The organism is Euzebyella saccharophila (genome assembly GCF_014855495.1).
In the GTDB taxonomy this organism is placed as follows: domain Bacteria; phylum Bacteroidota; class Bacteroidia; order Flavobacteriales; family Flavobacteriaceae; genus Euzebyella; species Euzebyella saccharophila.
The window spans coordinates 115343-173013 of sequence record NZ_JACYFJ010000008.1; the positions used below are offsets into that span (position 1 = coordinate 115343).

A 57671-nucleotide genomic window follows, 5' to 3' on the forward strand; every position below is an offset into this window, starting at 1 on the left:
ACTATATCTACTTAACTATATTGATCTTAAAAAGGAGCTGAAATCTTATTATGTTGATGATGATTTTCTTTTTTCAGATAATAGTTTAAGAAGGGCTAAGCAAAAAAATCTGTTGAAATGTTTTCAAAATGTATTATCAAGTGCTCGTATTTATGTTAGTATGTTCGTGGAGAATGATTATGAAGACGATTTTCATTGTTTTATGAAGGAATTACGTAACTATTCTATTCATAAAAGTGTATTCCCTTTAAGTTCAAGAATTAGGGTAACGCAAACTGAGGTTAAACGGTATGAAAGCTTCCAAATAGACAAAATTAAGAATGATTTATTAAACGAAATTGATAATTCAAAATCAAAAAAAGCAGGTTTAAAAAAAGCATTAAGTTTTATTCAGTCGCATGAACCGGAAATTATATTAAATGAATTATTTGAAAATTATTACTATAAACTGAAGAAGCATTATTATGAAATAATGATTCAAAAAATAAAAGAAAATAGAAATGAATTACTGAAGTTGCAAAATCTAGATATTTCAATTACAAGAAGGATGTTAGAAAATAATGTTAAGAATAGCTATTTGCTGACTCCTTCGAAACGACGTTATCTGTCATTTATTCTAAATAAAGTTTTATAGCTAAAAACGATTCATTATATCTTATTTAGTGTCCATTCCATTCAAAAGATGCTGTAATCGCTTCTGAAAGTATTTTGTTTAATTAATTGTTATTAATTTTAAACAAAAAATAATCATGAAGAAATTCACTTTAATAGCAAGTATCATTTTTATGGGGGTAGTAACTCAAGTTACGGCCCAAGAAATTACCTCCTTTCCGGGAATGTGGGGACACGATTTTTATCAGGATAAAGAAAAACTCACATGGAAGGAAGTAGATAAAATAATGTCTGAAAGCCAGGCGGCGCAACTGAATTGGCAAAAGTCAAAGAAAAATTTATTGGCCGGTAGTATCGTAGGAGCCCTTAATTTTGGTTCGGGAATCTGGTTCATCGTTAACGAGGTTGATAACAAACCTGTAACTGGTCCGGCAATCGCTTTTGCGGCTACTGGCCTCGTAGGTTCAATCTTTTTTCATAAGGCCATGAAAAATAAGAAAGAAGCAATTCTAAACTACAATGAAAGTTTGGAAAGGGAAACGTCATTCAAGTTGGTACCCACAAGCAACAAAAACGGAGTTGGCTTGGCTTTGAAGTTTTAGTGTTTAGGATGTCAATTCTGTAAAAAGACTCTCCAGATTTTTGTTTTTACGACTTAACTGGAGGGTCTTTAATTTATTATCATGTGCAAAATCAAAAACTGCAGGGCGTCTGTCTTGAGACGTATTAAAGGTAATTTCATATACAAAACCACCTGTATTCTTCACTTGTATCACATTAGGTAATTGATTGAGAAATGCCTCTTCTACTCGGTAATCAAACTCCACTTCAATAATCTGGTCTTGAGATTCGCGCAATTCTTCCAATTTCTTATCGGCCACCAGAACGCCGTCATTAATGATAAGGACCCGATCGCACACGGCTTCTACCTCTTTCATAATGTGGGTAGATAATAAAATGGTTTTCTCTCGCCCTATTTCTTTTATAAGCTTACGAATCTCAATTAGCTGGTTTGGGTCAAGACCGGTGGTAGGCTCGTCTAAAATCAATACTTCGGGGTCATGTAGTAGCGCTGCAGCAAGTCCCACCCGTTGGCGATAGCCTTTTGATAGCTGACCAATTTTTTTATGAGCCTCGGGAGATAGTCCTGTAAGGTCAATGACTTCCGCTATTCTGTTTTTATCACATTTGTAGACATCGGCATTAAATGTCAAATATTCCTCTACGTACATTTCAAGGTATAAGGGATTGTGTTCCGGTAGATACCCTATGCTTTGTTGCACTTCTTTGGATTGTGTGAGCACATCAAAAGAATTGACCTTTGCTATACCTTCATCGGCCTTATGATAGGTTGTCAATATTTTCATCATGGTAGACTTGCCAGCACCATTGGGGCCTAAAAAACCAACGATTTCCCCTTTTTTAAGGTCGAAAGAAATATCGTTCAGAGCTTTTTGGGTACCAAAAGTTTTGGTGATGTGCTGCACGGAAATGGACATATCGTAATTGAAATTTACTTGATTGAGGAACTATTATTAAAACTGATAACGGCAGAAAAACCATTTTCAAAATCAAAAATAGCCAATAAATAGGGTATTTGCTTGAGTGATTAAAATATTAATCCAAAAAAATAGCTTCCTACAATTTGATTTCTAAATATAATTGTTACTTTAGCCGAAGTTTAAGTGTACAATGTCAAAGCAATATTTTTTTAGCGGTTTTTATTTTTACTTCTTTTTTAAAAGAGGTGCGGGACTGTTATAGAATATTGTAATCAAGATATTATGTGAAAGTCCCGTGAAAAACGGGACTTTTTTTTGTTTAACGCGTATGCATTTTTTAAAGAACTAATGAGTTTAAAGGTTGCCATTCAGGGGATTAAAGGGTCTAACCATCATCAGGTTGCCAAAGAGTATTTTGGGGAAGAAATTGATTTGGTAGAATGTATGTCCTTTGATTTTTTGGTAGACCAGCTTTTGGAAAAGTCGGCCGATGTTGGCGTTATGGCTATTGAGAATTCCATTGCCGGTTCGATTATTCCCAACTATGCTTTGGTCTATCATAATAACCTGCATATCATTGGTGAGCATTACCTGAACATCAATCACAATTTGATGATGCTCAAGGGTCAAAAAATAGAGGATATTGAAGAAGTGCGTTCACACCCTATGGCATTGCTTCAGTGCAAGGAGTTTTTTAGGGATTATCCGAATATAAAACAGGTGGAAGATGTAGATACTGCAGAGACCGCCAAACGAATTCAAGAACAACAATTGAAACATGTAGCGGCCATTGCTCCCCAGGTAGCATCGGAACTGTACGATTTGAACATCGTAGCGCCCAGCATTCAGACCATTAAAAATAATGCGACCCGTTTTATTATTGTAAAGACAAAAAATAAGGAGCTTCCAAAGGAAGAGATTAACAAGGCATCGTTGCGGTTTTTGACCGACCATAAACGCGGCAGTCTCGCTACTGTGCTTAATGTGATGAGTGATTGCAGGTTGAACCTGACCAAAATTCAGTCGTTGCCGGTCATTGAAAAACCTTGGAAGTATTCCTTTTTTGTGGATGTAACTTTTGAGGAATACGGCTATTTTGAAAAAGCCAAATCACTGTTGAACATCATGGCCGAAGACTTTAAAGTATTAGGCGAATACAAAAATACAAGAGTATGATACGCACGGCGAACCGTTTGCATACCGTAGAAGAATATTACTTTTCAAAGAAGTTGAGGGAGGTACGTGGCTTAATGGCACAGGGCAAACCTATTATCAATATGGGCATTGGTAGCCCAGATTTGGCACCTTCCAAAGAAATCATTGAGGCGGTTCAAAATGCCGTTTGGGAAGATGGGGCACATCAATACCAGAGTTACCAAGGTTTGCCCGAACTTAGGGAGGCAATGGCAAGCTTTTACAAGCAACGTTTTCAGGTAACGGTAGAATCGGCAAATGAAATCCTTCCTTTAATGGGCTCAAAAGAAGGGATTATGCACATAAGCATGGCTTTCTTGAATGAAGGGGATGCTGTTTTGGTACCCAACCCGGGTTATCCTACGTATACCTCCGTTACCAAATTGGTGGGGGCAGAAGTAAAGTACTACGGGCTTACCGAAGAAGGAGGATGGTTTCCTGATATTAGGACATTGGAGCGAATGGATCTGTCAAAGGTCAAAATCATGTGGGTAGGATATCCGCACATGCCAACCGGAGCAACGGCCTCGAAGGCACAATATAAAGAGCTGGTCGACTTCGCCAAGAAGAATGATATTTTGATAGTGAATGACAACCCTTATAGTTTTGTTCTAAATGACCACCCTGTAAGTATTATGGAGGTAGAAGGGGCCAAAGAGGTGGCTTTGGAACTCAATTCATTAAGTAAGACCTTTAACATGGCCGGTTGGCGTGTGGGCATGGTGTTGGGTAATACGGAACATATCAATGCCGTTTTGAAGGTGAAAAGCAATATGGACTCCGGAATGTTTTATGGTATTCAAAAAGGTGCCATTGCCGCATTGAACAGTGGACAAGAATGGTTCGATAGTTTAAAGGAAGTGTATACCAAAAGAAGGAATTTAATCTTTCAGTTGGCAGATAAACTGAACTGTACGTATGACACGAATGCGGTGGGCATGTTCGTTTGGGCCAAACTTCCTGCGGATATTGAATCTGCGGAAGAATTTATAGACAAGGTACTGTACGAGAAGGATATTTTTATCACTCCGGGTACCATTTTCGGAAGTAACGGCGAAGGCTACATTCGGTTTTCACTTTGTGTGACCGAAGAAAAAATACAAGAAGCCATCAGTAGGTTTTAAAGAGGAAAAGTATGAACGTTTTTATCATCGGAATAGGATTAATTGGAGGTTCCTTTGCAAGGGATATTAGGAGATTGCGACCTGATACCACCTTTTATGGAATTGATGCCAACGAGTCACACCTAGAAGAAGCTTTAGCGTTGGGCCTGATCGATAAAAAATCCGATTATAGTGAACTTTCGGTGGCGGATATGGTCATCGTATCCATTCCGGTAGATGTATTGGTAGAAGAATTGCCTAAAATTCTCGATGTTGTTAATGATGATTGCGTGGTGTTCGATGGGGGTTCTACCAAAAGTTTGATTTGTAAGGTGTTGGAAGACCATCCTAAAAGAAGAAACTTTTTAGCGGCCCACCCCATTGCGGGAACGGAATTTTCCGGACCTTCGGCGGCCATCGAAAATTTATATGCCGGAAAGACCAATATCATCTGTGAAGTAGAAAAAACGGCTTTTAAATTGCAAGAACGGGCATTAGAGCTGTTTCAAGATATGGGAATGCGCATTCGGTATATGAATCCGCAAGCACATGATAAACACATCGCCTATGTGTCGCATTTGTCACACATCAGCTCCTTTATGTTGGGAAAAACGGTTATTGAGAAGGAGAAAAATGAACGTGATATTTTTGACATGGCGGGGAGTGGTTTTGAGAGTACCGTACGGTTGGCAAAGAGTTCGCCGGCCATGTGGACGCCCATTTTTAAGCACAACAAAGAGAATGTGGTAGAAACCTTGGAAGAGTACATTCAAAACCTGCAAAAGTTCATGCAGCTTATTAAAGACGATGATTATGAAGGTATCTATAGAGAAATGAACGATACCAATAAGATAAAGGAAATTTTAAACGGAATACCCCTTAATAATAGTAAAACAGTAACAAACAAATAAGTCAAACAAGGAAGAAGAAAACAAAACGGTTTTTGTAATCCTTTCTGTCTTTTATCGCAGAAAAATTGAAACAATGGAAAACAAGAAAGAAATGAGAAAATGGTTGGATGATTTAGGGTTAGATCATCCATTGGTCATCGCAGGTCCATGTAGTGCTGAGACCGAGGAGCAGGTGTTGAGAATAGCCCATGACCTAAAAGATACAGACGTGAATTACTACCGCGCCGGTATCTGGAAGCCTCGTACCCGCCCAGGAAACTTTGAAGGGGTAGGTGCTCTTGGCTTAAAATGGTTACAACGCGTAAAAGAAGAAACGGGAATGAAAACCGCAACTGAGGTTGCTAACCGTGCCCACGTAGAATTGGCATTGGAGCACGATGTAGATTTGTTGTGGGTGGGTGCCCGTTCTACGGTTAGCCCGTTCATTATGCAAGAATTGGCAGACGCCTTGGAAGGTACTGATAAGGTGGTTTTGGTGAAAAACCCCGTGAATCCAGATTTGGCCTTATGGTTGGGTGGTATCGAAAGATTGTATACCGCTGGGATCGAGAAATTAGGTGCTATTCATAGAGGTTTCTCTACTTATGAAAAAACGAAGTACAGAAATATTCCAGAGTGGCAAATGGCCATTGAGTTTCAGGATAAATTTCCTGACTTGCCTTTAATCAACGATCCATCTCACATCACCGGTAAGCGTGACATGATTTTTGATGTTTCACAAACGGCCTTGGATCTAAATTTTGACGGATTGATGATCGAAACGCACCATGATCCTGATAATGCTTGGAGTGATGCTGCACAACAGGTGACTCCATCAAAATTGGTGCAGATCATGAAAGACCTTAGAATCAGGAAAGAAAGCGATAGCGAGGCTGAATACAATGCCAAATTGAGCAATTTGCGTGCGCAAATCGATATTCTTGATGGTCAATTGATCGAGACCATGGGTAAGAGAATGAAAGTGTCAGATGGTATAGGTGCCTTGAAGAAGGAGAAAAATGTTGCGGTGCTTCAATCTAACAGATGGAACCAAATTTTAGGTGCTATGATCTTGGAAGGAGAATCACACGGTTTAAGTGAGGAGTTTGTCTTGAAAATGTTCAAGGCTATCCACCAAGAATCTATCAATCACCAAGAAAAAATTATCAATGGATAATTGCTTGGTAAGCATTTTAAAAAAGCCCCGAATTTCGGGGCTTTTTTGTTTTTAAAGAATTTGTTTTAGTCTCTCTTAAAGATGTATCGGGTAATAAAAATACCCTGCCCGTCTTTATCACCGGCATCTGCTTCTACACCGCTGGTGACAAAAACCAGCTCCCAGCCTTCCGAGGCCATAGCCGATAATTTAGAGGAAATAACGGCATCGTTGGCGGCAATGTTCTGAAACCTGATTCCGGCAATATTGTAAAAGTTGAGAAGCTTGGTTTCTTCAAAGTTTTTTACACGAATATCACCTCTTTTTGATTTGTTGCGGGTATTGTCTTCTTCAGTTTGTTCTGAGGTAAACTCCTCAAAATCTTTATCTTCTTGGCCATCGATAATTCGAGAGCGCCCCATTCCGCTGGGTACAATAGATTCTACACTGGTGATTACCTTGTATTCTTGGGCTTGCAATACTGCCAATGTGAAAAATAACATGGGCAGTAAAATTAATTTTTTCATTCATTTTTAAATTTGTTTGTAGTTAAAGACAAAAGAAATAGAAAAAGGTTGCATGGGGGCAAATGCCTCCTTGATAAAGAGGTGCATTTATAAAAGTATTGCTTTTCTTTGTAGCATATAAAAAATAAATGACAGGAACCGTTTATAAATCTACCGGCAGTTGGTACACCGTTAAAAATCAAGAGGGTGATTTTTTTGAATGCCGTATAAAGGGTAAGTTCCGTATTCAAGGTATTAAGAGCACCAACCCTATTGCGGTGGGTGATGTTGTGGAATTTGAAATAGAGCAGCTGGGAGATGATACCGTGGGGGTCATTCACCACATAGAAGACCGTAAGAATTACATCATTCGTAAGTCTGTGAATCTTTCAAAGCAGACCCATATCATCGCGGCGAATTTAGATCAGGTTTTTTTACTGGTTACCTTGAACAACCCGGTAACCTATACCATTTTTATAGATCGGTTTTTGGCTACGGCCGAGGCCTATGAAATTCCTACCATATTACTTTTTAATAAGGTAGATACTTATGAAATAGAAGAACTGGCGGAGATTAAGTTTTTAGCCGAGATGTACCGAAAAATTGGGTATACCTGTATAGGCATATCTGCCAAGACCGGAAAAAACGTCGATAAGGTCAAAGAATTGATGACCAATACCACCAGCATGTTTGCCGGGCATTCCGGAGCTGGTAAATCTACTTTAGTGAATGCTTTGGAGCCTAGTCTCGATTTAAAGACTGCAGAAATATCCGAACAGCATTTACAAGGGCAACACACCACCACTTTTGCAGAGATGTTTGACCTTGATTTTGGAGGACGAATCATTGATACTCCAGGAATTAAAGGTTTCGGAATCGTGGATATGGAAAAAGATGAAATTGGAGACTACTTTCCGGAATTTTTTGCTTTAAAAGGCGAATGTAAATTCAACAATTGTTTGCATTTAGATGAACCCAAATGTGCGGTCAAAGAAGCCTTGGAAAACGATGAGGTTGCTTGGAGCAGGTACCGGAGTTATGTACAAATGGTCACTGGGGAAGAGGAAACCTACCGAACAGATATTCACGATAACAAGAAATAGAAAAAAGTTCAGCAAGGTATGCGGTCGGTAATACAGCGAGTGGCTTGGGCCAGTGTAACGGTAGAGGGGAAAAAAGTATCGGAGATAAAAAATGGCCTTTTGATATTGCTAGGTATAGAAGATGCCGATGGAAAGGAAGACATTGAATGGCTGTCAAGAAAATTGGTAAACCTACGCATTTTTAATGATGATGATGGTGTTATGAACAAGTCATTGTTAGATGTGGACGGAGAGGCCATCGTGGTAAGCCAATTTACCTTACATGCCGCAACAAAGAAAGGCAATCGTCCTTCCTATATAAAAGCTTCTAAACCGGAGGTGGCAATTCCCCTTTACGAAGCTTTCGTGAAACAGTTGGAAAAAGACTTGGGCAAAAAAGTAGGAACAGGTGTTTTTGGAGCCGATATGAAGGTTGAATTGTTAAACGACGGCCCAGTTACTATAACGTTTGATACAAAGAACAAAGAATAAGGCCACCTTGTCGAATATATCTTGCTTTCTGTAAGAAAAATAGGTGATTTGTTGCCGTAAGGTACCAACTCACTTTTTCATGCGCCATCTTATTTTATTTCTATTTCTTTTCTCTTGTCTTCCTGGATTTTCTCAAAGCGATGATTTACAAATTTTTGCTCTAAAAAAGGAACTGACGGATAATGCAAATGCCATTATTCGCTTAGATGAAATGATTGTAGACATTGTTTCTAAAAAGGAAATGGTGTTGAAACGCAAGAAAATAGTTACGGTCCTTAATGAGGCAGGTAACAAGCATGCTGCGGCCTTTGTAGGGTATGATGATGGCAAAAAGGTAAGGAATATTCAAGCTAAAGTTTACAATGCCCTAGGTAATGAACTGGAAAAAATTAAGGAAAAGGATTTTAAGGATGTAAGTGCCGTTGATGGAGGAACGCTATATACGGATTACCGATATATGTATTACCCCTATACGCCTGTGAGCTATCCATATACTATAGAATTGGAATATGAAATAAGCACCAAGAATACAGGAGAACTACCAGCTGCTTGGACCTTTCTAGATGATTTTTTAGTAAGCACTGAACATAGTAAGTTACAGGTCAATTTTGCCAGTCCTGAACTGAAGCCAGAGATTAAGGAACTTCGGCTGGAGAATTTGGATATTGAAAAGGAGGTTACAGCTAACAGCATTCAATATTTGGCCAAAAATATACCCGCGATTAAAAGCGAAAGTCTGTGCCCATCATTTTCAGAGTTAGCGCCACTATTGCGATTAAGACCGGTTAATTTTTACTACGAAGGTTATGATGCTTCCATACAATCTTGGAAAGATTTGGGCATATGGATGTCTTCCAACTTGTTAAAAGGCCGGGATGAATTATCACCAGTAACCATCCGTGAAGTTCAAAATTTGGTCAAAGATGTGGAAGGTACGCTAGAAAAAGCTCAAATAGTATATGAGTATGTTCAGAAAAATACGCGATATATAAGTGTTCAAGTGGGCATTGGCGGCATGCAGCCCATTAGTGCCATAGATGTAGATCGTGTAAAGTATGGAGATTGTAAAGGTTTGAGCAACTATACCATGGCTCTGCTTAAAACCGTAGGGGTAGAAGCCTTTTACGCCCATGTGCAAGCAGGCAATGAGCAAGTAGATTTTGAGGATGATTTTCCAGATTTGGCCCAAGGCAATCACGTAATCTTGGCCATTCCGCATGAGGGGAGCTATTATTGGATTGATTGTACTTCGCAAATCCATCCCTTTGGCTTTATAGGTGATTTTACGGACAATCGTAAGGCTTTTATAATTAAGCCCGATGGCGGTGAAATTGTACGGACCACTTCGTATCTAAACGATCAAAATCAGCAGCTTACAAAGGGGGATTACACTCTTCAGCTTGATGGTAGTATGAATGGAAAAGTGTCCATTATTACCAAAGGAATCCAGTATGATTCCCATTTCGATCTATCAGAAAAAACAGAGGAGCACATAGAAAAACATTACAAGGATTTTTGGGATAATATCAATAATCTCCATATCAATTCCTATGATTTTAAGAATGATAAAAAGGAAGTTGCTTTTAGGGAAGATGTTTCCATAAGTGCCACCAACTACGCATCAAAAAGTGGAGACCGCTTATTGTTTGCCGCTAATGCTTTCAATAAAAATAAATATGTTCCTGGCAGGTACCGCAATAGAAAGTTACCCTTTGAAATACAAAGGGGATTCTATGATGAAGATCAAACGGTGATTAATATTCCGCAGGGTTATGGTATAGAGTCCATTCCTGAGACAATGACATTGGAAAGTACATTCGGAACTTATTTTCTTGAAATAAAGGAAGAAAACGGACAAATAGTTCTTGAGCGAAAATTGTTGGTAAAGGCAGGAGAATACAGTGCAACGGAATATGGGGCGTTTCGTGACTTTATGAAGAATATTTCAAAATATGACAACTCCAAAGTTGTTCTAAAACCTATCCTATGATATTAAAAAAAATGCTCTTAGTGGTAACACTTCTCGCTTGTTTTCAAATTTGGGCACAAGAGGTAGAATTTGGGAACGTAAGCAAGGAAGAATTAAAGGAAATATCCTATGCCGCAGATCCGGATGCCAGTGCCGCAGTTACTTTTAGAAAGCAGGAAACTTATCTGTTGTCCAGTAATGGAATTTTACGATTGATTACAGAGGTACACGAGCGTATTAAAATTTATAACAAAGATGGTTTTGAGTATGCCACGGAGAAGGTCAATCTCTTTAAGGCTGGCTCTGATAAGGAAGAGGTTAGAAAGATAAAGGCCAGCACCTACAATTTAGAAAATGATAAGGTGGTGGAATATTCTTTGGAAAAGGACCAGATATTTGATACGGAAATGAGTTTCAATTATGACCAGGTAAAGTTTACCATGCCCAATGTGAAAGAGGGCTCCGTTATTGAGTTTACTTATTCCATCAGTTCTCCTTTTGTTTGGAATATTGATGAGTTCAGATTTCAAAGAGATATACCTGTAAAACATTTAATTGCGGAATTAAGGACGCCCAAAGGTTTTAACTTTAGGCAGACGCAGAAAGGATTTATAATCCTGAACTCAAAGAAAATGACGAAGCAGGACCATCGTTTGGGAATGGAAGTTGTCATAACCAGCTATGACCTTAAGAACATCCCCGCCATGAAGGCCGAAAATTATGTGGATAATATAGATAACTATAGGTCAGGAGCCATGTTTGAATTGGTTTCCATAGATATTCCTGGAACTCCCTACAGAAGCTATGCCCAAACTTGGCAAGATGTTGCTAAAACTATTGGGAGTTCTAGTGATTACAAGAATGATTTGGACAAGACCAGGTCATTTAAAGAAGAATTGAAAACTGTTTTAGGAGGAAAAACGGACCAACTGCAAATTGCTAAAGACCTTTTTAAATATGTAAAAGATGAGACTGAATGGAACGGGTTGGATGGAAAGTCTTTTCAAAATGGAATTAAAAAGACGCTAAAAGAGAAAAAAGGAAATGCAGCAGACATAAATTTGTTGTTGGTGGCCATGATGAGAGATGCTGGAATACGGGCCAATCCGGTCATTTTAAGCACCAAGGATAACAGTATGCCCTTCTTTCCTACCGTAGACCGGCTAAATTTTGTTATTGCCCACGCCTTTATTGATGGGAAGAACTACTATATGGATGCAACGGAGGAATTTAGCGATATCAACCTTTTGCCCGTTAGGGATTACAATTGGGGCGGGCTTCTAGTAGATAATCATAATAAGGTGTGGAAGCATATTACCGCTATTAAGCCAAAAAAAGCCAATAGTATCTATGCTTTGGATATTTCTTTAGATACTGAAGGGTATGCAGAAGGTAGCTTTAGATCTAGATTAAGTGATCATTCGGCATACAGATTTAGGGAAAATTTTAAGAACAGGGATTTGGATGAATACCTAAACGAAATGGAACAAAGGTATTTGGGGATAGAAATTTCCGATTACGAAGCAGGAAATACGGATACCTATGAAGGAATGGTTACTGAAAAGTTCGTGTACGAAACGGAAAATGGTGCAGATGTAATAGGAGATAAATTGTATGTGCACCCGCTGGCTTTTTTACGTATGCAGGAAAACCCTTTTAAATTGGAAAAACGGGAGTACCCTATAGACTTTGGTTTTCCATTTAGGGACAGATACATGGTAAATATTAAATTGCCTCAGGGCTATCTAGTGGAATCTATGCCGGAAAATGTGTTGGTACATCTTCCCAATGAACTGGGCAGTTATAAGTACGTGGTCAAAAAAAATGCGGCAGGCATACAATTATCGGTTACCTTTGATTTGAATAGTGCCATAATTTCGGCTACTAATTACGCAGAGTTAAAGGAATATTACAATCAAATAATTATTAAGGGATCGGAGCAAGTTGTTCTGGCCAAAGCTAGTAATGAGCATAACCAAAGCACAGCAGGAAGTAGATAATTGGATCAAGAATCACGGGGTTCGCTATTTTAACGAGCTTACAAATATGGCTCAACTTACGGAGGAAGTTGGAGAAGTAGCTCGAATCATTGCCCGCAGGTACGGCGAACAAAGTGAAAAGGAGTCGGATAAGAACAAGGATTTAGGGGAAGAATTGGCAGATGTACTTTTTGTGACCCTTTGTTTGGCGAACCAGACCGGTGTGGATTTACAGGATGCATTTGACCGTAAATTGGAGCTTAAGACCAAGCGTGATCATGACCGTCATCATAACAACGAAAAGTTGAAATAGTCGTATATTTGCGGCTTAAATTTACCTAATGAACATTCGCTGGTTTTGAACGTAAAACGGATCAATGCTTCCGTGGATGACTCAGGACTTTTGAAGATGACAACCGACTAAAGACAACACCCTTTTGAAACTACACTTAACCGCTCCAGCAAATACCCTTTTAGAAGAAAACATTCAGATAACAGGATCAAAAAGCGAGACCAATCGTTCCCTGTTGCTACAAGCTTTATTTCCTAATTTGAGAATTGAAAACATCTCTAATTCAGATGATGCCCAGGTCATGCAAAAGGGTTTGAAAATAACCGATGGAGTGGTAGACATTCACCATGCAGGTACGGCCATGCGGTTTTTAACCAGCTATTTTGCCAGTCAAGAAGGGAAGAATGTGACATTAACGGGTTCACAACGTATGACGGAAAGACCAATCAAGGTGTTGGTAGATGCTCTTAAAGATTTAGGTGCTGAAATTTCCTATGAAAAGAATCAGGGCTATCCTCCCATAAATATCAAGGGTAAAAAATTAACTGTAAACCAGGTAAGTCTTCCGGCAAATATCAGTAGCCAATATATTTCTAGCTTGTTGCTAACGGCACCAAGTTTGGAAAATGGCCTGGAATTGGAATTAGTGGGGAAAATAACTTCCGTCCCTTATATAAAAATGACCTTGGCCCTCCTTTCCCAAATAGGGCTGGAGAATTCCTTTGAAGGGCAAATTATTAAGGTGGCTCCAAAAAAAGTCGTAGATGACATCACCTTAATAGTGGAGTCTGATTGGAGTTCCGCGTCTTATTTTTATAGCATCATTGCTCTGGCGGATGTAGGTTCGAGTATTACCCTTTCGGCCTATAAACAAGATAGTCTGCAAGGAGATAGTGTGCTCGCTAAAATCTATACACAATTGGGAGTGGAAACTGTTTTTGGTAGCAATACCGTGGAATTAAAGAAAATTAAGGAAGCTGAAATAGATTCCCTGAACGTTGATTTGGCAGATGCCCCGGATATTGCCCAGACCATTTCCGTCACCTGCTTCGGATTGGGAATAGGTTGTCATTTAACGGGCCTTCATACGTTAAAAATTAAGGAAACCGATCGGTTGGAAGCATTGAATACAGAGCTTTCAAAATTGGGAGCTCCCATTTCAGTAACCGATAGAGACTTGACACTCTTCCCTAGCGAAAATATAAATAGCGGAGTATCTATAGATACGTATAATGATCACCGTATGGCGATGGCTTTTGCTCCTCTTGCCCTTAAAACGGACTTGTTTATTAATGATGCGGAGGTGGTTTCTAAGTCTTATCCTGATTTTTGGATGGATTTAAAACAGCTGCAAATTGGAGTGGATGAGGTAGGTTGATGGCCAATGGTTGATGGTTGGTCGTTACTCGTTGATTGGTTAAAAATTGATTGATAATAAATTTGTCTTATGTCCTACGTCTTTAGTCCCGTTTCATAATTTCTCTAACTCCTAACTCAACACCTATCACTCCAATCGAAGCTGAAATAATCTCTCAAAACAGCCATTAAGAAACGGTTTCCAAAAAAAGAAAGTGATTAGTTTTTTGGTAGATGAATAATTTTAAAGATGAAAAAACACGGATACCAAGTAAAAATAGAGTGGACGGGCAATGAAGGACAGGGAACTCTAAATTATCGCTCCTACAATAGAAATCACCATATAATTGCCGAAGGAAAATATGATGTCATCAATGGTTCATCGGACCCTTCCTTTATGGGAGATCCAACCAGATATAATCCAGAAGAACTTTTTCTATCTTCACTTTCGGCCTGCCACATGTTATGGTATCTGCACTTATGTTCTGTCAATAAAATAGTGGTTACGCAATATTTGGACCATGCAACCGGCGTAATGGAAGAGGAGGAAAATGGAAGCGGTAGATTTGCCAAAGTAACCCTGCATCCCCATGTTATAATTTCCGATGCAAATAGGATTCTAAGAGCAAAAGAACTACACCATGAAGCCAATAAGATGTGTTTTATAGCCAATTCATGCAATTTTCAAATTGCTCACGAGCCTGTTATTGAGTCAGAAACTTGACTTTTAGATTAGAAAAAAGTAACTGTCTTTTTTCACTCAATTTGAAGACTGATAGGGATAGCATAAACGCGTAAGTCTAGGTTTTAACTATCTTAGTGAAAATTCGCCTATTTAGATCGTGCCACAGAGGCGAAGGTACAGAGCTAAAATTAGCCAATGACATTAGAAGAAAGAATAGCGAAAGCGGAAACAAGGGTTTTTAAGGCCGTATTTCCGAATACTACAAATCATTATCATACCATGTTCGGGGGCACCGCCATGCAGATGATGGACGAGATTGCCTTTATTACGGCAACCCGCTTTACGAGACAAACAGTTGTTACGGTTAGTAGTGAAAAGATTGATTTTGAAAAACCCATTCCGGCAGGAACCATTGTGGAACTCATCGGGAAAGTAATCCATTTAGGGAATAAAAGTCTAAAGGTAAGTGTTGAGATTTTTATTGAACAGATGTATTCTGAACATCGAGAGAAAGCCATTTATGGAGAATTTACTTTGGTGGCTATTGATGAAAACAAGAAACCGGTAAGTATTAGAAAATAAGGCTCAGTCGGTTTTATGTTACTTAAAATTGCTATACCATATTGGATGAAACATTTTTGAAATGGATAAGAAAAAGACCAAATGGATACTAAGAACAGTTTTATTCCTAGGTACGGCCATCTCCCTGTTCTTTGTGCCTTGGTTGTTGGTAAAAGCTTGGATCCTACCGCTGCCAGATACGGTGCAAGAGCAATTGGATGAAGCCGTTTCCCATGGTTTTGAAGGGATGGTGGTCTACATTGACCAAGCAGGAAAACCTGCTCAGTTTTATGCATCTGGTTGGCATAATCGGGAGAAGAAGATTCCGGCCAAACCACAAGCGCTATTTAAGATTGCTAGCATTAGCAAACTTTATGATGCAGTCGCAGTGACTAAATTGGTCAATGAAGGAAGGCTATCGTTGGATAAAACCCTTGCTGATTATTTACCTGAACTTGAAGGAAGAATTGAGTATGCCGATAAAATTACCTTGCGATTAATGATACAGCACCGAAGTGGCATTCCCAATTTTACCGATGCTCCAAATTTTTGGGCAGCACCCGTTGGCTATCAGGAAAGTTTGGACCTAATTCTGGATCAACCAGCCAATTTTGAACCGGGGAAAGACTACGAATACTGCAATACCAATTATTTGTTGCTCAATAAGATTATGGATAATAAGTTGGGATACCCTAATTTTCAATTTATACAAAAGGAGGTTTTAAAACCGTTGAAACTTGAAAATACTTTTGGTTCTCTTAGCGAAGTTGATTTGGAGAGAGTAATGAGCGGCTACCATGTGGGGCACCCAGATGATTTAAAAGCGGACGATTATGGCATGCTCGCCACAGCGGAAGATGTGGGTGTTTTTGTCCGAGCTTTAAATGATGGCTCCCTTTTTAAGCCGGGAGAACAGGAAATATACGCTACTGTTTATGAATATGAACACTCGGGTTGGGTGCCAGGATATCAAAGTTTTGCCAAGTATCATAAAGATTTGGATGCGGTAGTAGTCGCCTTTTACAGCACTACAGACCCCAAACTGTACAATTGGAACCTTTCCGAAATAATAAATAGCAGGATTGTAAAAATTTTGGAGAAGGGAGGATATACTTCATTTCAGAAGAAAATTTAGATTTAATATGACGCAGCGGATTTGGAACTTCCTTCGGTAAAATTGAAGTTGTTTAGATATTTAGACCCCACTACCGATTCGGTATTGTTTATTAATTTGTCGGTTAAATAATTTTAATTTGAAACATACTGTTATCCTTTTTTTTATCTTGCTACTATTAGCTTCCTGTCAGCAAACAAAGAAATCACCTGCTGAAAAGGTCACTCAATATTACAAGGGTTTTGATCGAGGTGATTTTTCCAAAATTCGAGAGGTAATGTACGATACACTTATCATCGTTTCCGGAGATTTTGTAACACCCTATTCGCATGAAAGTTTTAACGAGTTTTTTAAATGGGATTCCATTTTCCGGTCCACCTATAAAATTCAGGGTTTAAAACAGGAAAATGAGAAGGTCTTGGTCACCATCCGCTCGGAATCCCTCAAGTACAAATTTTTAGAAAACAATCCCTTGACCACAAACTTTGCTATAAGCTTTACTAACGGTAAAATCTCAAAAATTGAAGATTTAGGAAGTGATACGGCCAATTGGGCCTTATGGCAATCAAAACGGGATACTTTGGTCAACTATATCAAAAAATACCGCCCGGAGCTAGATGGTTTTATAAATGACATGAGTATGAAAGGCGCACAAAACTACCTAAAAGCTATTGCGCACTATCAAAATCAAAATCGTCCGGATTAAATTGCTTCCTCCTGCGTAGTTTTCTCAATTTTAAATAAACCTCAATATAATCAGTCATTTACTTGACAACCCCTATTTTCAGATTGTATATTTGCAGCCGCAAAACTTTTAACACAAATCTTGATCCATAAATTCATTTCCTAAAAATCCACACCTTCAAGGTAGATTTTTAGGCTTCTTTATTTTTGGGTCATCACATTAATAACCAGATATGAAATTATCCAACTTCAATTTTGAGCTTCCAGACAATTTGTTGGCCGAGTATCCTGCAGAAAACAGGGATGAGTCCAAATTAATGGTCATCCACCGTGAAACAGGTAAAATTGAGCATAAAATGTTCAAGGACTTGATCGATTATTTTGATGAGGGAGACGTAATGGTTTTGAACAATACCAAGGTATTTCCAGCACGTTTATACGGTAATAAGGAAAAAACAGGTGCCCGTATTGAAGTTTTTCTTTTAAGGGAATTGAATGAGGAGCAGCGCCTTTGGGACGTATTGGTAGATCCTGCACGTAAGATCAGAATTGGAAACAAATTGTATTTTGGTGATGATGAGACCCTAGTGGCAGAGGTTATAGACAATACCACTTCTAGAGGTAGAACCCTCCGTTTTTTATATGATGGTTCCTACCTTGATTTTAGAAGGAAATTGCGTGATTTGGGGCAAACCCCTCTTCCTAAATACATCAAAAGAGATGTAGAGCCAGAAGATGAGGAGCGTTACCAGACCATTTATGCCAAGTATGAAGGGGCTGTAGCTGCACCTACCGCCGGACTTCACTTTTCCAAGCATCTTCTAAAGCGTTTGGAGATAAAAGGTCTGGACTTTGCCGAAGTTACCTTACATGTTGGTTTGGGAACTTTTAACCCTGTGGAGGTGGAAGATTTGAGCAAGCACAAGATGGATAGCGAGGAGTTGGTGATCGATGATAAAGCCGTACAGACGGTAAATAAAGCTAAAGCAGAGAAAAGAAAGGTGTGCGCGGTAGGTACTACTGTAATGAGAGGATTGGAGAGTGCCGTTTCTTCAGAGCAAACCTTAAATACGTTCGAAGGATGGACCAATAAATTTATTTTTCCTCCCTATGACTTTAGCATTGCTAACTGTATGATTACCAATTTCCACTTGCCTAAGTCTACCTTGTTGATGATGGTTTCGGCATTTATTGGTCATGACCTTATGAAAAAGGCATACAAAGAGGCTATTTTGGAACAATATAAATTTTATTCTTACGGGGATGCCATGTTGATCCTCTAATAAATAAGAACTAGGTTATCCGTAAGGAAAGCCCAAAAATCCCTTCTTTAGAAAATTGATATTTAAAGAAGGGATTTTTATATATTACAATCTGTGGAAACAAAGAAGAAAGACATACGGGCGTTGACAAAGGAACAACTAAGGGATTTTTTTGTATCCCAAGGTGATAAGGCCTTTAGAGGTAACCAAGTATATGAATGGCTCTGGCAAAAGTCTGCGCATTCTTTTGAGGGTATGACCAATATTTCCAAGACTACCCGCGAAATGTTGGAGAATAACTTTGTAATCAACCATATTAAGGTAGATCAGATGCAGCGAAGCAATGACGGTACCATTAAAAATGCGGTTCGCTTGCATGATGATTTGGTGGTGGAGTCTGTTTTAATACCTACAAAAACCCGTAGCACGGCCTGTGTTTCCAGTCAGGTTGGCTGTAGTTTGGATTGTCGCTTTTGTGCCACAGCTAGGCTAAAAAGGATGAGAAACCTGAACCCGGACGAGATTTACGATCAGGTAGTGGCCATTGATAACGAAAGTCGTTTGTATTTCGACAGGCCCCTTAGTAACATTGTCTTTATGGGTATGGGCGAGCCTCTCATGAATTACAATAATGTGCTAAAGGCCATAGATATGATTACTTCTTCGGAAGGGTTAGGAATGTCCCCCAGAAGAATTACGGTTTCCACCTCGGGCGTGCCCAAAATGATTAAAAAAATGGCGGACGATGAGGTGAAATTTAAATTAGCGGTTTCCCTACATTCTGCGATTGATGAAACCCGTACCTCTATCATGCCGTTTAACGCAACCTTTTCCCTTAAGGATTTACGGGAGGCCTTGGAATATTGGTATGCCAAGACCAAGAGCCGTATTACCTATGAGTATGTGGTGTGGAAAGGTATCAATGATACCCAAAAAGATGCGGATGCTTTGGTAGATTTCTGTCGTTTTGCCCCTAGTAAGGTTAATCTTATTGAGTACAATCCCATTGATGACGGTGAATTTCAGCAAGCGAACGACCAAGCATTAAACCTTTACATAAACACTTTGGAACGTAACGGTATAACTGTAACTGTAAGGCGCTCAAGAGGTAAGGATATTGATGCTGCCTGCGGACAGTTGGCAAATAAACAGTAGGGCTTTCCTATTTTACATTTTCTATTTTATGGGCCGAAGCCTTCCACTAAATAGAGGACAGTTGCGAGTTATTTTCGCTAAATTTACGGCTCCCAAATATAAGGGAGTTTAAACCGAACTGCTTGAAAGTCGTTGCGCAAATAAAAGAGCCTGTCAACCGTGAAATGGAACTATTTGAAACCAAGTTCCGTGAGGCTATGTCTTCTAAAGTGGCGCTCTTAAACAGGATAACCTATTATATCGTAAACCGGAAAGGGAAGCAAATGCGGCCCATGTTCGTTTTTTTGACCGCCAAACTACTAAGCAATGGCGAGGTCAATGAACGTACGTATCGCGGTGCTTCCGTAATTGAACTGATTCATACGGCCACTCTAGTACATGACGATGTGGTTGATGAGAGTAGTAAACGCAGGGGTTTTTTCTCCATCAACGCACTTTGGAAAAACAAGATTGCGGTATTAGTGGGAGATTATCTACTTTCAAAAGGCCTCTTGCTATCCATAGATAATGAGGATTTTGATTTGCTGAAGATTATTTCCGTTGCCGTTCGGGAAATGAGCGAGGGAGAATTGCTTCAGATTGAAAAAGCCCGAAGATTGGATATCACGGAAGAGGTTTACTATGATATCATCCGCCAAAAAACAGCTACCCTAATCGCTGCTTGCTGTAGCTTGGGAGCTTGTTCCGTAAAACCAAACTCCCCAGAGGTGGAGATTTTTAGAGAGTTTGGGGAATTGTGCGGAATGGCCTTCCAAATCAAGGACGATCTCTTTGACTACGGAGAGGCAAAAATTGGTAAACCTACCGGAATTGATATCAAGGAGCAAAAAATGACACTTCCGTTGATCTACACCTTAAATAATTGCTCCAAAGAAAAAAAACGATGGCTCATCAATTCCGTAAAAAATCATAATAAGGATAAAAAACGGGTTAAGGAAGTCATAGCCTTCGTAAAGGAAAGTGGCGGACTCGAATATGCAGTCTCCAAAATGTTGGAGTTTAAGGAACGTGCCCTACAAATCTTGAAATCCTATCCGGAATCACCTTATCGCAGTTCTTTGGAGTTGATGGTCAACTATGTGGTAGACCGTAAAAAGTAGCCTTTTTTCCAAATTTCGGTAATTTTTTTACGCCTCAGGCAACCTTATGGTAACTTCCCGCGTCTATCTTTATAGAAGCAACCAAGGAAATTTGAAAATTATACCTTTTTATACCAACGAGAAGCAGCTAATTCGCAAGTCGATTTCCGGAAATCGGAAGGCCCAACAGGCGCTGTATGAAAAGCATTCGCCCTTAATGCTGAGTATCTGTAGACGTTACGTGAAAGACATGCAGTTTGCAGAAGACGTAATGGTGAGCGGTTTTGTAAAGGTTTTTAAATTTCTGCCGGAGTATAGGTTTGATGGAAGTTTTGAAGGTTGGATGCGTAGGATCATGGTAAACGAGAGTATTTCGTTCTTACGGAAAAAACAGTTTGTAGTTTTTGATGATGCCATGATTATGGATACCGCCGAAATACATCAGGAGCATTCTGACGAAGAGGTAGCGTACATTCAAAATTTAATTGATGGACTACCGGATGGTTATCGCGCCGTATTTATGCTGTACGCGGTTGAAGGGTATAAACATCAAGAAATTTCCAGTATGCTAGGCATTTCTGAGAGCACTTCCAAATCTCAATTGTTCAAGGCGAGAAAGTGGCTTCAAGAGCGATTAAGGAACCATAAACAAATAGGTTATGAACAGGAATAATTTTGATGAGGAAATAAGGAAGAAGTTTGAGTCCAGAAGACTTACACCGTCGGCTGGAGCCTGGGACAAAATTGAAGGTCAATTAGGGAGTCCATCGGCCCATAAACCAACTTATTATTATAGATGGGGCGTGGCAGCGGCATTTATTGCCTTTCTATTAATATCAGTACTTTACGTGATTGAAAAGGACAGTGCTACGCTGCCGGTAGAGGAAGTAGTTGTTAGGCCACAAAGGAAGGCGGAGGAAAAGGTAGACGACGTAGTTGCAGGTAGTGATGAGGGTGAAAGGGCAACTGTGAAACCTACTTTTGAACAAGTGGTGGAGATTAGTCCAGAGAAAGCATCGAAAAAGACGGAGGTAAAGCCTTTTGATTTTAAGGACGAAGAAGTAATTGCGGTCGTAGAGGAGGTAAATTTAGAGGAAAAGGTTAGTGAGCTCGACACCAACCATCTGTTGATCAACGCAAAGGTAGAGGAGTTGATAGCTCACGTGGCAATATTAGAAACGGATAAAGAAACCTTAACCGATTCTGAAGTCGATTCATTACTGAAGGAAGCGCAAAACGAGATTCTAAATTCAAAAATAACAGAATCCAGCGGTTCTGTTGATGCCATGGCTTTATTGGCCGATGTAGAAACCGAACTGGATAAAACCTTTAGAGATCAACTTTTTGATGCCTTAAAAGACCGTTTTATAAAAGTTCGGACGGCGCTGGCAGATAGAAATCAATAAAAAATCAATTCATCAATTTTATCTCTATTTAGAAATGAATGGAGAGGAGTTTATTCATACCCTATAATTTTTAGCACTAGGCTTTGTCTAAAAAAAAGGGGACAATCAATCAAAAACATCATCAATTATTAAATTACAAATCATGAGAATTATTGTTACTTATTTATTGGCAGCCTGTTCACTTCTGTGCGGTTATTACTTAACCGCACAAGAAGATGAAACTTTAAAGTTTAAAATTGAGCAGTTAGAACAAAAGAAGCGAGACGTTGAGCAAACGGAACGTGAAGCCTTAAAAGAAGAAGTAGAACGCATTAACGAACAACTTAATAATGAGGAAATTAATTTTGAACAGGCCCAAAACCTAAAAAAAGAGGCTGCGGAGCTTAGGGCAAAAAATATTGAAAATAAGGTGGCTATCATTGAGAATCAGATAGCCTTATTAAAGAGAAACGGAAACTACAATCTCAATTCTGAGACGAGTAGTGTGGAGTTGGCCATTGGTGGACGGGATGAAGAGGGAAACTTGCTTTTTGGAGTACAGTACAATTCCGGCGATCAGGACAAAGTGGTTTATGACCGCAGAACGTACGGTGACCCAGTTATTGCCTTTGGTCTTAACAATGCCATTACCGAAGGACAGTCAATAGAAGATTCACCCTATAAAATAGGAGGGAGTCGCTTTTTTGAAATTGGGTGGGCGTGGCGAACAAGAGTATTCAAAAACAGCAATTTCTTAAGATTACATTATGGTGCTTCCTTTCAGTTTAATGGCTTAAAACCTGTGGACAATCAATATTTTGTTATGAATAATGGTAGTGCAGAACTTCAGGAGTTTGACCAAGAATTATCTAAATCTAAATTTAGGATGGATAATTTGGTGTTGCCATTTCATTTGGAATTAGGACCTTCTAAACTAGAGCGCACCAACGAAAAAATGAGATATGACATTCACAATCAATTTAGGTTTGGAATTGGTGGTTATGCGGGAGTTAATTTGGGAACGCGTCAAAAATTGAAGTATGAATTGGATGGTGAAAAGGTGAAAGATAAAATTAAAAGGGACTATAATACTTCCAACTTTGTCTATGGCCTAAGTACATATATGGGGTTCGATAGTGTTTTGTTGTATGTGAAGTATGATTTAAACCCCATATTTAAGGATGCCGTCAATAAGCAGCGAAATATCTCTGTTGGCTTACGCCTGGATTTGGATTAGATTTTGTTTCATTTCCTCAGTAAACTCTTCTTCAAAGTAGACACGTTTGCAATGGGAACATTCAGCAACTATCCGAGTGGAAATTTTAAAAATTCGTATCCAAAATAAATGAAACCAATTACTGCTTTTAGAAATAGTTAAAGTTCCTAATTGTTTGCAGTGGGGGCAGGTAGTGTTGGGCAGAGGAAACTGTGCTGTTTGGCCAGGTCTGGTTCCAAAAAATAAAATCATTTCAAAGATTTCAATGGTTATTGGGTAAATTTAAGTAAATCACCAAGTATAGTAAAAGCACTCTTTAAATGTGCTTTTTTCTTTCACTGAGGTGCAGTTTAAAAACTTACCGGTGCCGATACTCTTTTTTGTAAGGCATGAAAATATTGATCCAAATATTTCTGGAGATACGGAGAATGAGGGGTAGGGCCAAAATCATGACCGCTACGATTACACAGTAGGTCTCGATTAAATCCAGACCTAAAATCAAGTAACAAAGGATAAAGGCTGCAGTTGCAAAAGTTAGACCAACAGGATAACTAACATACATAGCGCCATAAAAGAAGGAGGGCTCAATCTTGTATTTGGTAGTACAAACCGCGCAACGTTCCTTCATTTTGAGTGTACTTTTTAATTTGTAAGGATTTTTCTTCACATACATACTCTCATGATGGCATACCGGGCAGGTGCCAGTAAAAATACTATACAGTTTGGTGCCTTTTAATAATGACATATACAAGAATTTATTATGGTATCGTATATTTGCAAATTTAAGACCTTGTATCTTTTATTTTGTTTTAAAAATTCTCTAAAAATGGTAAATTTGAGACATTTTTTTGGTTACTTATGATTCCAGTTCTTCACATTGATCAGTTTGATAATCCTAAAAATCTTTCGGAGGTATACGCTAATGATTTATCCGCGCACCTACAAAAGAATAAAGATTTGGTATACACAGCCCACAAGCATGATTTTTATCTGGTAGTCTATTTCAGCAAAGGGGCCGGGGTACATGAAATTGATTTTAATAGGTTTCCAATTTACCCCGGTAGCCTATTTTTTCTTCAACCCGGGCAAACCCATTTATGGAAATTTACCGAAGCACCCGAAGGGCTACTATTTTTTCATACCAAAGAATTTTTTGAATGGGGTTTTAACCATGTTAAGACAGATGAGTTCCCATTTTATAGTTGGAATGGGAATCCCCCTTTTATGCAGTTGCATAAGGAGGAAAGGCCTAAAGTTCAAAGTTTGTTCATGGAAATCTATCAGGAGTATAGTAATGATAGAAGTCTTAAGGAGCAAAAACTAAGAAGTCTTCTGCATTTGTTGTATATAGATTTAAGTCGGTTGTATACCAGTAGGGATGACCATCAATTAATAGCATCTACTACCTATTTATCAACCTTAAAAAGGTTGAATGAAAGCATACATGAAAATTTTAGACAACACAAATCGGTATCCTATTATGCAGAGCAACTTCACATCACCGCAAAGCATTTAAACCGAATTACCGCAAGCACCTTGGGTAAGACGCCATCGGACTTAATATACGAACATATTTTGTTGGAAGCTAAACGTCAATTGGTGCATAGTAATGCTACCTTGTCCGCTATTGCCACTGACCTAGGTTTTGATGATAATTCTTATTTTTCCAAGGTCTTTGTCCGTAGGGTAGGGGTAACACCGTCGGCCTTTAGAAAATCCTATAAAAGTGGATAAAAAAAATCCCGGTTTGGAATTCCAAACCGGGATGTACCATTAATTTCTTGACCTAATTTTATAGCAACTCAAAAGTCACTGAAATATAGTAATCCCTGGTATTTTTTATCTTACCGTAGTATAAGGATTCTTGTATTTTGGAGTAATTGGTATCACTGATCATAATGGCCTTACCAATTTTTCTTCCCACTTTGGTTGCAATGGCATTGGCTTTTTTCTTTGCACTTTCAAAGGCTTTTTCGGCATAAGTCGCAGCTTGCTCTGGGGCTAGCTCAAACTCCAAACTAGATTCTGATCTAGATACCCCAATGCTTTTTACACTCAAGAACTTTTTCATTTCGTCTATGGATTTAGTTCTGAATTCAACAATAGTTCCTTCTTTCTCATAACCCAGAAGATTATAGGCGAACAAATCTTCATTTAACTTACTTGATGAAATACCGGCTTTTTCAAGCTTATCGTAATATCCGCTTTTTACCTCAGATATGCTGATGGTTTGAGCATCATAATACACATTGTTTAGACTAACGACCATTTTGCTTATATATTCAGGGGACATGGAATACTCGTACATACCATTTACGGTGATACTGTTGGTATCTGTCTGTGCTTGTATTGTAGCCAATGAGATGAAAGTAAAGGCAATTGAAAGTAAAAGCTTTTTCATGATTATAGTTTTAAAGCGCCCGCTAGGGCCTGTATTAATTTGTTAATAGGTAACGTTGTCGAATAAATTATCTTGCATTATAGGAATAAAAAGGATGCGGCTATCATCCACGCCCCAACCCCAATTCCAACAATTCCCAATTTACCTTGGGAGGGCGCTATTTTCTCTCTTAGTTCGGCAGCCTTGGCTTTTGCCGCCTCATTTTTTGAGAGTAGCAATTTATTGATAAGGCTTGAACTTAATAAAAAGCCCAATCCAGCAGAAATAAGGTTGCCAACCAAGAAGGTTACCCACCAAATAGGGGCTGTACTCAACCAGCCCATATTTAAAATGGCAGAAATGACGCCCCATAAGCCCCAAAAGCAGAGAACAAGGCCAATCCAACCTTGATACGGTTCAATTTTTTCCAAAAGCTCTTTGGCATTCGGTTTTTTAGATAATAGCAACGAGGGTACTGCGATAATGCTTAAAAAAATAAGAGAAATTCCCCAGATCATAATTTAGAATTTTGTGCCATTTTCGTTTGGCAGGTTATATAAGTTGTTTTTTACAATGGTACAAAGATGGGGTGGGGTCAGCGTTCTGGGTACCCTTGAGATAGTGAATTGGTTATCCCTGTTTTCAGGGGTGTTGTAGTAATTGTTAAAAAATTATTAAGCGCCTTAAGGCTCTTGAGGTATGCTTTATTTAATAGTACCTTGTTTTAAAACTACAACTTATGAAACATATCTATTTAGGAATAATGGCCCTTACAATTTTGGTGGGGTGTAAAGAAGAAAAAAAGGTTTCTGAGGAAACTAAGGAAGAGTTGGCGGACAATGGGCCTGTTACGGTACAGACGGCCATTGGGCCTTTGGAATTGGCCGCGCCCTTTTCTTCGGAATCCGTAACTAAGCAAAGTAAGGTTATAGGATGGGAAGATGGGCAAAAACCTGTTGCTCCGGCCGGATTTACCGTTAGTCGTTTTGCAGACAATCTAAAACATCCACGTTGGACCTACATTGCGCCTAACAATGACATGTTCGTGGCGGAGGCGAACACAAAAGAAAGTGCAAATCAAATAACACTTCTAAGGGATACGGACAATGACGGCACCGTAGATGAAAGACATATATTCGCCGAAGGTCTCAACCAAAATTTTGGAATGTTGGTTTTAAACGGGTATTTCTATGTGGCCAATACTGATGGACTTTACAGATATCCGTATAAAGAAGGACAAAATAAATTGGAAGGCGAGGGTGAAAAAATTGTGGAGCTTTCCGCAAGCGGATATAATAACCACTGGACCAGAAATATAATTACCAACAAAGAAGGCAGTAAAATCTATATTTCCGTAGGGTCAGCCAGCAATGTGGGTGAACAAGGAATGGAAACCGAAAAAAGAAGGGCCAATATTTTAGAGGTGAACCCAGACGGTAGTGGAGAAATTGTATACGCAGATGGAATACGAAATCCAGTGGGCATGGACTGGAACCCTGTTACCGGAGATTTATGGACCGCCGTAAATGAGCGTGACAAGATCGGTAATGATTTGGTACCCGATTATATCACCAGCGTACAGAAGGGCGGCTGGTATGGATGGCCCTATAGTTATTACGGACAAATAAACGACCCAAGATGGGGAGAAGACCCGCATCAAGATTTGGTAGATAAGGCTATAATTCCTGATGTGCCGGTAGGTAATCATACGGCTTCCCTAGGTTTGGAGTTTTATACAGCGGACCAATTTCCGGCCTCCTATAAAAATGGTGCCTTTGTAGGTCAGCATGGATCCTGGAACCGTGCAATCTTTTCCGGCTATAAGGTGTTGTTTGTTCCTTTTGAGAATGGAAAACCGCAACAACCGCAAGATTTTTTAACCGGTTTTATTGCCAATGAGGAAGCGGGTGAAGTCTATGGTAGACCGGTTTGCGTAGTTACCGCTCCGGACGGCTCCCTCTTGGTGAGCGATGATGATAGCGGTATTATCTGGAGGGTAACCGCAGAATAAACATAAATTGATCCAGAATATCAAAATTTGAAATAGTGCTTATCTTTGGGCACTATTTCTTTTTTATCCAAGTATTGATTTCAAAAACAACCATAGATCAAGTATTTGAAACCGCCCGATTAGAGGAGGTCATAGGTGATTTTGTCCAACTTAAAAAGTCCGGCTCCAACTTTAAGGGGTTGAGTCCTTTCACAGATGAGCGTACACCCAGTTTTATGGTTTCGCCCGTAAAGCAAATATGGAAAGACTTTAGTAGCGGTAAGGGTGGTAATGTGGTGGCATTCTTAATGGAGCACGAGCATTTTACCTATCCTGAAGCCATCAAATACCTTGCGAAAAAATACAATATAGAGATAGAGGAAACCCAAAGAACAGATGAGCAAAAGCAAGAAGCCAATGAACGGGAAAGCATGTATCTGGTTTCTGAATTTGCCCAAAAACACTTTGAGAAAATGCTTTGGGAGACTGAACTGGGAAAGGCTATTGGACTTTCTTACTTTAAAGAACGGGGCTTTACCCAAGAAACCATACAAAAATTTGGTCTGGGGTACTGTTTGGACGAGTGGGACGGGTTTACCAAAACGGCATTGGATAAAGGGTATAAGCTTAACTATTTAGAAAAGACCGGGCTTACGATAGTTAAAGAGAATCCTCAGAATCCAAACGACCCTAGAAAGTTTGATCGTTTTAAGGGTAGGGTTATGTTTCCCATTCATTCCATGAGCGGAAGAGTATTGGGTTTTGGCGGTAGAATTCTAAAGACAGATAAAAAGGCTGCTAAATACCAAAATTCACCGGAAAGTGATATTTACCATAAGAGTAAGGTTCTTTACGGAATTTATTATGCCAAGCAAGCTATTGCCAAGGAGGATAATTGTTTTTTGGTGGAAGGGTATACAGATGTCATTCAGTTTGTTCAAAGAGGAATTGAAAACGTGGTCTCTTCCAGTGGTACCGCTTTAACATCCGAACAAATCAGGCTCATCAATAGGCTCACCAAGAATATTACCGTATTATTTGATGGCGATGCTGCGGGTTTAAGGGCGTCATTGAGGGGGATCGATTTGATTCTGGAACAGGGAATGAACGTGAAGGTCTGTACGTTTCCTGAAGGAGAGGATCCTGATAGTTTTGCGAAAAACAATGAACTGGAAGAAATTCAGCAGTACCTAAAGGAAAATTCCAAAGATTTTATACAGTTCAAGGCGCACATTTTAGCAAAGGAATCGGCAAATGATCCCATTAAAAGAGCGGAAACGGTTAGGGATATTGTCCAGAGTATTTCCAAGATTCCCGATGGAATCAAAAGGGAAATTTACGTACAAGAATGTGCGGGCATTATGAACGTTTCGGAATCTGTATTGTTCAGTACGTTGGCCCAGATGGGTAAAAAGGATCGTACGGAGGCTGCTAAGGCTCAAAAGGAGGAGCAAAAAGCCTTTAATGTCGTCAAAAATGATGCTACCATTGAGAAGGTGGACGTTCAATATGAATTGGAGCGAAAGATTATTGAGCTCCTGCTATTATACGGAAGTGAAACCGAAGAATTTGAAGATCTGATCCTAAAGGAAAGTGAGGAGGGAGATTTAATTTTGGAACCCTTAAGCATTGAGGCAAAGGTCTATGAGAAAATTTTCTTGGATTTGCAGGATGATGAGATAGAATTGGCAAACGAAAAGTTTAGAAATATCTATTACAAACTTATTGAAGCCCTAAACCAAGACGAGAAATTTCAATTAAACACATTCCTTTCCGGTCTGGCACAGGATATGGTGGGCGAAATTTCGTCCATTATGATGGAGGAAGAAAAATACGTATTGCACAATTGGGAACGCAAGGATATCTTTCCAAAAGATAAAAAACTGGGAGTGGCCCAGTTGGTAAGTGAAACGATTCTAACCTTGAGATGTTTTTTGATCAAGAAAAGAATGCTGGCCCTTCAAGATAATACCAAGGGAGGGGAAGGAGACCATAGGGATACTTTGGAGGAAATCATGAATTACATTCACCTCAATAAACTTCTTAATAAAAAATTGAACCGAGTTTTGTCATAAAAAAATCCCGAACGAACGTCCGGGATTTTTAATTTCTTAGTCTTAGTCTTAGTCTTAGTCTTAGTCTTTCAAGTTCATGCTGAAGTCTTAGTAAAGTTCCAAAGCTTTAGCTTGTTGAAGAAGATCAACCATGTTGTCTACATTCAACTTTTTCATTAGGCGCGCTTTGTAGGTACTAACCGTTTTCTCGTTCAAGTTAAGGCCTATGGCCACGTCCTTATTTCTTTTTCCACTGGCAAGTAATTTTAGAACCTCTACCTCACGTGTAGATAGTTTTCTAAAGAACCTACGTGGTTTTTGTGTACCCTCATCAAAAGCAAGTCTCTGTGCGAGCTCATTGGTAATGAACATATTACCTTCGCTAACCTTTTTAACGGCAGAAATAATGTAATCAATGTCCGATGCTTTTGAAAGGTAACCAAAGGCCCCAGCCCTAATGGTACTCAAAGCATACACATCTTCAGATTGACCACTGTACATAAGAACCTTAACATCAGGATTTTCTTTCTTAAGTTTTCTTAAAGTGGCAATTCCATTGATTTCTGGAATATCCATCTCCAACATGATAACGTCGGGGGTGACTCTTTCTAATTTTTCAAAAAGCTCCGAAGTTGTAGATGCCGTTTCTACTACTTGAAAGCCTGTAGCACTTTCTAAAACGCTTGTAACACCCATCCTGACAATTGGGTGATTGTCCGCAATTAATACTTTAATCATTTTGTTAGTTTTGTTCTAGATAATAAACTTTCGATTAGGGCGTGGGAAAAAATACTGACACGCAAAATAAACTTTATAAATCTAATTTCTGAGGCTAATGTCATATTTTTTTCACAAAAACGGCCTTTCTGATGGATATATTCGTTTAGTTTACACCTAATTAGGACAAATTGCTATTTGAGTTGTTCCGGAATTTCACAGACCGGAATCGGCAGCATTTTGTGTTTATTGGCCGTATTGAATCGCATAAAGATACGAAATACTTCTCTTTCTCGGCCAGAAAAATCGTTTTCGTCCTTGCCTTGCTCCAACATGGCCATTGCCCATTCCAATTCTGGGTAAGATGCCCCGATCTGGTCCTCATCCGTTCTATCATCTCCCCAAAGCCCATCTGTAGGGGCTGCATCGATAATTTCTTGGTTGACCCCAAGGTGTTTGGCAATATCATAAACCTCGGTTTTCAACAGGTCTGCTATGGGGCTCAAATCTACCCCTCCATCTCCGTATTTAGTGTAAAATCCAACCCCAAAGTCTTCTACTTTATTGCCAGTTCCTGCGACTAAATAACCTTTTAAAGCGGCAAAATAGTATAAGGTGGTCATTCGAAGACGTGCCCTGGTATTGGCCAAGGACATAAAGCGTTCCTCTTCATTTTCAACAGGGGGCAAGGAAGCTACCAAACTGTCAAAAACCGGGGTTAGGTTTACTGGTTGTCTTTTAACGTTCTTAAAATTTGCTTGTAGCCAATTAATGTGATTGGCGGCCCTGCTAACTTGGTTTTCGGCTTGATGAATGGGCATCTCCAAACACAATAGGTCCAAACCTGTTTTTGCACAAAGGGTAGAAGTTACCGCAGAATCTATTCCGCCAGAAATCCCAATTACAAATCCTTTAATTTTAGCATTCGTGGCATAGTCCTTAAGCCATTTTACAATATGCTCCGTTACCTTTTCTGTTTGCATAAGATGTTGTTTTATTGAGATACGTTAACTTTGTCGGTTAAAATTAGTACCTACCAGCTTAATAATAAAATGTATAGAAAAATACTTAAATGGAATGCGGGCATTTTTACGATATTTCTCGTTTTAACCGTCTTTTTTAGTTGTAATGATACCAATAAGGTTGAAGCGGAAATAGCAAAGGTTCCTGTAGAATTGCAAGTTGCTAGGTTTGATAGGGAATTTGCCACCGCGCAACCTGAAGATATTTTGGGACTAAAAAACAAGTATCCTTATTTATTTCCTCGTCAATATGCAGATACTGTCTGGGTGGCCAAACTCAAAGATACCTTACAAATAGAATTATTGGAAGAGGTGGAAAAAGCCTTTCCTGATTTTGAGCAGGAAGCATCCGAGTTGGAAGATTTGTACCGGCACATTAAATACTATTTTCCTCAATCTAAGGTTCCCAAAGTGGTCACCCTTACATCGGACGTTCAATATGAGAACCGGATAATTCTAACGGATAGCCTGTTACTTATTGGTTTGGATAATTATTTAGGACCGGATCATAAATTTTATGTGGATATTCAGAACTATATAAAATCCAATTTGGATAGAGAATATTTGGTGAGTGATGTGGCCAGCGCCTTTGCAAAGCAGGTAGTACCCAAGCCCCAGAGTCGGAGTTTTTTGGGCAAAATGGTTTATTATGGAAAAGAACTGTATGTAAAGGATCAATTATTGCCATCATCAAAAGATTATTTGAAGATAAACTATACTGAAGACCAGTTGCAATGGGCAAAAGCAAACGAGGAACCCATTTGGAGAAATTATATTGAAAACGAATACCTTTTTAGTACGGATGCGAAATTGTCCAGACGGTTTTTGGACCCTGCACCGTTTTCCAAATTTGGATTGGAACTGGACAATGAATCTCCAGGAAGAATAGGCAGGTATATGGGATGGCAAATAGTGAGAGCTTTTATGGATAGCAATAAGGTGTCCTTACAGCAAATGCTCAATTTACCAGCGGAAGAAATTTTTAAAAAATCGAATTTTAAACCATCAAAATAAAATGGCGAAATTACATACCTCAGAAATTACCTTAAAAGTAGGATTGGATGAAAACCGAGTACCTGAGACACTCACATGGTCTGCGCAAGACGGGGGGGTGGACAATGAGGAGGCGAAGGCCATGTTGTTATCCGTTTGGGATAGCAAGCACCAAGAATCCCTAAAAATTGATTTGTGGACCAAGGATATGCCCGTTGATGAAATGAAAGTGTTCTTTCACCAAACTTTAGTGTCCATGTCCGATACTTTTTATAAGGCCACTCAGGATGAAAAAATGACCGCTACCATGAAAGATTTTTGCGATTACTTTGCTGAGAAATTGGAGCTTAAAAAGTAACATTGTCAAGATTTAAAAATATAAACGACCGGCTTTTACCGGTCGTTTTTTATTTCCTTTTTTTATGAAGAAGGCGGTTGGTAGGCAGGAACAAGATTGTCTTTGGCAGGAATCGTCTTTAGATAGGCAAAAATTGCCGCTATGTCATCATCGGTCAAATAGGAATAATGCTTTGGCATGGGCGGCATAATGGGGCGTGAATTTTCTTCTCCTTTATACTTCATATCTCTTAAGGCCTTGGTAAACTGTGCCAATGACCAACTGCCAATACCGGTTTCGTGAGGCGTGAGATTGGCTGCATAACTGGTACCCCAAGGCCCCACGCCAGCCGTTAAATCTCCTGCAAATAATACCCATGGTCCAATAGGCACATTTTCAGGAACTGGAGGTAATGGTTGTGAGGCATCAAAACCCATCATAAATTTATCCATATCATGAACAGGGCCTTGTGCTGTCATCTTCTTAGGTGTATGACAGTCGGTACAGCCCAATACATCTACCATATATTTTCCATGGTCAACTTGGTTTTTAATTTTATCTTCTTCACTAATGGCGGTGATGGGGTCTTCTTTAGGTTGGTCTTTGCAAGAAAGAAAAATTAGACTTGCGAATAAGATTAATGTTGGAATTGATGTTTTCATAGTGGACGGTATTTAAAGTCTTCTGATAAATTAATTTTTTTTAAAAGCCATTGTGCTCAAATTGTATCAATGGTGCCAAACCTTGTATAAGGGGAAGAAATAAGGGTCGGACTTTGAAGGGGGAAGATAAGCTTGAAGGTGAATACCTTAAGACTGCTGAGGGGCCTTCGCAATTTCCATATCAAATTGATGGGCCGTGGCCAGCACTTGATGAATCATATCTGGGTGTACTGATTTCTCTAAGGCATTTGGTTCGGAAATGTCCACCCCAAATTTTTCAAAAAAGCTTAGAAACCCTTTGGGACTATGAATACTAACAAATTTGCAAGGGTAAATTACTTTTGTTGTTGAAGGTGTGCAGCGTTCCTGGCGGTATATCTAGTGATTCTCCAGCTTTCAGGGTTTGTAGTGTACCATTTACAAAGAATTCCATTTCACCTTCCATAATAAGAAAGGTTTCCTTGTATTTTTTGTGAATATGAGGTGGCGGTCCCTGGGCTCCAGCCGGGGTTTTAATCACTGTAAGATCATAATCTCCAGTGGTTGGGTGAAGGGTAACCTCTTGGCCCAATACCCAAAATGCCTGTAATTTTTTCATTTCATGAGATTTTTGTCTCACAATGATAGTGTATTATTTTTTAGTTTCAAAATTTTATAAGACATTTGTCTCATGAGTGATTCGCATTTAAGTTCAGGGAGAAAGGCCCAAAAGCAACAGACACGACAAAAAATACTTAAGGCGGCAAATGATTTAGTGAAGAATCATAGTCCCCTAAATATGGATGAAATCGCCAAAGAAGCAGGTATTTCGAGGGCGACAATTTATAGGTATTATTCAAATGCCGAAGAAATTGCCACTGAACTCATTTTATACCTAAACGTACCTGATTCCGGTAAACTGATGTCTGATTGGGAGGGCCAAAATCTTTATGATGGCCTGAAGGGCATACAAAATGCCTATTTGGATTTCATATTCAATAATGAAATTCCTTCCAAAAAATTCTTAGGAGCCATTCTTTCTTCTGCCGACCCAAAATTGGAACGAGGTCAAAATAGGATTACCTCGGTTCGTGAATTTTTAGCTTCTAAGGATATTCAGATGAATCCAGTGGAAAAAGAAAACCTAAGTGTTATCGCTACTTTGTTAATGGGTATTGAGGCAGTTATTGTTACCAAAGATGTATGTGGTCTTGACAATCAAAAATCTAGAGAGGTTCTAAATTGGGCATTGGACCGTATTTTGAAAGGTTTGTAGTTTTTAATCACAAAAATGCGACCCTAAGGCCGCATTTTTTGTTTTTCCAAGTGAACGAATATTAATTCGCCATAGGAACCTCCATCAAGAGCACTTTGCTATCGGTTTCAAACTTGAAATCCAACTCTTTTGCCTCCGTAATTCCAAGTCCGTCCCTCCTTGATAATGCCACTTCGTTAACGGAAACCGAACCTTCCAAAACAAACACGTACAAGCCGTTGTTCTCATTTTTCATTATATAGTTGGTGGTTTTTCCTTGCTCAAAATCGCCTAAGTGAAACCACGCATCTTGATGAATCCAGACACCTTCGTCTTCGGCATTGGGTGATACAATTTGTCGAAAGGTATTTTCAGTATCCTTTTCATCCAACGTAATTTGATCGTAGCGTGGGGTAACATTCACCTTATTGGGAATGACCCAAATCTGCAAGAATTTCACCAATTGATCATGGTTCTTGTTCTTTTCGCTATGTTGAATTCCCGAACCAGCGCTCATCACTTGTATATCCCCTTTCCTTATGACGGCGGTATTACCCATACTATCCTTGTGTTCCAAATCGCCCTCCAGGGGTATGGAAATTATTTCCATATTACTGTGGCCATGGGTGCCAAAACCCATTCCTGCAGAAACCTCGTCATCGTTTAAAACCCTCAATACCCCAAAATTCATTCTTTCGGGATTGTGATAATTACCAAAACTAAAGGTATGGTAGGTGTTGAGCCAACCGTGATTTGCATGGCCTCTGGTAGTTGCTTTATGTATTATTGATTTCATGTTTGTATTTTAAAAAATTATGCTTTGCTTTAAGAAAGTACATCTTGAATATCCGGTTGTTTTTGAAAAACACTATTGGCAAACGGACAAAGAGGTAGTACTTTTTTGTTTTTTTCTCGTGCGAAGAATACTAACTGCATTAACAATTTTTTTCCGGCCCCTTGACCTCTCAGACCATCGTCTACTTCGGTATGGTCAATAATCATTTTATTGGGTCCAGCCCAAGTATAGGTCATTGAAGCGAGTCGCTCGCCTTCACTTTCCATAAAGAATGCGCCTTTTTTACCGTTGTCTTCTTGTTGTACTTCCATTATGATGAGATTAAGTTAGTCTTCTAAATATCCGAATTTTCCCATATTGAAATCTTCAATGGCTTGCACCAATTCTTCCTTTGTATTCATTACAAAAGGACCTTGGGCCGCAATGGGCTCATCTATGGGCTCTCCACTAAGAATTAATACCACTGCCTCCTCAGTTGCCTTTATTTCAAAAAGTTCCCCGTCATTTTCAAATAACACGAAATGATCGGTAGGTACTTCTTCCGAGCCGTTAACCAAAATACTTCCCTCAATTACCAGTAATGCCGTATTATAGGTCTGCGGAAAGCTAAAATCTGCAGAAGCCCCTTTTTGAAGTCGGGCGTTATACATATGTATAGGAGTGAATGAAGAAGCCGAACCTTTTATTCCTTTGTAATTGCCTGCAATTACCTCTATAGTTCCGGTGTTGTTTTCAAGCTCATATGATTTGATATCGTCTTGGTTAAGTGCCTGATATTTGGGTTTTGACATTTTATCCTTCCCAGGAAGGTTCACCCAAAGTTGCACCATTTGAAAATCGCCACCAGTTTTTGAAAATTCCTCTTCATGGTATTCCTTATGTAGTACTCCAGAAGCTGCCGTCATCCACTGAACGCCACCTTCACCAATAACGCCGCCCCCGCCGGCACTATCATGGTGGGCCACTTTTCCTTTATAGGCAATGGTCACCGTTTCAAAACCGCGATGCGGGTGTACACCTACACCTTTTGGTTGCTCAGAAGGAGGAAAATAAAATTTGGAGTTGTAGTCCAATAAAATAAACGGACTCATTCGCTCCATAGTCAGTCTAAAACTACTGGGAATAAAGTTATGAACCCTAAATCCATCGCCTACAAAGTGGGGTGGTCTTGGGGGCACTACCAATTCTATATTTCTTGTACTCATGATTCTTTTGTTTTATGGTACCAAAATTACAAGACAACAGATAGCTGCGCATTGACTTATGTTAAGAAAGTAATCTGCCCGAAAATAAAGGGCTAAGAAAGTTAATAGGTGATAGTTTACCCTTGCTTGAAGTTTTCTTTGGCTAAATCTCTACGTACCCTACTGAGACTTTCAGGTGCAATACCCAAATAGGAAGCTACCATCCATTGGGGAACCCGTAGGAGTACATCTGGGTGTAATTTGATAAAATCGAGGTAGCGCGTTTTTGCCGATGCCCCTAAAAGCAGCTTCACGCGCTTGTTCAAATGCCGGATGTGATTGTGGAGCAGCCGGTCGTTCAATTTTCGAAAAGAGGGGCCAAGGGCCGAAATTTTATCGACAAATTCGGTATCTAAGAGTATCACATCCGTCTCTTCAATGGCATCTATGTAATAATCGGAGGGTTCATTGAAATAGATGCTACCGCGATCACTTACCAACCAGTTTTCAGGAGCAAACTGCAGGATGTCCTCTTTTCCTTTTTCATTGAGGGCGTACATACGCAACAATCCTTTTTCAACAAAAAAAGTAAGCTTACATATTTCTCCGGCTTGCAGGAGTAATTCCTCCTTTTTAACTTTTTTGGTACGGATACCGTCACAAAGTTGGTTAATGGCTTCGTTGGGAAGGCCCCATTGTTGATTCAAATACTTTTTAAAATTGAGGAGTTCCACTGGCTGTTGTTTTACTTACCGTTAAGTGCCTTAGTGACCACCTCTCTTGTTTTTTCGTAACATGTTTTCATAAGGGTGGGAGCATCCATAGTATTCCAATAGGTTTTATTGAACAATTCCACTGAAAATCCACCTCTAAAACCCGCTTGGTAGAGTTTGGGAATGATGGTCTCAAAATCGCAAACACCATCACCAGGCAAAACCCTATCGGCATCGGTCAATAAATTAAAGGCTGGAGTAGCTGGGTAATCGTTCATGTGGATTACCGGAAGTTTTCCTGCATTGATCAAGTCTAGGGTATCCCAATCATTGCCACCTCTGTGTACATGGTAAAAATCGAGCAGCATGGTAGCTTTTGGGTGACCGGTGGCAATGGCAATCTGGGTACAGTCCGATATTTTGTGAAGGGCACCCATTCCCCAAAGTTCTAAAATAGGGGTAACTCCGGTCTCGTCTCCCAGTTCTAGAATTGCTGCGTAACGTTCAGCGTATTGATCGTATTTATTGGGGTCTATTTTTTCGATTCCCTGTACCGGCGTAGCGATGAATTTCCCGCCAAGTTCCTTAGTGATTTCCATTTCATCCTTTAGTTGTGCTAGGGCTTTTGATCTCTCTTCGGCATTGTCACTACACCATTTTGAGAAGCCGATAATGTTTTCGAGTACCAAGTTATACTCCTTCAGCTTACTTCTTAACGTAGCGGTAGAACCTCCTTTTTCAAGAAAGGTTTTAATATCGCTCATCCACATTTCTATACCATCAAAACCGGCATTGGCAATCAAGTCAATCTGAGTATCTGCAGGTAGTTTGTAATGCAACAAGGTGCTGCAATTCATGCTAATTCTGAACGGTAGCTTTTCTTCTAGAAGACTGATTTTATCGAATGCTAAATGGGTAAAAGATAGGTTGCTTATGGCGGCTGTAGCTCCCAGAGCTATGGAGCCCAATGCTTTTCTTCGGTTGATGTTGGTGGACATGGAGAGGAATTAAAGAGTTAAATTTAGTGAAAGGTTTGGTTAAAACTTAGAATATGGGCAAAATAGCCTTTTGCATGATGGTAAAGGGAAGCTTGTCTTCCGGCAAATTATATGCACCTCCTGTAAATACTACCACCATTTCTTCTTCTGGAATGACAAAAATATACTGTCCGCCATTGCCCGTAGCGGTTTTGGAAATATGTATGTTGCCATTGGACTGAAGCGGAATGTTCCACCACAAATAACCATAGTCTAAATTGGTGATTTTTGTTTTGGGGGTGGTGGCCTCCATTATCCAATTTGATGATACAAGTTGATTGCCTTTCCAGTTGCCCTGATACGCTACCAATAATCCCAATTTGGCAAGGTCTCGAGAGCGGAGGTACAATCTTTTACCTGAGGTGATGACTTTTTTATCACTGGTATGTCCCCATTTTTGATGGGTAATTCCCATAGGTTCAAAAAGATATTCTTTGGCGAATTCATCAACTTCCATTCCCGTGACTATCTTGATAATTTCAGCAAGTAGTACCGTTCCCATGGAACAGTAATTGGATACCGTTCCCGGTTCATTTACCAATGGCAATTGAAGCGTGGTGGCTATCCAGTCTTTCTTCTTATGGACACGGTCTTCCTGCCCTTTGGATTTTTTGTCCCAATCATTGCAATCGAGTCCGCTACTCATGGTAAGCAAATCTGCAATGGTAATATTCCTCTTTTCGCTCCAATCCACATCGGAATAGACGGTACCAAAATACTTTTCTATGGAATCATCTACGCTTTTAATAAATCCTTTATCTATGGCTATCCCAACCAATAAGGCTCGAATACTTTTGGTTACGGATCGTAGGTCATGGACTTCTTCAGGTTTTTGACCGTTAAAATATTCTTCCAATAGCAATTGCCCGTCCTTAAGAACCAGCATACTGTGAATATAATTTTTTTGCTCATTAAGTTGTTGCAGCAGCTTGAATAGCTTGGTGGTATCTGTGGTGAACTCTAAAAGGGAGGCTACTTCAAGTCCGTCATTTTTTTGAATTGGAGGAGTATAGTTGTAACTGGATTGCGTGTACGCCCGAACTGAGCACAAGACGCTTATAATAATCAGTAGTTGAATAAATCCGCTTTTCAAATACATTAATCTAGTTTTTCCATTTCTATCCAAAATGGCATAATATTTTTGCCTCCTTGAGAGTAAAAGGCTATTAAGTCTGTTTCCATGGCTGGAAAATACACCTCTTTCATTTCGATGACATCGGTTTGTTCGGCTTCATGTATCATTTGTCTAATGAGAGAATTTGTTTCTACATACATTTTACCGTTAGGGTCAATCGGCTTTATAAACTTAAATTTTAGATTATAGGTGCCCTCTTGAATGCTTACTCGCCATTTACCGAAAATCTCTTCTTGACTCCAAATGCCTCTTTCTCCTCCTGCATCGTTTCTATTGAGGATAGCAGGGTTTTCTTTTTGATGGCCCAGTTCAATTCTGGGAGCGTTCACCAAATGTTCAGAGCTTATTAACTCTTTGTATGCATTGTCCAATTCCATTTTTAATTGCGCTGCCAATTCCTTGTTTTTGGAGATTATATTCTCTTGCTCAAAGGGGTCTTTGTGAAGATTGTAAAGTTCAAATTTTTCCAAGGGAGCATTGTAATCAACATTTCCCATCAGCTTATGTTCACCTTGGATTATAGACATGTTTTGGTATAACTCAGGATATTTTCTAGTCCAATAAAAAAATAGGGGTCTGTCTTCCCAATCTACCGTGTTGCCATTTATCAAGGGGAGTAGGTCCTTTCCATCGATTGTACGGTCTTTTGGTATGGAGGCGCCACACAGTGAGGCTAGGGTTGGCAATACATCCATATGAACTGCTGTTGTTTCTATATCAACATTTTTCTTTTTAAAAGATTTGGGGAATTTCATAAAAAAAGGCACCCGAACACCGCCTTGGTATACCTTACCTTTTCTACCCTTCAGTCCGGCTACATATCGTCTTTGTTGAGGACCATTGTCGGTCATAAAAATCACGACTGTATCCTCTTCCAATTTCAATTCCCTCAACTTTTGCAACAAAAGGCCAATATTGTCATCAATATTCGAAACCATAGCATATACCTTTCTGGCATCTTCCTTGTCTTTCTCCGACATTTCTAGGAAAGGTTGCCCACTGGCATCAAAGCCAGAAGTGGGGTCTATTTGTTTATATTTCTTATAATACTGCTCCGGAACTTGAAGAGGCGTGTGGGGGGCATTGAAAGAAAGGTAGCAAAAGAAAGGTTCATCTTTGTTATCTTCAATAAAGCGAATTGCTTGTTGAGTAAAAATGTCGGAACAATAGCCTTCATATTTTTGTTGTTGATTATTATGCCATAGAACGGGATCGAAATAGCTTCTGTCTTTTTGAAAATAAGTGGTTATGTCGCCTACTTGACCCATGCCGCCTGAAAGATGGATAACCGATTCATCAAAACCTTGGTCACTAGGTCTGCTGGGGTAATTATCGCCTAGATGCCATTTGCCAAAAATACCAGTCTTATAGCTGGTAGTTTTAAGGATTTCAGCAATTGTAACTTCTTCCGTAGCCATTGTAGCCCCACCATTGTAGGTGTCCCTAATGCCCGTGCGAAGGGAATATCTACCGGTCATCAAACTCGACCGGGTTGGGGCACATACAGGAGAAACGTAAAATTGGTTAAATCTGACGCTTTCTTTTGCCAATTGGTCAATGACTGGTGTTTTTACATGTGGATTACCGGTAAAACCTAAATCCCCATAGCCTTGATCATCAGTAATGATAAGGATTACATTAGGTTTTTTAGGGGATTGCGAAATGGAATAAAAGGGTTGTAAGAGATAACAACAAGCGAGAATAAATTTAAGCGAACGGTACATGAAATTGGTTGTTTGGTAAGTGTTGAAGATAACCAATTTTAAAGTTAGCTAAAATTGAAATTCTAGAGCTCTTTTAAAACTTTACACGGGTTTCCAACGGCCAATACATTATGGGGAATATTTTTGTTTACTCCGCTTCCTGCGCCTATGGTTACGTTATCGCCTATAGTTACTCCCGGAAAAATAATCGAGTTGCCACCGATCCATACGTTATCGCCAATAGTTACAGGTTTTGCGGAAGTAAGATAACTGGCACCACCCTCATTTTTAATGATACGGTCCGAGGCTTTAAGTGGATGAGAAGCCGTGTAGATTTGAACATAGGGGGCAATAAGTCCGTTTTTGCCAATAGTTATCCTATTGTTGTCCAGAAACATGCAATTGGTATTGACAAAAGTGTTGCTGCCAATGGAAATGTTTTCGCCGTAATCGCAGAAAAAGGGCGTCTCTATCCAAACACCCTCTTGTATACTTCCCAACATTTCCGAAAGTATACGTTGACGTTCATCCGTTAATTGTGAGTCAAGCAGGTTGTATTGTTTCATGAGCCTTCTGGCCTTGTGGTACATGGCGAGTAATTCAGGGTCTCGGGAATTATAGTTCATTCCCTGCAACATCTTTTCCTTTTCGGTCATGATTTTAGTAGAATGTTGGTTCTATTCAAATTCTTCATCGAATGCATCGTCCCATTTAAAGGCATTTACAATCCAACCATAGTCGTTTTTATAGTATGTAAATTTGAGTCGAATCGCACTTTTACTGTACCTGACCAAGTAGGTTTCCCTAAGGGCAATGTTACTAATGGTCTCATTTTTTATTTTATCGGCACCTATGGCAGTGCCAAATCTATTTTCAAGTAAGTTGAGGTATTTTATGGTTTTCTCTTCAATGGCATTCAATTCATTTTGGGGCATGGGCCAATAGGGAGTTAATCTCCCAAAAGCAGTAGATACTTGATTTTCTTTAAAGAGGGTTGCGATATTTTTAGAAAGCTCTTGGGTCTCTTGAATATTATTTAGGTATTTATCCTGCGCGGTAGCCATATAAAAGCCCGAATAAAAAAGAAGAAATAAAACCACAAAATTTAAATACGGTCTCTTCATATTATAAGTTTTAAAACATGGTTATGTAACTAAAAAACTTTATTTGAGTTTTAAGTCCGTCATCTTTGAAAAATACATTTCTTCCTCGCCCTCCATTAACTTTAGGAAGACGCCTATGGAATCATTTGTCTCGCCCATTAAATTATTTTCTACAATGTAGGAATGATGGCCATTGGTGAAAATAAAATGGTAGCCACCTCCGGAACCCTGCTTTTCAATTTGGCCGTCTAATAGAATCAAGTCCGGCCTTTCCGTCGTAGATTTAGGCTTGTTCCAGGCCATATAGCGAACATCGTTACTTTTTAAACGATCTACCCGAACAATGTAACTATCGTTTTCGCAATAGATGAGATTAAGCTGTACTTCAGGATTCAATTCAACGGCCGCTTCGTGTTCAATAAAGGTTTCGCTTTCCTGTTCCAGCTTCTTTTCCTTTTCAATTATCTCAGCTTCCTTTTCTAGAAGTTCCTGTTCCTTTTTATCGTTTTTACAAGCGCTACCCGTTAACGCTAAGCACATGGCGAGGGAAAAAAATCTAAGCATGCCACTAAAAAATAATCAATGAATTGAGTCCGGTTCAAAAATACCTCATTTGGGTAAAATTAAAGCTTAAGATACACACTCTGTATGAAATTCTAACAATTTTATAGCCTAATTGGTTAAAGCATCAGGTTTTACCTGTGAAAGTATCCTCGACTAACATATGTGAATTTTTGACGGTTGTAATTTTTGGAAATTACCATAGAATCTGAACGATTTTTTTAATCATTTAATATTTAAGACATAAAATGGTTTCTCTTAAATTATTTAGGGTGATTTCATTGCATAGAGAACTCCTTAGTTTCGCGGATTACAATGCCAGCAGGAGGGTTTGTCTGGTATTAGGGAAATTCTTGAAAACCATTGCCGAACGGCATTGCTTTGGCTGTTAACAATCATGCTACTATTAAAACCTAGTTGCCTCCTTTATTATCCTTTCATAAACAATTTGCCCATTTCCTTAAGTGTTTCACATGATGGTGATAAGGTTTGGGCATTAGCTTTGGTGAAGGTTATGTAATTCTCTTCACTTAGCTAGCTTATATCGTTCAAAAATCTAATCCTTATTCCCAGTTGGGCATGGAAGCATTGGTGAAAATCAATTCTTGATCGTCGTCTTCCACGGCATCTAAAACTTTTCTATAAATCTGTTTTTCAGAAATTCCGTCGTTGGATGTGTAGGTGTAGATAATGGCTCCCTCGTTAGGCGCATATTTGGCATCAAGGTTATTAAAGCCGGTAGGCTTGTCCGTATCAATTTCCACTGTACTGTCCGATACGGTGTCGTACTCAAATATTCTACTGTCCAACTGTCTGTATTGTGAATTTTCTGCACCCGATGCATCTTGTGTGTAAAGTATTTTTGTACCGTCTATGGAATAATCCAGCCCACCAAAGGCTCCCATTGTACCTTCAACTATGGTGGAGACCAAGGTGCCATTTGCCGGGTTAATTAATTGAATTTTTACGTTATAACCATTGGTGTCATTGGTTTTTATGGCAAGTAAATTATTGGTGGGGTTGGAGGCTACCTCACTAATGAACTCACCCGCAGGTGCCTCATAAATAAGGGTAGTTCCTGATCCATCAATTTGGACACTGTATAATTTGTTGAAGTTAGGGTAATACAAAATATTGCTATTTTGAGACCAAGTAAACTCCAATTCGCTCTGCTTAAAGCCCGCAACGGGAACATTTTTTGTCAATTGTATTTTATTGCCGCCGTTTAGGTCCATCATGAATAATTGAGCATCTCCATCCTGCGTGGCCAGAAAGGCAATTTTGTTAACGGTAAAGTTGGCTTTGGGGCGGTAAGAATTAATGGACGAAGAAGTAAGCTGTACTTCATTTTGATTAATTTCGGAATTGTTGGCCCCAGCGGGCTCGCCCCCAGAAACAATTACATTATTTCCGTTTACATTTCTAACAAATAAGAATCGGTTGTCTTCTACCCCCTTTAATTGAAAGCTGCCAAGGTTGCTTTGAACATCTTCTGAAATACCGTCCGTGGCCTTTATTTGCCAAAAGAAGTTGGCGCCCACCGTGAGCTCTTCAACGATTAAAACGGTGTCCTTTAGGTTTTCATAACGTTGTACTTCCCCTGTAGTACCATTTCTAAGTTCCAGTTCGTATAAAATATCATCGGTATCGTTCTTGGATGAACTCCAAACAAATTCTACGGGGCTTACTACATTTTTGGCCTCGTCCATGGGAAATAGTAATTCAGGCCTAAGGGGACTCAAGTTGGCCGCCTCCACACTGTCTAGTTCAAATACGATATTGGTGGTTTTTTCTCCGAGGATACTGGCAGGTTCAAAGCTAGTTTGAAAGTCATCTTTATCTGCTTGAACGGAATAATCCCCAGTACTTATTTCGTCGATAACAAAATTTCCTTGGGCATCTGTAAAAACTGTTGTGGAAGAAGGATTGGTGGTGATTTTTACGTTTTCTAAAGGTATATTTTGATTGTTGACGACAACCCTACCTTCCAATTTACCAAAAACGGTATCTCCAATGGTTTCTTCTTCACAAGCGGTTAGTGCTATGATAAAAACCATTATTAGTATTAAACGGGAGTTATAAGTATTGTTCATTTTATTTTAGGTTTGTTTACTTTAAGTTCTTGCCAAATCTCCATTCGAGCCCAAGGTGAAAATTGTAATAAAAGTCGTCTCTTACCCCATTAATAATATTGTCCATTCCATCGGTAGCGGTATGATTGTTTTCCGCTCCTATGCTCAAGGAGAGCTGGGGATTGAAGTTATACTTGAGGGCCAAACCGTATTGAACATTAAAGCCTGTAGTGTCTTCAGAAAGTTCGGGGTCAGGTTGGTCCAAGTCAAAAACACCGCCAACACCTGCATATATATAAGGAGTTAAATTGTCCAAGGGCAGTAAGGTATAGCCCAATAGTAGGTTGGTACTTAAATAGGCTTTCTCAAAACTTTCTCCTCCTGTAAAGTTTAGGTATTCCCCCTTAAGCCCAATATCCAATTTAGGTGATAGGTAATAGCTGTATTTGAGCCCACCACCGGCACCTAATGATTTTTTAGAGTAATCTCCATTTAAAACGGGCCCATTGCCATATACTCCAAAACTGTGTCTAAGTATGGATTGCGCTTGCTTCCTGTTATAAAGCAAGGTGTTTTCTTCCTCTTCTTTCCTGGAATTGTACATGGCCACAATGGCTTCGTTTGTTTCCTGTCCACTGGCCGTGCTCCATAGATTGTCTTCTATTCCTTCGATAATAAGGGACTCTACGGCATTCTCAATTGCATTTTGTATGGCCAATTGTACCGGTTCATTTTTAGTTATACCTGTTTCTACTTCCAATAGACGCTGAAATTTTACGTATTTGAACAAGCTGGCATCCAATGCCTGTGAAAGAATGGTTTTTGAAACGTAGACCGTTTTTAAAATTTTTCCGTTTGAAGTGGATACCGCCCTTAGATAAATGGTGATTCGGTCTTGCCTGTATTGGGTTGAACCACCGGCGCCAAAATAGCGTGCGCCATAGCCCCCGGTAATGATGTTACTATCATAGGAAATGATGCCTCCCTCCAGTAAAATTCCGGCATAAAGGAGCGGAGGTAAATTGGGTTGTCCGCTATTATCACCCGTATACTCCTGTCGCGTAGAACGAATGATATTTCGTTCGTTAAGAAGGTTGGATAGGTTTTCCCGCTCAATGGGAGTAAACCATTTACTGTCTTCAAGGGCCTTTATGAGCATAGTGGTGGCTCCTTGGGGTACGGCGGTACTAAAGGTGCTCCCGTTCTCTACATTTTTATATTGACCGGTCTGATCTTTAAAGTTATAAACGCCTACTACCACAGGCTCACTGGGTTGGGGTATATTCTTTAGAAAATCTGTGGTAGAGGTAGTTTCTCCAATCCTTGCTGGAGTAGGGGCCACCGGTTGGTTAAAGTAGGCACCACATCCAGATAGTAAAACCACTATAGCGAGATAGAGGGAACTTTTAATAAATTTCATAGATGATTAGTTGGGTACAATAATTTGGGTTTGTTCGCCAGTTGTGGTATCTAAAATGTTAACCACCAGGCCTTCACCCGATTCAAAAATTTCCAAGAGCAAGTCGCCCACATTAAAGGTGCCGGGTTCCAGACCATCACCAAGTTCGGTGGTAAAAACTGAGCGGGTCAATTGCCCAAGAATCTGCCTATTTAGACTTTCTTGAAACTCTTGAAGTTCAGAGGTTTCATTATCAAATCTTTGGTTGTCCGTAAAGGAGTTTTGCGCATTGGCCGAGCTCAAAAGCCACTGATAATTAAAGGTGTTACCTCCAAAATTTGGATTCTTGGGAGTGTATACCAACTGCTGTGAATAGGCGGTATATCCTAAAAGAAAAATAAAATAGAGTATGGATTTCATATTAGTATTGGATTGTATTTTGGCTTATGGCACGGTTTTGAATAAAATATTGGTTCACCCTTATGATGGATTGATCTACCATTTCCTTTAAATAAGAGCTTCTCGGATTGAGAAAAAATTGAACTATAAGATGGTCTCCTGCGTAAATTTTGATTTGAGTGTTGCCGCCAATGGCAAGTACTTCGTCTACTTTTACAATTTGATTACCGTTTATATGGTTGTTATTATAGGCTAGGTAAAACATTTGATAAAAATCTCGACCTGGTTTGGTTTTGGTATTCTCAAAAACCATCCCTCTCATAAGGTCTATGTCCTGTTTTTTTAGGGGTTGTTTTTTGGTTAAAAGATGGTTTTCATTCACTATCTTGGGTTTCAGGTCGTCTTCACCTTCAAACCCATTAATGACCAATCTGTCTTTTCCTATCACTTTTCCATCTTCATAAATAAGTACAAAAACTATGGTACGTTGGTCTTCCTCAATAGGAAGAGTGGCGGTACTTATGTTCTTGCGTTCTCCGGATTCAATGATAAAATACTGATCATCCTCAAATTTTTCGTTCTTGTTTTTTACGATCAGGGCCCGGTATCTGAGACTCTTTTTGAGTTGGGTCTTGTTAAAGGCCGAAAAGACAATTTTGGTAAGGGCATTTTCCGAATCAACATCTATCCGTGCTTCTACCTCCTTATTAAATGACTGTCCTACTAGGACGGAACAGCTCCATAAAAAAAAGAAAACCAGGGAAAGGGTAAGAGATTGGGGAGAATGCATTTTTGGTGTACTGTATATTAGTTGGTGTTTCTTATAATGAGGCTCTGTGATCCTTCACTCATTTTAATTTTCATTTTATCCACAATGCTGTTAGTACCATGTATGACAAGATTTTGGTTATTGCCATTTTGTTCTACGGACCTTTCAATGAGCTGTTTATTGTTAAATAGATTGTACTCCAGTAAAAGATTGTTGTTGCCCTGTTGAAGCACCGTATAATCTATGGCCGTAGCTTTCAGGTCAAGGTCTATTTTGTTGGAATTGCCCAATTGCACCAATTCTACGTCTGAAATTTGCGATTCTGTTTGTACGGTAGAAGTATTGTTGTTCCCAATTTGATTGATGTAAACACCTTTATTGACAACATTTAGCTGGTTTGATTGTAGACTTTCACTGCTCTGTTGCGAATAGAAATTGAGCTGTTGGCTGCTGGAGTCCAAATGAGCGGGAGTTATATCTGAATCTTCTTCGATAATACCTTGGGCATTGATAACAAAGCCTGAAAAAAGAAGTGCCAAAAGAAGGGTTAGCTGTGGGTATGGTCTCATACAATTCTATGGGTTAAAGTTGAAAAACTACGGAACAGAGAACTGTTCCGTAGTTATATTCAAAAGTTGTTGAGTGATTAGTTCGACTGCATTACAACAGCAGTTGTACCATTACTAACCGCAGTTTGGTTTACAAGGCTATGGTTACCATTACCGTTTTGAGTAACCATAATGGTAGCATCTACAGCACTCATTTGGTTTGCTCTACTAACATTGCCATTGCCATTTTGTTGCAAAACTTTGATCTCACTCATAGAAGACATGGCATCTTGAGAAGTATAACTTCTGTTGTCATTGCCATTTTTCTGAGTAGTATAAGCTACGTTACCTAGCCCGGCTTGAACATTAGAAGAGTAGTTTCCATTGCCATTTTGTACGGTAGAAATTATTCCAGAAGTTCCTTCTTGAGAAATTACAGATTTATTATCCATACCATATTGGTTCACTTTAGCTAGTAACAGGGTGCCGTTTGGATCATTTATGTCATTGTTCGCACCAAATTGATTTACGTCTGAGTAATTTCTTCTTCCTACCTGGTCAATATCAATTTTACTTGATGCTGAAACTTGTCTAATCTTAGAGTTGTTGGCTCCATTGTTGGCATTATCTCCAGATTGGTTGACATAAATTTCGTTATTAGACCAACTTTGCCAAATGGTTGATCTGTTATCATCATCGTTCTGAACCACCTTGATCGAGTTTTTATATCCACCCTGAACATCGACCTTTGAATTGTTATCGTCCCCTTTTTGATCGATATCGGTGGTCGAGACTTTACCTCCCTGCTTAACAAGAGATTTGTTGTCTCGACCCTGTTGGAAAACATCAGTTTTAACACCTAAAGAAGTGGCGCCATTGTTCCAAATGTCACCTTGGTCAACGGTCGACTTGTTTCCTGAACCATCTTGTTTAATTTTAACAGTGGTAGCATTCCCACCACCTTCAGCGACTCCAATCTGATCGACCAAAGAGCTGTTAGCATTTCCGGCTTGATTGACGTTTACTGAGGCACCATCAGTTGCATTTTGCTGATTGATTTCGCTGCTGTTTTGTGCCATCACAAAAGACCCCATTGCAAGTGCCATGGCACTTAAGACTACTTTTTTCATAAAGATTAAATTAATTATTAGTAATTGGTTAAAATGTACGTTTGGTCGTTTTCAGTTTCCTGAAAAGAAGGCATAGAATGGTAGTCTCAAGACAACATAGATAATCTCAACTTCATACTACTTTTCTAAAAAAACTAATTGTAATCTGTTCAAGTAAATTGAACCTTGGGGGGATCATGATAGGAAAAAAATGACAGCAAGAAATACCCTCATTTTTATTTCAAATCATATAGTAATGATACTCACTAAAAAGTGGAAATAGAACCCTTAATCGATGAAATGCAATATTTTTTAGTTTAAAATACGATTTGACCGTAAATTCTTTCCAAAATACTAATTTTTGTAAGAGTTGTTTTCTTTGAAATTTAACGATATAACATATTTAATATCGATAAAATAGTAGTTCGTTCAATTTTTGGTGTCAAAATTGTCTATTTGGCAATGTATCGGTTTTAGCGAAAGAATGTAGATATGATTATTTTGAACTTTTTTCTAGTGGCAAAATCCAATTTAGAGGAGCCTCCCCGATTATAGCCCTAGGCACTTACTTTTTTAATTTTGTCAAATGTAGACTGTTCTTTTTATGAGGAAATTGATGCCCCATGCCAGCTTATTTTACCGCTTCGAAATCTTGTTATTGGAAATGTTTTTTTGCCGGCTACTTTTAAACCTAGTGATTTCTTCGCTACGTTTTTTTAGGTGTTTGCTACTGGTACCGCTATTGACCCGCTTGCGCCATAGTTTAAAGGAAGAAGCTTTCAACTCTTTGCGCATGAGTTTAATGACATCGGCTTCGGTTAGTCCAAATTGTACTTCTATAGCTTCGAACGGCGTCCGATCTTCCCATGCCATTTCTATTATTCGGTCTAACTCTCTTTCTGTCATAGGACAAGATTAGCCATTCAGCCTAATTTGTGTGAGTGCAAAAGAAGAAAATGAGGGCTCTTTTCGCATGCGTTACTAATTTAGGGGGATAGTTGTTTATAGCTCAATACGTGTTTTTCTAAGATCGCGCCCGTCTCATCTATTAATCGAAAAATGATTTCAGGTTTTTTTCTTTTGGTGTTAAAGGTGAATTCCCCAAAAGCTTTTAGTCCCAAACCATCATAACCAAAAAGCTGGTGGCTATTATCTTCTGCCATGGCTGGCGGACCGGGAACGCCGCCCATACTGGCAACTTCAAATTCATGAAATTCAAAGCCGGAAGGTTGAGGAAGGGTAAAGGCCCTGGCCCCATGTCGATCACCACTGATCAACAAAACCCCATTTATTTTTTCTTGTTCGATGAGGCTGAAAATTTCTTCCCTGGCTTTGGTGTCCCAGGTACCCCAAGAGTCCTTGGCCTTGGTTACGTAGTCGCTCCACATAGTTCCGCTCGAAATTATCTTGAATTTAGAAGTAGATTTTTGAAGCACCTTTTTGAGCCATGTCATTTGTTCCTCGCCCAAATAAGACCCATAACGACCTCTTTTCTTTAAATCGCGACAAGAACGGGTGTCTAGCATGATGATTTCTACATCACCTATTTGCGTGTTGAAGTAAATACCTTCGCCCAGATTTTTTGGATTGTTCCAATTATCCCGCCACAGGGTGCGCAAGCTGTCCCTGTCTTCCTCTGTTACTCCTTTTGGTAAGCCACTAAGGTCGTTATTGAGGTAATCATGATCGTCCCAGCCGGCATATAGAGGTATGTGGGTAGCCAATTTTTTGAAAGCAGGGGCCACATCACGCAACAAATAGTCAGCTCGGTGAAGTCCCCATTGGGTATCGCGGTCGTCTACGGCCAAATCGCCCAACAATAGCATGGCGGTAGGTTCTCTGTCTAAAATTGTTTCGATGAGGTTGGGATTGTGCAGGCCTATTTTATGAAAGCCCGAAGAAAAGGCAATTCTCGTTTCGGTTTTTGTACCCTCTTTAGGAACGGTTTTAAAACGGCCATTAGCTACCAGTTTGTTATCGCTTAAAATCTCATATTTATAGAAGGTTGCAGAATGCAATTTATCGACCTTTATCCGGTAGGTCTCACCTGGTTTTTTATGTTTAAAGGGATAGGAATTGACCAGTGTTCCTGATGCGGTATGGATATTTAACTGTAAAGGTTCAAGGTGGGCAGGTCGCAACCAGAAGGTAATTCCATCGGGTTGTACATCACCGAGCATGGGGCCACTGATCAAATCAATTTGATGTTTTTCTGTCAATGCAATGAATTTCGGATCGGTAAAAGCTGCTTTTTCTTGCTCGAAAATTGTACGTGATTCCAAATAAAAGGCCAATATGTTGCTTTTAGGTTGGCCGTAACTTTCTAAAAGTAGACTGTCAATGTAAGGCGTGCCTTGGTGTGCTTGCTTAAGGGTGATGTGGTGGCGGGGTTTTACTTCGAGAGATTTTTGACCGAGGGCTGTTTCTATCAAGGAAAGGAAACAAAGTACAATTAGGTAATTATATATGCTGAAACATTTCATTGGCTAGTTTACTTTTAGGGGACTTTCCGTTTCTTCCTTCTATCCACCAAAAGTAACCGTACATATGATGGGTTACTACAGCTTGGTTTCATGCTTGGTAAGGTAGTTGGTTAATACTGCTTCTAAGGTAAGCAAGAAATCAGAAAAAATACTTAGGCTATTAAGTGTGACCAATGGAGTATCCTTTATTTTGTAAATCAATTCTATTTGAGGTGCTCTCCCAGATCTTCTACCTTTTGCAACCATTTATTACGATATGATTCCTTCGATAGACGAATAGGGCCTATGGCCGTGATTTTTACGGATTTTACGCCTATGAATTGCAGGGTCTGCTTTTTCATTGCTTTGTGAGACGGACTCCCATTAAACAGTCTGTAATACCAAGCAGGTTGGTCCATGGTAGTTATCAGACGGGCTGTTTTACCGGTAAACAGTTTATCCCACCAAAGGGAACCTTCCCTTTTTTGAAAGGCGAAGCCCGGTAATAGGACCCGGTCTAAAAACCCTTTCATAAGAGCGGGAACGGAGCCCCACCATACCGGATAGACCCATACCAAATGATCGGCCCATTTCAACATTTTTTGGGCTTGCAGCAAATCGGGTTCCAATTCGGTACGCTGCCGGTAGCCAAATTGGAGATTGGGATTAAAGTTGAGGTCTCGAATATGGATGACCTTGGTTTCAGCGCCCGACTTTTGAGCTCCTTTAAAATAGGCATCTGCAAGGGCGGCATTAAAACTTTCGGCATCGGGGTGGCCGTTGATGATCAGTATTTTTTTCATAGTCTGAAAATGTTTAGAGTAAGAACTTTAGCTTTTTCTCAAAAAGGGTATGGGTGAGATTGTTTTGAAGAAAAAAGTGATAGCAAATAAAACAGAGTGGCAGGCTGAGGGAGATGGTACAAACAACAAACGTGATGACACCGCCAAAAGTGGCCAATACTTGGGTGCCGCGTTGCCCCATAAAAGCCAAGCGTTCCAGATGGGTAGTAAGATAAATTTGTACGGCGCTACTATACCCATAAAATCGAATAAAAGTTTCGTAAAGCAGCCAAGCAGGGTACAACCACTTGCGGATGGTTGCCCACCATGGCCCCCAAATAGATGGCGGAGTTCGTTTTTCTTCCATGTTTTCCTTTTTACAAAGGACTTTCTATTGGAAGAAAATTCATTTGATATACATCAAATTCGGTACTTGGGGCTGCGAATACGACTCAAAGTCTCTAAGGTGATGCCTAGGTAGGAAGCGATATGGGTCAACGGAACCCGATTGGTAATAGTGGGATACATGGTCAGTAAATGCCGAAAACGGTCCTCGGCCCTATTGAACTGAATAGCGTTCAGGCGCTCACAGAGCCCTAGTAAGGTTTCGGTAACCACCTCCCGAATAAACCGCTCAAATTCGTGGTGTGCCTGGGTCATTTGATCCATTTGGTCTTTGGTGAATTCGAGTACGGTGGCATCTTCCAAAAACTCTACGTAGTGCGGACTCGGTTTATCGCTAAAAAAGCTCACTATAGGGGCCATAAACTGATGTTCGAACGTAAACCAATCCGAGATATCCTTCCCATCTTTGAGATAGTAGGCCCGGCCACACCCCTCTAAAATCAAGAAGGCCTTTTTGGAATACTGTCCTTCACGTACCACCACATCGCCCTTCTTATAAAAGCCCATTGTAGCATGTTCTAAAAAGGCTTGTTTACATTCCGATGACAGAGGTGCGTAACTTTTCTCTAGTTGTTGAAAGACAAGATCAGGGTTCATAGAAATAGCAATAAAGCCAGATAACCTGTACAAGATAGCATATTCTTTGAATTGAAGCGCCCTTAGTTTTCTGTAAGTACGGTGAGCTTTAAAGTAATAAGGGTTATATAAAATTTCTTGCTAGTTGTTCCAGTTAAGGGGGTAGTCCGCTTCTGTATATCCAATGACCCAAGGCCAATAGTTAGGTTCTTTTACCCCGTGAAACCAAAAGCGTATTTTGCCATTATGAATAATACCATCGGGAGCGGTCACTTCATTGTCCCAATCAAATTGTGGCGTAACGATTGCTTCCGGATAAATCTCATATCCCCTTGCAAAAGACATGGACCGGGCGATGCCAATACTTTTGTCCGTAGAAAAGGGAATGTACCATAATCCATCGTCTGCTTTGATCAAACTGGCTTCGTTGATATCGGGACTATAAGTTACGTCCGAGCCAATGAGAATGGGATTTTCGATTTTCGTCCACTGAATTCCATCAGCGGAAGTGGCCCCCAAAATCTTGATACCCGCATTACTACCGGTCCAGTTATCGGTTACGTTCCAACCGGCATAAATCATGTAATAGGTACCATTTTCGTATACCACACCAGGACTGGTCATGGCATGCCGGTCATGGGTGTTAGCATTGCCGGTGTCACGGGTAATAATGGGTTGTTCCAAACTTTCTGCCACCCTGTTGAAATCGATTCCATTGGATGAAATGGCCATCCCTATTTCGTAGTTCTCCACATGCGGATTGTCACTCTCATCTTCCCTATAACCGGAATAGTACATTTTGTAGGTATTGGCTACTTTAATAACTTCTACGGTTTCTAGGGTATTATCCCAAGCATCAGGGCGTCGGGATAGGGAGATATAGTCGGTTGACTGATTGTTGGGTCGGTTCCAGCTATTGCCATTATCCGTTGAAAAGGCCACTCCAATACCCTCTTCGGCAGAATAGTACATAAAAAGGGTGTCGTTCGCCATTAAAATAGATGGGTCTGCTGCCAGCCCAAAAGGGCTCTCATAAACAGGATGTTCGCTTCGTGTAAATAGAGATGTTTCTTGGGGTTCCGAAGTGTCTGGGTCATCGCTGGAACAAGCGGTAAGTACCAAAAAAATAAGGAAGATAAAACTTGAAATCCGCGTCATAACCGGGCCTGTTCTTGGTAATCTATTTGTTTCTTATGTAAATGTGTCGAATCTTGTTTTCTCCGGTTTCTTTCTCTTCTATTTCAAATTCGCCTATTTCCTTGATTAAGGGAAACAACTTGGGGAAACCATAATTTCTTGAATCGAAGTCGGTTTTCTTTTTGAGAATGTAATTGCCCAAGGCACCGAGAAAGGCCCATCCATTTTCATCTGAAATTTCATCGACACTTTCTTTGATAAGGGTAATGATATCGCTGTCTATCTGATTAACGCTAGAAGCCTCGCTTTTTGCGACCTTTTTGCCCTTGTTGTTAGACGTCGGTTTTACGTTTTTGTTTTTCTTTAGTATCTCAAGGTAAATGAATTTGTCACAAGCTGTTATAAAGGGTTTTGGGGTTTTTTTCTCACCAAGACCGATTACGAACATACCGGCTTCTCTGAGGCGGGTGGCGAGTTTGGTAAAATCGCTATCGCTTGATACGATACAGAAGCCGCCAACTTTTTTAGAATAGAGCAAATCCATTGCGTCAATAATGAGGGCACTGTCACTGGAGTTTTTTCCGGAAGTATAACTGTATTGTTGTATGGGGGTAATGGCATTTTCTAATAACACGTTTTTCCAACCGTTAACGGTTGGTTTGGTCCAGTCTGCATAAATTCTTTTGATGGTGGGATTCCCATATTTGGCAATTTCATCAAGCATTTCCTTCACATTGGCGTGGGTAATATTATCGGCATCGATCAGCACGGCCAATTTTTCATCTTTCATAATCACTTTGATTTTATAGCCCGCAACATTCGCTTAGTAAGTATTTGACGTACGTAGGGCATTGGTAGTGTGTAATTCTTAGCAAGTTACACATAATTGGAAGGTTCTGGTTCCTCGATATAGGTTTTGTGAGTTTCTTGTGATAAATAGTTTGACAATCACAAGCTTCGCTATTTTAGTGCGGTACTATGTGAGGTCAATCCCATATATTGGGCCTATCAATATTCATGGTCCTTAAATAGGACATAAATTGGCCTGCATGCACAGATTCGTGATAGCCTATTCTTAACAAATAGGTTGCAAGGTTTTTGCTTTCTCCATTTCCGGGATGGATAATAGCGGTTTCGCTAAGTTGCTTATCTGAAAATTGCTGAATACTGGCTAAAAAAGTTTTTCGGTGTGGTTCGGCAAATTCAAGTTCTTCTTCCAAATTGGTAATGGGGCGATTCTTCCAAGGCGTCTTATAGTTTTCCATAGATTCCCCATTGATAATCATATTCCAACCGTAATCCGCTTCCAACACATGACGGATCAATTCCCCTGCACTCATGGCGTTGGGGTCAGGTTTCCAGTGAAATTGGTCATCAGGTAGGGCACGCCAGAGAATGATGCTCCTCCTTCTGATTTCCGACAAGTTTAAAATAATCAATTCTGATTGGGTCATATGTAACTTTTAAATAACTTCCTTTAAATGTTAAAAAATAAATAGGCTATCACTTTTGATGGTGGTTGGACTTAGGAGTCGTCACCTTTTCACTCCACAAGAATACCTTGCAACTCCTCGTTAAACCGTTCCGGGGCTTCCATATTCAACAGATGGGCAACGTTAGGCAGGATTATTTTTTTGGAGTGGGGAATTCGGACGTGATATTCTTCTGCAATCAGTAGAATGTCTTCCGCATCCTCACTGCCAATAATGATATAGGTGGGCACTTGAATTTCCTCCAGCCGATTGCGGGCAGGAATGCTGTCTAAGGCGGACCAATCTTCTTGCCAATGGTTTCTCATAGTTCTATAAACCATCTTCAAACTACGTTCGTAGAAATCGGGATGTAAATTATTGGGATTTCTTCGCGGACCTACCACCCAGTTCTGGTGAAACAACTTAGCCGCCCGTAGTGTATCGCCTTTTTTGATGGCTTCTTGTCGCCCTTGGTAATTTTGGAGGGCCACGGAATCCTGAAAATAGTCCCAGCCGTTAAGTCCGGGAGAGACCAGCACCAGCTTCTCCACTTTCTCCGGGTAATTTAGGGCGAAATCCACGCTCAGCATAGCACCCCAAGAAAGCCCGATTAGGGTGTATTTTTCGTCAGGAAGTTTTTTTGTAATCTCACGGATAATTTCATGTCCTTTTACCGGCTCTCCGGAAGCAACCGTTTTCCCGTGTCCCAAATCTGAAAAGCGTATGAGGGTATAGCTATCTTTAAACGCCTCCACCTGGGGTTGCCACATATCCAAATCCAGATAACCTCCATGCACAAAAAGTAGCGGTTTTCCCTTTCCGGTGGTGCTCAGCTGTATCTTATGCTGTTTAAAATGTAAAAAGCTCTCCGTATCAGCATCGGACTTACCATTGCAAGAAAGCAGGCACAAGATGAGAAATGTGAGTAGTGTTTTCACCCAAACATCGTTTAGGCTATCTAAAATACAAAATAGCTATCTGATATCTACCCTAAGTACGCGGATGTTTTTAAGGCATTCAGTCCACAAGCTTATCCAATTCGGCACCCGTTAGGTGGGGTACATTTCGGGTGATTTTTTCTATATCCCAATCCCACCATTGTAGCTCCAAGAGCTGGGCGATCACTTCCTCCGAAAACCTTTTTTTGATTTCCTTGGCGGGATTGCCGCCCACAATGGAATAGGGGGCCACGTCTTTTGTTACGGTAGCGTTGGTGGCAATAATGGCGCCGTCTCCTATGGTCACTCCGGCCATAACGGTCGCATTGTACCCGATCCACACATCATTGCCAATGGTGATATTCCCTTTTTTAGGATATTCCTTGCCGTCCATGGCCTGTTCCCAACCCTTACCGAAAATCGCAAAGGGGTAGGTAGACAAGGAATCTGTAAGGTGATTGGCCCCGTTCATGATAAAGGTAACGCCGGAAGCAATCATACAGAACTTGCCAATGATCAATTGGTCGCCTATAAAGTCAAAGAGGTATTTGACGTTCTTTTCAAAATTCTCCACGTTTTCAAAATCATCGTAGTAGGTATAGTCGCCCACAATGATGTTGGGGTTTTTAACGACGTTTTTTAAAAAACAAAGCCGGTCATAATGGGGAAGCGGAAATTTCGTGTCCTTATCGGGTCCTGTCATTGGGG

Annotated in this window: 64 protein-coding genes (1 of these 64 cut by a window edge); 28 read left to right on the top strand and 36 right to left on the bottom strand. The window is 39.8% G+C overall.

Annotation, left to right across the window (positions count from 1 at the left end):
- Together IL355_RS18000 and IL355_RS18005 are read left to right on the top strand one after the other, a co-directional pair.
- Positions 1-634: the 3' portion of a hypothetical protein gene (locus IL355_RS18000; RefSeq protein WP_192463480.1), read on the top strand. 101 nt of this gene lie to the left of the window's left edge; only the last 634 of its 735 coding nucleotides appear in the window; the start codon falls outside the window, past its left edge; it ends in the stop codon at positions 632-634.
- A gap of 115 nt (positions 635-749) precedes the next feature.
- Entirely contained in the window at positions 750-1214 is a 465-nt protein-coding gene (locus IL355_RS18005; RefSeq protein ID WP_192463481.1) for a hypothetical protein, read from the top strand.
- A gap of 3 nt (positions 1215-1217) precedes the next feature.
- On the opposite strand, the gene gldA is transcribed toward IL355_RS18005, so the two are convergent.
- Entirely contained in the window at positions 1218-2111 is an 894-nt protein-coding gene (gene gldA / locus IL355_RS18010; protein WP_192463482.1) for a gliding motility-associated ABC transporter ATP-binding subunit GldA, read from the bottom strand.
- Positions 2112-2462: 351 nt separating this feature from the next.
- Between gldA and IL355_RS18015 the strand changes: the two genes are divergently transcribed.
- The 4 genes from IL355_RS18015 (at position 2463) to IL355_RS18030 (ending at position 6478) form a co-directional block, all read left to right on the top strand.
- Positions 2463-3290: a prephenate dehydratase gene (locus tag IL355_RS18015; RefSeq protein ID WP_192463483.1), complete on the top strand. Its 828-nt coding sequence runs from the start codon at positions 2463-2465 to the stop codon at positions 3288-3290.
- The gene (locus IL355_RS18020; RefSeq protein ID WP_192463484.1) at positions 3287-4432 is read left to right on the top strand and encodes a pyridoxal phosphate-dependent aminotransferase; all 1146 of its coding nucleotides are present in this window, start codon (positions 3287-3289) and stop codon (positions 4430-4432) included. Before IL355_RS18015 ends, IL355_RS18020 begins: the two co-directional genes overlap by 4 nt.
- Before the next feature lie 11 nt (positions 4433-4443).
- Positions 4444-5322, top strand: coding sequence for a prephenate dehydrogenase (locus IL355_RS18025; protein WP_192463485.1), 879 nt, complete (start codon positions 4444-4446; stop codon positions 5320-5322).
- A gap of 73 nt (positions 5323-5395) precedes the next feature.
- Complete coding sequence (locus IL355_RS18030; RefSeq protein ID WP_192463486.1) at positions 5396-6478, top strand: bifunctional 3-deoxy-7-phosphoheptulonate synthase/chorismate mutase type II; 1083 nt, start codon at positions 5396-5398, stop codon at positions 6476-6478.
- Between the two features lie 65 nt (positions 6479-6543).
- Here IL355_RS18030 and IL355_RS18035 read toward each other — a convergent pair whose 3' ends face one another.
- Positions 6544-6984, bottom strand: coding sequence for a hypothetical protein (locus tag IL355_RS18035; protein WP_192463487.1), 441 nt, complete (start codon positions 6982-6984; stop codon positions 6544-6546).
- 128 nt (positions 6985-7112) lie between these two features.
- Between IL355_RS18035 and rsgA the strand changes: the two genes are divergently transcribed.
- From rsgA to IL355_RS18115, 16 genes are all read left to right on the top strand, one after another.
- Positions 7113-8066 (top strand): ribosome small subunit-dependent GTPase A, encoded by a 954-nt coding sequence (gene rsgA, locus IL355_RS18040; RefSeq protein WP_192463488.1) that lies wholly within the window; start codon positions 7113-7115, stop codon positions 8064-8066.
- 18 nt (positions 8067-8084) lie between these two features.
- Positions 8085-8537 (top strand): D-aminoacyl-tRNA deacylase, encoded by a 453-nt coding sequence (dtd, locus tag IL355_RS18045; protein ID WP_192463489.1) that lies wholly within the window; start codon positions 8085-8087, stop codon positions 8535-8537.
- A gap of 79 nt (positions 8538-8616) precedes the next feature.
- A complete protein-coding gene (locus IL355_RS18050) occupies positions 8617-10527 on the top strand; it encodes a DUF3857 domain-containing protein (protein WP_192463490.1) in 1911 nt (636 codons plus the stop codon).
- Positions 10524-12506: a DUF3857 domain-containing protein gene (locus IL355_RS18055; RefSeq protein ID WP_192463491.1), complete on the top strand. Its 1983-nt coding sequence runs from the start codon at positions 10524-10526 to the stop codon at positions 12504-12506. Before IL355_RS18050 ends, IL355_RS18055 begins: the two co-directional genes overlap by 4 nt.
- Positions 12472-12798, top strand: coding sequence for a nucleotide pyrophosphohydrolase (locus IL355_RS18060; protein WP_192463492.1), 327 nt, complete (start codon positions 12472-12474; stop codon positions 12796-12798). Before IL355_RS18055 ends, IL355_RS18060 begins: the two co-directional genes overlap by 35 nt.
- 124 nt (positions 12799-12922) lie before the next feature.
- Positions 12923-14155, top strand: a complete 1233-nt coding sequence (locus IL355_RS18065; RefSeq protein WP_192463493.1) for a 3-phosphoshikimate 1-carboxyvinyltransferase — start codon at positions 12923-12925, stop codon at positions 14153-14155.
- 228 nt (positions 14156-14383) lie between these two features.
- Positions 14384-14857, top strand: a complete 474-nt coding sequence (locus IL355_RS18070) for an OsmC family protein (protein ID WP_192463494.1) — start codon at positions 14384-14386, stop codon at positions 14855-14857.
- A gap of 156 nt (positions 14858-15013) precedes the next feature.
- Positions 15014-15400 (top strand): acyl-CoA thioesterase, encoded by a 387-nt coding sequence (locus IL355_RS18075; protein ID WP_192463495.1) that lies wholly within the window; start codon positions 15014-15016, stop codon positions 15398-15400.
- 61 nt (positions 15401-15461) lie between these two features.
- Complete coding sequence (locus IL355_RS18080) at positions 15462-16514, top strand: serine hydrolase domain-containing protein (protein ID WP_192463496.1); 1053 nt, start codon at positions 15462-15464, stop codon at positions 16512-16514.
- Between the two features lie 118 nt (positions 16515-16632).
- A complete protein-coding gene (locus IL355_RS18085) occupies positions 16633-17199 on the top strand; it encodes a hypothetical protein (protein WP_192463497.1) in 567 nt (188 codons plus the stop codon).
- A gap of 211 nt (positions 17200-17410) precedes the next feature.
- On the top strand, positions 17411-18460 hold the full coding sequence (gene queA / locus IL355_RS18090; protein ID WP_192463498.1) for a tRNA preQ1(34) S-adenosylmethionine ribosyltransferase-isomerase QueA: 1050 nt from the start codon (positions 17411-17413) through the stop codon (positions 18458-18460).
- Between the two features lie 93 nt (positions 18461-18553).
- Positions 18554-19594: a 23S rRNA (adenine(2503)-C(2))-methyltransferase RlmN gene (rlmN, locus tag IL355_RS18095; RefSeq protein ID WP_192463499.1), complete on the top strand. Its 1041-nt coding sequence runs from the start codon at positions 18554-18556 to the stop codon at positions 19592-19594.
- A gap of 122 nt (positions 19595-19716) precedes the next feature.
- On the top strand, positions 19717-20694 hold the full coding sequence (locus IL355_RS18100) for a polyprenyl synthetase family protein (RefSeq protein ID WP_192463500.1): 978 nt from the start codon (positions 19717-19719) through the stop codon (positions 20692-20694).
- Between the two features lie 91 nt (positions 20695-20785).
- Positions 20786-21346, top strand: a complete 561-nt coding sequence (locus IL355_RS18105; protein ID WP_192463501.1) for an RNA polymerase sigma factor — start codon at positions 20786-20788, stop codon at positions 21344-21346.
- The gene (locus IL355_RS18110) at positions 21333-22079 is read left to right on the top strand and encodes a hypothetical protein (protein ID WP_192463502.1); all 747 of its coding nucleotides are present in this window, start codon (positions 21333-21335) and stop codon (positions 22077-22079) included. The genes IL355_RS18105 and IL355_RS18110 overlap by 14 nt, the downstream gene beginning before the upstream one ends.
- Before the next feature lie 142 nt (positions 22080-22221).
- Entirely contained in the window at positions 22222-23295 is a 1074-nt protein-coding gene (locus IL355_RS18115; protein ID WP_192463503.1) for a hypothetical protein, read from the top strand.
- Here the strand turns inward: IL355_RS18115 and IL355_RS18120 are convergent.
- Both IL355_RS18120 and IL355_RS18125 read right to left on the bottom strand, forming a co-directional pair.
- Complete coding sequence (locus tag IL355_RS18120; RefSeq protein ID WP_192463504.1) at positions 23275-23526, bottom strand: zinc-ribbon domain-containing protein; 252 nt, start codon at positions 23524-23526, stop codon at positions 23275-23277. The genes IL355_RS18115 and IL355_RS18120 overlap by 21 nt on opposite strands.
- A 106-nt stretch (positions 23527-23632) precedes the next feature.
- On the bottom strand, positions 23633-24019 hold the full coding sequence (locus IL355_RS18125) for a DUF983 domain-containing protein (RefSeq protein ID WP_192463505.1): 387 nt from the start codon (positions 24017-24019) through the stop codon (positions 23633-23635).
- Positions 24020-24132: 113 nt separating this feature from the next.
- On the opposite strand from IL355_RS18125, the gene IL355_RS18130 reads away from it, so the two are divergent.
- Positions 24133-25008, top strand: coding sequence for a helix-turn-helix domain-containing protein (locus IL355_RS18130; protein WP_192463506.1), 876 nt, complete (start codon positions 24133-24135; stop codon positions 25006-25008).
- 58 nt (positions 25009-25066) lie between these two features.
- On the opposite strand, the gene IL355_RS18135 is transcribed toward IL355_RS18130, so the two are convergent.
- Together IL355_RS18135 and IL355_RS18140 are read right to left on the bottom strand one after the other, a co-directional pair.
- Positions 25067-25675 (bottom strand): SIMPL domain-containing protein, encoded by a 609-nt coding sequence (locus tag IL355_RS18135; RefSeq protein ID WP_192463507.1) that lies wholly within the window; start codon positions 25673-25675, stop codon positions 25067-25069.
- Between the two features lie 77 nt (positions 25676-25752).
- On the bottom strand, positions 25753-26172 hold the full coding sequence (locus IL355_RS18140) for a hypothetical protein (RefSeq protein WP_192463508.1): 420 nt from the start codon (positions 26170-26172) through the stop codon (positions 25753-25755).
- Positions 26173-26393: 221 nt separating this feature from the next.
- Between IL355_RS18140 and IL355_RS18145 the strand changes: the two genes are divergently transcribed.
- Together IL355_RS18145 and dnaG are read left to right on the top strand one after the other, a co-directional pair.
- The gene (locus IL355_RS18145) at positions 26394-27665 is read left to right on the top strand and encodes a PQQ-dependent sugar dehydrogenase (protein WP_192463509.1); all 1272 of its coding nucleotides are present in this window, start codon (positions 26394-26396) and stop codon (positions 27663-27665) included.
- 74 nt (positions 27666-27739) lie between these two features.
- Positions 27740-29719, top strand: coding sequence for a DNA primase (gene dnaG / locus IL355_RS18150; protein ID WP_192463551.1), 1980 nt, complete (start codon positions 27740-27742; stop codon positions 29717-29719).
- Between the two features lie 87 nt (positions 29720-29806).
- Here the strand turns inward: dnaG and IL355_RS18155 are convergent, their stop codons facing one another.
- Positions 29807-30436 carry a response regulator gene (locus tag IL355_RS18155; RefSeq protein WP_192463510.1) on the bottom strand — a complete coding sequence of 210 codons (630 nt, stop codon included), beginning with the start codon at positions 30434-30436 and terminating at the stop codon, positions 29807-29809.
- Between the two features lie 173 nt (positions 30437-30609).
- Positions 30610-31398 (bottom strand): NAD(+) synthase, encoded by a 789-nt coding sequence (gene nadE / locus IL355_RS18160; RefSeq protein WP_187457526.1) that lies wholly within the window; start codon positions 31396-31398, stop codon positions 30610-30612.
- Positions 31399-31467: 69 nt separating this feature from the next.
- On the opposite strand from nadE, the gene gldB reads away from it, so the two are divergent.
- On the top strand, positions 31468-32451 hold the full coding sequence (gene gldB / locus IL355_RS18165) for a gliding motility lipoprotein GldB (protein WP_192463511.1): 984 nt from the start codon (positions 31468-31470) through the stop codon (positions 32449-32451).
- 1 nt (position 32452) lies between these two features.
- On the top strand, positions 32453-32788 hold the full coding sequence (gldC, locus tag IL355_RS18170; protein ID WP_192463512.1) for a gliding motility protein GldC: 336 nt from the start codon (positions 32453-32455) through the stop codon (positions 32786-32788).
- 62 nt (positions 32789-32850) lie between these two features.
- Here gldC and IL355_RS18175 read toward each other — a convergent pair whose 3' ends face one another.
- Together IL355_RS18175 and IL355_RS19270 are read right to left on the bottom strand one after the other, a co-directional pair.
- The gene (locus IL355_RS18175) at positions 32851-33429 is read right to left on the bottom strand and encodes a c-type cytochrome (protein WP_192463513.1); all 579 of its coding nucleotides are present in this window, start codon (positions 33427-33429) and stop codon (positions 32851-32853) included.
- Positions 33430-33742: 313 nt separating this feature from the next.
- Positions 33743-34027 (bottom strand): cupin domain-containing protein, encoded by a 285-nt coding sequence (locus IL355_RS19270; protein ID WP_225621326.1) that lies wholly within the window; start codon positions 34025-34027, stop codon positions 33743-33745.
- A 72-nt stretch (positions 34028-34099) separates the two neighbouring features.
- On the opposite strand from IL355_RS19270, the gene IL355_RS18185 reads away from it, so the two are divergent.
- Complete coding sequence (locus IL355_RS18185; protein WP_192463514.1) at positions 34100-34684, top strand: TetR/AcrR family transcriptional regulator; 585 nt, start codon at positions 34100-34102, stop codon at positions 34682-34684.
- 61 nt (positions 34685-34745) lie between these two features.
- Here IL355_RS18185 and IL355_RS18190 read toward each other — a convergent pair whose 3' ends face one another.
- The 26 genes from IL355_RS18190 to IL355_RS18315 all read right to left on the bottom strand — a co-directional run bounded on the left by IL355_RS18190 (position 34746) and on the right by IL355_RS18315 (position 57666).
- Positions 34746-35459, bottom strand: coding sequence for a pirin family protein (locus IL355_RS18190; protein WP_192463515.1), 714 nt, complete (start codon positions 35457-35459; stop codon positions 34746-34748).
- Positions 35460-35488: 29 nt separating this feature from the next.
- A complete protein-coding gene (locus IL355_RS18195; protein ID WP_192463516.1) occupies positions 35489-35770 on the bottom strand; it encodes a GNAT family N-acetyltransferase in 282 nt (93 codons plus the stop codon).
- Between the two features lie 15 nt (positions 35771-35785).
- A complete protein-coding gene (locus IL355_RS18200; protein WP_192463517.1) occupies positions 35786-36664 on the bottom strand; it encodes a pirin family protein in 879 nt (292 codons plus the stop codon).
- A 116-nt stretch (positions 36665-36780) separates the two neighbouring features.
- Complete coding sequence (locus IL355_RS18205) at positions 36781-37377, bottom strand: Crp/Fnr family transcriptional regulator (protein ID WP_192463518.1); 597 nt, start codon at positions 37375-37377, stop codon at positions 36781-36783.
- 11 nt (positions 37378-37388) lie between these two features.
- Positions 37389-38354, bottom strand: a complete 966-nt coding sequence (locus IL355_RS18210; protein WP_192463519.1) for a sugar phosphate isomerase/epimerase family protein — start codon at positions 38352-38354, stop codon at positions 37389-37391.
- A 46-nt stretch (positions 38355-38400) separates the two neighbouring features.
- Positions 38401-39492 carry a serine hydrolase domain-containing protein gene (locus tag IL355_RS18215; protein WP_192463520.1) on the bottom strand — a complete coding sequence of 364 codons (1092 nt, stop codon included), beginning with the start codon at positions 39490-39492 and terminating at the stop codon, positions 38401-38403.
- Positions 39492-41252 carry an arylsulfatase gene (locus tag IL355_RS18220; RefSeq protein WP_192463521.1) on the bottom strand — a complete coding sequence of 587 codons (1761 nt, stop codon included), beginning with the start codon at positions 41250-41252 and terminating at the stop codon, positions 39492-39494. Before IL355_RS18220 ends, IL355_RS18215 begins: the two co-directional genes overlap by 1 nt.
- Before the next feature lie 62 nt (positions 41253-41314).
- The gene (locus tag IL355_RS18225; RefSeq protein ID WP_192463522.1) at positions 41315-41887 is read right to left on the bottom strand and encodes a sugar O-acetyltransferase; all 573 of its coding nucleotides are present in this window, start codon (positions 41885-41887) and stop codon (positions 41315-41317) included.
- A 21-nt stretch (positions 41888-41908) separates the two neighbouring features.
- Complete coding sequence (locus IL355_RS18230; protein ID WP_192463523.1) at positions 41909-42355, bottom strand: hypothetical protein; 447 nt, start codon at positions 42353-42355, stop codon at positions 41909-41911.
- Between the two features lie 39 nt (positions 42356-42394).
- A complete protein-coding gene (locus IL355_RS18235; RefSeq protein WP_192463524.1) occupies positions 42395-42898 on the bottom strand; it encodes a hypothetical protein in 504 nt (167 codons plus the stop codon).
- 560 nt (positions 42899-43458) lie between these two features.
- Positions 43459-44988, bottom strand: a complete 1530-nt coding sequence (locus IL355_RS18240; protein WP_192463525.1) for a carboxypeptidase regulatory-like domain-containing protein — start codon at positions 44986-44988, stop codon at positions 43459-43461.
- Between the two features lie 16 nt (positions 44989-45004).
- A complete protein-coding gene (locus IL355_RS18245) occupies positions 45005-46387 on the bottom strand; it encodes a CsgG/HfaB family protein (protein WP_192463526.1) in 1383 nt (460 codons plus the stop codon).
- 6 nt (positions 46388-46393) lie between these two features.
- Entirely contained in the window at positions 46394-46786 is a 393-nt protein-coding gene (locus IL355_RS18250) for a curli production assembly/transport component CsgF (protein ID WP_192463527.1), read from the bottom strand.
- 1 nt (position 46787) lies between these two features.
- A complete protein-coding gene (locus IL355_RS18255; RefSeq protein ID WP_192463528.1) occupies positions 46788-47555 on the bottom strand; it encodes a CsgE family curli-type amyloid fiber assembly protein in 768 nt (255 codons plus the stop codon).
- A 17-nt stretch (positions 47556-47572) separates the two neighbouring features.
- Complete coding sequence (locus IL355_RS18260) at positions 47573-48103, bottom strand: hypothetical protein (RefSeq protein ID WP_192463529.1); 531 nt, start codon at positions 48101-48103, stop codon at positions 47573-47575.
- Between the two features lie 77 nt (positions 48104-48180).
- Positions 48181-49212, bottom strand: coding sequence for a hypothetical protein (locus IL355_RS18265; protein ID WP_192463530.1), 1032 nt, complete (start codon positions 49210-49212; stop codon positions 48181-48183).
- A 615-nt stretch (positions 49213-49827) separates the two neighbouring features.
- A complete protein-coding gene (locus IL355_RS18270; protein ID WP_192463531.1) occupies positions 49828-50097 on the bottom strand; it encodes a TIGR03643 family protein in 270 nt (89 codons plus the stop codon).
- Positions 50098-50177: 80 nt separating this feature from the next.
- The gene (locus IL355_RS18275) at positions 50178-51674 is read right to left on the bottom strand and encodes an alkaline phosphatase D family protein (protein ID WP_225621327.1); all 1497 of its coding nucleotides are present in this window, start codon (positions 51672-51674) and stop codon (positions 50178-50180) included.
- 203 nt (positions 51675-51877) lie between these two features.
- Complete coding sequence (locus IL355_RS18280; protein WP_192463532.1) at positions 51878-52456, bottom strand: NAD(P)H-dependent oxidoreductase; 579 nt, start codon at positions 52454-52456, stop codon at positions 51878-51880.
- Positions 52457-52469: 13 nt separating this feature from the next.
- Positions 52470-52802, bottom strand: a complete 333-nt coding sequence (locus tag IL355_RS18285) for a hypothetical protein (protein WP_192463533.1) — start codon at positions 52800-52802, stop codon at positions 52470-52472.
- A gap of 53 nt (positions 52803-52855) precedes the next feature.
- Positions 52856-53437, bottom strand: a complete 582-nt coding sequence (locus IL355_RS18290; protein WP_192463534.1) for a Crp/Fnr family transcriptional regulator — start codon at positions 53435-53437, stop codon at positions 52856-52858.
- A 120-nt stretch (positions 53438-53557) separates the two neighbouring features.
- A complete protein-coding gene (locus IL355_RS18295; protein WP_192463535.1) occupies positions 53558-54574 on the bottom strand; it encodes a glycoside hydrolase family protein in 1017 nt (338 codons plus the stop codon).
- A 22-nt stretch (positions 54575-54596) separates the two neighbouring features.
- Complete coding sequence (locus IL355_RS18300; RefSeq protein WP_192463536.1) at positions 54597-55343, bottom strand: NYN domain-containing protein; 747 nt, start codon at positions 55341-55343, stop codon at positions 54597-54599.
- A 196-nt stretch (positions 55344-55539) separates the two neighbouring features.
- A complete protein-coding gene (locus tag IL355_RS18305; RefSeq protein ID WP_192463537.1) occupies positions 55540-56007 on the bottom strand; it encodes a DinB family protein in 468 nt (155 codons plus the stop codon).
- An 89-nt stretch (positions 56008-56096) separates the two neighbouring features.
- A complete protein-coding gene (locus IL355_RS18310) occupies positions 56097-56963 on the bottom strand; it encodes an alpha/beta fold hydrolase (protein WP_192463538.1) in 867 nt (288 codons plus the stop codon).
- Between the two features lie 79 nt (positions 56964-57042).
- Positions 57043-57666, bottom strand: a complete 624-nt coding sequence (locus IL355_RS18315; RefSeq protein WP_192463539.1) for a CatB-related O-acetyltransferase — start codon at positions 57664-57666, stop codon at positions 57043-57045.
- Positions 57667-57671 lie beyond the last annotated feature (5 nt).

Excerpts from the sequence above, each read along its gene's own strand:
- IL355_RS18005 (WP_192463481.1), top strand. The coding sequence starts at position 750 with ATGAAGAAATTCACTTTAATAGCAAGTATCATTTTTATGGGGGTAGTA.
- gldA (WP_192463482.1), bottom strand. The coding sequence starts at position 2,111 with ATGTCCATTTCCGTGCAGCACATCACCAAAACTTTTGGTACCCAAAAA.
- IL355_RS18015 (WP_192463483.1), top strand. The coding sequence starts at position 2,463 with ATGAGTTTAAAGGTTGCCATTCAGGGGATTAAAGGGTCTAACCATCAT.
- IL355_RS18020 (WP_192463484.1), top strand. The coding sequence starts at position 3,287 with ATGATACGCACGGCGAACCGTTTGCATACCGTAGAAGAATATTACTTT.
- IL355_RS18025 (WP_192463485.1), top strand. The coding sequence starts at position 4,444 with ATGAACGTTTTTATCATCGGAATAGGATTAATTGGAGGTTCCTTTGCA.
- IL355_RS18030 (WP_192463486.1), top strand. The coding sequence starts at position 5,396 with ATGGAAAACAAGAAAGAAATGAGAAAATGGTTGGATGATTTAGGGTTA.
- IL355_RS18035 (WP_192463487.1), bottom strand. The coding sequence starts at position 6,984 with ATGAAAAAATTAATTTTACTGCCCATGTTATTTTTCACATTGGCAGTA.
- rsgA (WP_192463488.1), top strand. The coding sequence starts at position 7,113 with ATGACAGGAACCGTTTATAAATCTACCGGCAGTTGGTACACCGTTAAA.
- dtd (WP_192463489.1), top strand. The coding sequence starts at position 8,085 with ATGCGGTCGGTAATACAGCGAGTGGCTTGGGCCAGTGTAACGGTAGAG.
- IL355_RS18050 (WP_192463490.1), top strand. The coding sequence starts at position 8,617 with ATGCGCCATCTTATTTTATTTCTATTTCTTTTCTCTTGTCTTCCTGGA.
- IL355_RS18055 (WP_192463491.1), top strand. The coding sequence starts at position 10,524 with ATGATATTAAAAAAAATGCTCTTAGTGGTAACACTTCTCGCTTGTTTT.
- IL355_RS18060 (WP_192463492.1), top strand. The coding sequence starts at position 12,472 with ATGAGCATAACCAAAGCACAGCAGGAAGTAGATAATTGGATCAAGAAT.
- IL355_RS18070 (WP_192463494.1), top strand. The coding sequence starts at position 14,384 with ATGAAAAAACACGGATACCAAGTAAAAATAGAGTGGACGGGCAATGAA.
- IL355_RS18075 (WP_192463495.1), top strand. The coding sequence starts at position 15,014 with ATGACATTAGAAGAAAGAATAGCGAAAGCGGAAACAAGGGTTTTTAAG.
- IL355_RS18080 (WP_192463496.1), top strand. The coding sequence starts at position 15,462 with ATGGATAAGAAAAAGACCAAATGGATACTAAGAACAGTTTTATTCCTA.
- queA (WP_192463498.1), top strand. The coding sequence starts at position 17,411 with ATGAAATTATCCAACTTCAATTTTGAGCTTCCAGACAATTTGTTGGCC.
- IL355_RS18110 (WP_192463502.1), top strand. The coding sequence starts at position 21,333 with ATGAACAGGAATAATTTTGATGAGGAAATAAGGAAGAAGTTTGAGTCC.
- IL355_RS18115 (WP_192463503.1), top strand. The coding sequence starts at position 22,222 with ATGAGAATTATTGTTACTTATTTATTGGCAGCCTGTTCACTTCTGTGC.
- IL355_RS18120 (WP_192463504.1), bottom strand. The coding sequence starts at position 23,526 with ATGATTTTATTTTTTGGAACCAGACCTGGCCAAACAGCACAGTTTCCT.
- IL355_RS18125 (WP_192463505.1), bottom strand. The coding sequence starts at position 24,019 with ATGTCATTATTAAAAGGCACCAAACTGTATAGTATTTTTACTGGCACC.
- IL355_RS18130 (WP_192463506.1), top strand. The coding sequence starts at position 24,133 with ATGATTCCAGTTCTTCACATTGATCAGTTTGATAATCCTAAAAATCTT.
- IL355_RS18135 (WP_192463507.1), bottom strand. The coding sequence starts at position 25,675 with ATGAAAAAGCTTTTACTTTCAATTGCCTTTACTTTCATCTCATTGGCT.
- IL355_RS18140 (WP_192463508.1), bottom strand. The coding sequence starts at position 26,172 with ATGATCTGGGGAATTTCTCTTATTTTTTTAAGCATTATCGCAGTACCC.
- IL355_RS18145 (WP_192463509.1), top strand. The coding sequence starts at position 26,394 with ATGAAACATATCTATTTAGGAATAATGGCCCTTACAATTTTGGTGGGG.
- IL355_RS18155 (WP_192463510.1), bottom strand. The coding sequence starts at position 30,436 with ATGATTAAAGTATTAATTGCGGACAATCACCCAATTGTCAGGATGGGT.
- nadE (WP_187457526.1), bottom strand. The coding sequence starts at position 31,398 with ATGCAAACAGAAAAGGTAACGGAGCATATTGTAAAATGGCTTAAGGAC.
- gldB (WP_192463511.1), top strand. The coding sequence starts at position 31,468 with ATGTATAGAAAAATACTTAAATGGAATGCGGGCATTTTTACGATATTT.
- gldC (WP_192463512.1), top strand. The coding sequence starts at position 32,453 with ATGGCGAAATTACATACCTCAGAAATTACCTTAAAAGTAGGATTGGAT.
- IL355_RS18175 (WP_192463513.1), bottom strand. The coding sequence starts at position 33,429 with ATGAAAACATCAATTCCAACATTAATCTTATTCGCAAGTCTAATTTTT.
- IL355_RS19270 (WP_225621326.1), bottom strand. The coding sequence starts at position 34,027 with ATGAAAAAATTACAGGCATTTTGGGTATTGGGCCAAGAGGTTACCCTT.
- IL355_RS18185 (WP_192463514.1), top strand. The coding sequence starts at position 34,100 with ATGAGTGATTCGCATTTAAGTTCAGGGAGAAAGGCCCAAAAGCAACAG.
- IL355_RS18190 (WP_192463515.1), bottom strand. The coding sequence starts at position 35,459 with ATGAAATCAATAATACATAAAGCAACTACCAGAGGCCATGCAAATCAC.
- IL355_RS18195 (WP_192463516.1), bottom strand. The coding sequence starts at position 35,770 with ATGGAAGTACAACAAGAAGACAACGGTAAAAAAGGCGCATTCTTTATG.
- IL355_RS18200 (WP_192463517.1), bottom strand. The coding sequence starts at position 36,664 with ATGAGTACAAGAAATATAGAATTGGTAGTGCCCCCAAGACCACCCCAC.
- IL355_RS18210 (WP_192463519.1), bottom strand. The coding sequence starts at position 38,354 with ATGTCCACCAACATCAACCGAAGAAAAGCATTGGGCTCCATAGCTCTG.
- IL355_RS18215 (WP_192463520.1), bottom strand. The coding sequence starts at position 39,492 with ATGTATTTGAAAAGCGGATTTATTCAACTACTGATTATTATAAGCGTC.
- IL355_RS18220 (WP_192463521.1), bottom strand. The coding sequence starts at position 41,252 with ATGTACCGTTCGCTTAAATTTATTCTCGCTTGTTGTTATCTCTTACAA.
- IL355_RS18225 (WP_192463522.1), bottom strand. The coding sequence starts at position 41,887 with ATGACCGAAAAGGAAAAGATGTTGCAGGGAATGAACTATAATTCCCGA.
- IL355_RS18230 (WP_192463523.1), bottom strand. The coding sequence starts at position 42,355 with ATGAAGAGACCGTATTTAAATTTTGTGGTTTTATTTCTTCTTTTTTAT.
- IL355_RS18235 (WP_192463524.1), bottom strand. The coding sequence starts at position 42,898 with ATGCTTAGATTTTTTTCCCTCGCCATGTGCTTAGCGTTAACGGGTAGC.
- IL355_RS18240 (WP_192463525.1), bottom strand. The coding sequence starts at position 44,988 with ATGAACAATACTTATAACTCCCGTTTAATACTAATAATGGTTTTTATC.
- IL355_RS18245 (WP_192463526.1), bottom strand. The coding sequence starts at position 46,387 with ATGAAATTTATTAAAAGTTCCCTCTATCTCGCTATAGTGGTTTTACTA.
- IL355_RS18250 (WP_192463527.1), bottom strand. The coding sequence starts at position 46,786 with ATGAAATCCATACTCTATTTTATTTTTCTTTTAGGATATACCGCCTAT.
- IL355_RS18255 (WP_192463528.1), bottom strand. The coding sequence starts at position 47,555 with ATGCATTCTCCCCAATCTCTTACCCTTTCCCTGGTTTTCTTTTTTTTA.
- IL355_RS18260 (WP_192463529.1), bottom strand. The coding sequence starts at position 48,103 with ATGAGACCATACCCACAGCTAACCCTTCTTTTGGCACTTCTTTTTTCA.
- IL355_RS18265 (WP_192463530.1), bottom strand. The coding sequence starts at position 49,212 with ATGAAAAAAGTAGTCTTAAGTGCCATGGCACTTGCAATGGGGTCTTTT.
- IL355_RS18270 (WP_192463531.1), bottom strand. The coding sequence starts at position 50,097 with ATGACAGAAAGAGAGTTAGACCGAATAATAGAAATGGCATGGGAAGAT.
- IL355_RS18275 (WP_225621327.1), bottom strand. The coding sequence starts at position 51,674 with ATGAAATGTTTCAGCATATATAATTACCTAATTGTACTTTGTTTCCTT.
- IL355_RS18280 (WP_192463532.1), bottom strand. The coding sequence starts at position 52,456 with ATGAAAAAAATACTGATCATCAACGGCCACCCCGATGCCGAAAGTTTT.
- IL355_RS18285 (WP_192463533.1), bottom strand. The coding sequence starts at position 52,802 with ATGGAAGAAAAACGAACTCCGCCATCTATTTGGGGGCCATGGTGGGCA.
- IL355_RS18290 (WP_192463534.1), bottom strand. The coding sequence starts at position 53,437 with ATGAACCCTGATCTTGTCTTTCAACAACTAGAGAAAAGTTACGCACCT.
- IL355_RS18295 (WP_192463535.1), bottom strand. The coding sequence starts at position 54,574 with ATGACGCGGATTTCAAGTTTTATCTTCCTTATTTTTTTGGTACTTACC.
- IL355_RS18300 (WP_192463536.1), bottom strand. The coding sequence starts at position 55,343 with ATGAAAGATGAAAAATTGGCCGTGCTGATCGATGCCGATAATATTACC.
- IL355_RS18305 (WP_192463537.1), bottom strand. The coding sequence starts at position 56,007 with ATGACCCAATCAGAATTGATTATTTTAAACTTGTCGGAAATCAGAAGG.
- IL355_RS18315 (WP_192463539.1), bottom strand. The coding sequence starts at position 57,666 with ATGACAGGACCCGATAAGGACACGAAATTTCCGCTTCCCCATTATGAC.